Source organism: Pseudomonas sp. GCM10022186, assembly GCF_042656385.1.
Taxonomy (GTDB): Bacteria; Pseudomonadota; Gammaproteobacteria; order Pseudomonadales; family Pseudomonadaceae; genus Metapseudomonas.
The window spans coordinates 10239-65320 of sequence record NZ_JBHSOU010000021.1 but is presented as its reverse complement, the minus strand read 5'-3'; the positions used below and the strand labels follow the sequence as shown (position 1 = coordinate 65320).

Here is a 55082-nt window from a genome sequence, read left to right as displayed (position 1 = left end):
AGCGTGCAGGAGCTGATCGCCTGGGCCTACGTGCCGACGGGCGCGGCCTTCGAACTCGAGCACCCGCAAGCCTCCGGCTGGCCGCAACTGGTCAACCAGGTGGACGCTGCCGCCCTCTGGCAGCACCTGGGGCGCAACGGCCTGCCCCTGGAGCTGCGCCTGGAGGAAGGTCCGGCGGCCTACCGCGCCGATTGGCGGGTGGTCGCCATGGGGCCGGAAAAACATCTCGGTTATGCCGTGCAGTGGTTCGCCCTGGCGGCGGCCCTGCTCGGCCTCTTTATCTATTACGGACTGCGCAAAGGACGGGAGAACGACAATGAACCCAGCACTCGCCATGCCTGAGACCGCGCCACCGCGCCGCCGTGGGCGCATCCAGCTGCTGCTGATCCTGATGGTGGTGATCGGCCCGATGATGCTCGCCACCGCCATGTACAAGTTCAGCTTCTGGGTGCCGGAAGGCCGCAGCTACCACGGCATGCTGATCGGCAATGGCCAGAGTCTCGCCGACCTCGGCGTGCGGGACGTGGCGCCGGCGGAAACCTGGCAGTTGCTGGTCACCGCCCCCGCGGGTTGCCTGGAGGATTGCCAGCAGCTGGTCTATGCCGCACGGCAAATCCATATCGGCCTGGGCCGCGACGCCTCCCGCGCCAGCCACGCCCTGGCCACTACCGAGGTGCCGGCTGATTACGCCACGAAGCTCGAGCAGGAGTATCCGCAGCTCAAGCGCCATGGCCTGGATGCCGCCGCCTACGGCAAGGCCACCGACAACCTCGGCAGCGCCCAGCTGTGGATAGTCGACCCCCACGGCAACCTGGTGCTGCGCTACGACGGCACCGTCAAGGGCAAGCAGATCCTCAACGACCTGCGCCACCTGCTGAAGCTTTCCAATATCGGTTGAACGACCCCTTTCCCCGGAAAGGTGAGGAGCGGCTGCTGTGGATACCTACAAGAACCGGCCCGGATTCCGCCTCGCCCTGTTCGCCACCCTGCTGGCGCTGGTGGTGGTGCTGCTGGGCGCCTATACCCGCCTGACCCACGCCGGCCTCGGTTGCCCCGACTGGCCCGGCTGCTACGGCTTCATCGGCGTGCCGCAGTCCGAGGCCCAACTGGCCCACGCCGAGGCCAACTTCCCCCACGCACCGGTGGAGGCCGAGAAGGGCTGGAACGAGATGGTCCACCGCTACTTCGCCGGCACCCTCGGCCTGGTGATCCTCGGCCTGGCCATCCACGCCTTGCGCCTGCGCGGCCGCGACGGGCAACCGCTGAAGCTGCCGCTGCTGCTGCTGGGCGTGGTCATCGCCCAGGCGGCCTTCGGCATGTGGACCGTGACCCTGCAGCTCTGGCCCCAGGTGGTCACGGCGCACCTGCTGGGCGGTTTCACCACCCTGTCGCTGCTGCTGCTATTGAGCTTGCGCCTGTCCAACGCCTTCCCGCCCCTCGAATTGCCGGCACGGCTGCGGCGCTGGGCGGCGCTGGGGCTGGCGCTGGTGATCGGGCAGATCGCCCTGGGCGGCTGGGTCAGCTCCAACTACGCGGCGGTGGCCTGCGTCGACCTGCCCACCTGCCACGGCCAGTGGTGGCCGGCGATGGATTTCGCCAACGGTTTCCACCTCACCCAGCACATCGGCCCCAACTACCTGGGCGGCCAGCTGGACAGCGACGCCCGCACCGCCATCCACATGACCCACCGCCTCGGTGCCCTGGCGGTGACCCTGGTGCTGCTGGTGCTCGCCTGGCAGTTGCGCCGCGCCGGCCTGCCGCGCCTGGCCGGGCTGTTGCTGGCAGCCCTGGGCCTGCAGGTGGGCCTGGGCATCAGCAACGTGGTCTTCCACCTGCCGCTGCCGGTGGCGGTGGCCCACAACGGCGGCGGCGCCCTGCTGCTGCTGGTGCTGGTCTCGCTGAATTACCGGGTGCGCAGCCCGGCTTTTCTGGTAGGAGCGAGCTCTGCTCGCGAACGTGGGGTTACCGAGGATTCGCGAGCAGAGCTCGCTCCTGCGGTACTCACCCCGCACAGCAAATAAGGAGAACACGCCATGGCCACTCTGCTCAGCCAAGGACACAGCGAAGCCCGCGCCAGCTGGCGCGACTACCTGGAACTGACCAAGCCCAAGGTGGTGGTGCTGATGCTGATCACCTCCCTGGTCGGCATGTTCCTCGCCACCCGTGCCGGGGTGCCCTGGGAGGTGCTGCTGTTCGGCAACCTCGGCATCGGCCTTTGCGCCGGCGCGGCGGCGGCGGTCAACCATGTGGTGGACCGGCGCATCGATTCGATCATGGCGCGCACCCTCAAGCGCCCGGTGGTCAACGGCCGCGTCTCGCCGGCTGCGGCCCTGGCCTTCGCCTTCGTCCTGGCGGTGGCCGGCCAGGCCCTGCTGCTGGCCTTCACCAATGAACTGACCGCCTGGCTGACCCTGGCTTCCCTGGTGGGTTACGCGGTGCTCTACACCGGCTTCCTCAAGCGCGCCACGCCGCAGAACATCGTTATCGGCGGCCTGGCCGGCGCGGCGCCGCCGCTGCTGGGCTGGGTCGCGGTCACCGGCCATCTGTCGGCCGAGCCGCTGCTGCTGGTGCTGATCATCTTCGCCTGGACCCCGCCGCACTTCTGGGCCCTGGCCATCCACCGCAAGGCCGAGTACGCCAAGGCCGACATCCCCATGCTGCCGGTGACCCACGGCGAGCAGTACACCAAGGTGCATATCCTGCTCTACACCCTGGTGATGTTCGCCGTGAGCCTGTTGCCCTATGCCATCCACATGAGCGGCCTGCTCTACCTGGCCTGCGCCGTGGCCCTGGGCGCCCGCTTCCTGCAGTGGGCCTGGGTGCTGTACCGTGACAGCAAACCGCACGCGGCGATCAGGACCTTCAAGTACTCTATCGCCTACCTCTTCCTGCTGTTCATCGCCCTGCTGGTGGACCACTACCTGTTGCTGAACCTATGACCAGAATCCAGAAAACCGTTTTCGTCCTCGTTGCCCTGGTCGCGGTGGTGCTGGGACTCACCGTGCACCGGGTGCTCAACGGCGAGCGCCAGGCCGACCCCACCAAGCTGCTCGACGCCGGCATCGTCCTGCTGCCCCAGAGCCGCACCCTGCCGGCGCTGGAGATGGTCGACCAGAACGGCGCCAAGGTCGCGGTGGACCAGTTCAAGGACAAGTGGAGCCTGGTGTTCTTCGGCTACACCTTCTGCCCGGACATCTGTCCCACCACCCTGGCGCAGATGCGTGAACTCAAGGGCCTCCTGCCGCAGCAGGCGCAGGACAACCTGCGCTTCGTCTTCGTCAGCGTCGACCCCAACCGCGACACCCCGCAGCAGATCAAGCAGTACCTGGGCTACTTCGACCCGACTTTCGTCGGCATCACCGCCGATGAGCCGACCCTGCAGAAGCTGGCCAACGCCGTGAGCATCCCCTTCATCCCGGCCGACACCAGCAAGGAGAACTACACCGTGGACCACAGCGGCAACCTGGTGGTCCTGGGCCCGGACGGCACCCAGCGCGGCTTCATCCGCTCGCCGCTGAACAACCAGAAGCTCAAGGAGCAGCTGCCGGAGCTGGTGGCGCCGAAGGGCTGAGCGGCTATGGCGAACATCTTGTAGGGGCGAATTCATTCGCCAAGCACGCCGCAGGCGTGCCCTCGAGATTTCGTGGGGTTGCTTCGCAACCGTTGGCGAATGAATTCGCCCCTACAGGCGCCCACAAAAAAGCCCGCTCGATGAGCGGGCTTTTTCATTCGGCGCTAGGCGATCAGAACGCCGGCACCACGGCGCCCTTGTACTTCTCCTCGATGAACTTCTTCACCTCGGGGCTGTGCAGGGCGGCGGCCAGTTTCTGCATGTCGGCGCTGGCCTTGTTGTCGTCGCGGGCCACCAGGATGTTCACGTAGGGCGAGTCGGAACCTTCGATCACCAGGGCGTCCTTGGTGGGGTTCAGCTTGGCTTCCAGCGCGTAGTTGGTGTTGATCAGCGCCAGGTCCACCTGGTTCAGCACGCGCGGCAGGGTGGCGGCTTCCAGTTCGCGGATCTTGATGCGCTTCGGGTTCTCCACGATGTCCTTCGGCGTGGCGGTGATGCTGGTGTTGTCCTTCAGCTTGATCACCCCGGCCTTGTCCAGCAGCAGCAGGGCACGGCCGCCGTTGGTGGCGTCGTTGGGGATGACCACCTGGGCGCCTTCGGGCAGCTCGGACAGGGATTTCACCTTGCTGGAGTAGGCGCCGAAGGGCTCGATGTGCACGCCGGTCACGGTCTCCAGCTTCACCTTGGTCTGGCGGGCCTTGTTGAACTCGTCGAGGTAGGGTTGGTGCTGGAAGAAGTTGGCGTCCAGGCGGCCTTCGGCGACCTGCACGTTGGGCTGCACGTAATCGGTGAAGACCTTCACCTGCAGGTCCACGCCTTCCTTGGCCAGCTGCGGCTTGATGAACTCGAGGATCTCGGCATGGGGCACCGGGGTGGCGGCCACTTTCAGGGTGTCGGCCTGGGCGGTGAGGGCGGTCAGGGCGGCGAAGGCCACCAGCAGTTTCTTCATGAGCGGGCTCCTTGTGGGCAGTCTTGGGGGCCGGCGCAACTGGCGCCAGCGCCAGGTCATTTACGGGAGAAGTGCACCACCAGCTTGTCGCCGACGGTTTGCAGGATCTGGACCAGCACCAGCAGCAGGATCACGGTGACCACCATCACGTCGGTCTGGAAGCGCTGGTAGCCGAAGCGGATGGCCAGGTCGCCGAGGCCGCCCGCGCCCACCACGCCGGCCATGGCGGTGTAGGACACCAGGGTGATGGCGGTGACGGTGATGGCGGCGAAGATGCCCGGCCGCGCTTCCGGCAACAGGGCGTTCCAGATGATCTGGCCGGTGGTGGCGCCCATGGCCTGGGTGGCTTCGAGGATGCCGCGGTCCACCTCGCGCAGGGCGGTTTCCACCAGGCGCGCGAAGAAGGGTGTGGCACCCACCACCAGCGGCGGAATGGCGCCGGCGACACCCAGGGAGGTGCCGGTGATGAACACGGTGAAGGGGATCATCACGATCAGCAGGATGATGAAGGGCAGCGAGCGCAGCACGTTCACCAGCAGCGACAGCAGGCCGTAGACCGCCTTCTGCTCGAACAGCTGGCGTGGCCCGGTGAGGAACAGCAGCACGCCGAGCGGCAGGCCCAGCAGCACGGTGAACAGCAGCGAGCCACCGAGCATCAGGAAGGTGTCGAGGGTGGCGAGCCAGATTTCGTACCAGTCGATATTGGCGAGCAGGGCGTCCATCAGCGCAGGATCTCCAGGTGCACGTCCGCCTCGCGGAAGCAGCCAAGCGCGGCATCTATGTCGCCGCCGGTCAGGGCCAGGGTCAGCTGGCCGTAGGGGGTGTCCTTGATGCGGTCGATGCGTCCGGCCAGGATGCTGTAGTCCACCCCGGTCTGTCGCGCCACGGTGCCCAGCAGCGGGGCATAGGTGGCTTCGCCGCGGAAGGTCAGGCGCAGGATGCGGCCGCTGACGTGGGCGAAGTCGTCGCGCTGCTCGCCCTCATCCACCTGCTCGTCTTCCAGCACGAAGCGCTGGGTGGTGGGGTGCTGCGGATGGAGGAACACGTCCGCTACCGCGCCTTGCTCGACGATGACGCCGCCGTCCATCACCGCCACGCGGTCGCAGACCCGGCGGATCACGTCCATCTCGTGGGTGATGAGGACGATGGTGAGTTTCAGTTCGCGGTTGATCTCCGCCAGCAGTTGCAGCACCGAGGCGGTGGTCTGCGGGTCGAGGGCACTGGTGGCCTCGTCGCAGAGCAGGATCTTCGGCTGGGTAGCCAGGGCGCGGGCGATGCCGACGCGCTGCTTCTGGCCGCCGGAGAGCTGCGCCGGGTACTTGCGGGCGTGGTCGCTGAGACCGACGCGGGCGAGCAGCTCGGCGACGCGGCGATCGATCTCGGCGCGGGACAGTTCGCCGGCCAGCTTCAGCGGCAGGCCGACGTTCTCGGCAACGGTCTTGGACGCCAGCAGATTGAAGTGCTGGAAGATCATGCCGACGCGCTGGCGGAAGCGACGCAGGCCTTCGCTGTCCAGGGCCGTGACCTCTTCACCGTCGATGACGATGCGACCGCCGGTGGGTTCTTCGAGGCGGTTGATCAGGCGCAGCAGGGTACTCTTGCCGGCGCCCGAGTGGCCGATCAGGCCGAACACTTCACCGCGCTGGATGGCGAGGTCGGTCGGCTGCAGGGCCGGGATTTCGCGGCCTTCGACGCGGTACGCCTTGTGGACGTCATGGAATTCGATCACTGCGGAAACCTTGTGGGCTCGTCGTTAGCCGGATCGGCTAAAAACCGGCAAGTTTACCTGCTGCCGCATAGGCACAGAAAATCTTTCTGGACCTATGGCTATAGCATCGGGGAATAAGTGACAGACGGACTCCTGGCAGTCTAGACGCCGGCGGCTGGCGCGTTCAGTGCACCAGTCGCGGTGCCTGGCCGTCGTCGCGGGCCGTGTCGAGGGCGTCGTTCAACCCGGTGGTCAGGGCCGGGGCCCGGGGCATCAGACTGCGGGCGTGGCTCAGGGCCTTGGTGGCGTTGTCCAGGTCGCCTTGCTGCAGGGCGGCCTGGCCGCGCTTCAGCCAGGCGTCGGCCAGCCGACGCTGGTATTGCGCCAGTCGGCTATCGCCGATGGCATTGTCCTCCAGGCGCTTGAGATGGACTTCGGCCTCGTTGAGCTTGCCTTCGGAGAGTTCCCGGTCGAGTTGACTGAAGCTGCCGAGCAACTCGTCCGTTGGCTCTTTGGCCGCTTGCTGGGCGGTCTGACAGGCGGCCAGCAGCAGGGAAAAGGCGACAACAGGCAGGCAACGAGTGGCGAACAGCTTCATTCCGTTGGGTCTCTGATTGCTCAAAAAACGCGCGATTCTACACGGGCCTGGCCGACAGGACAAAAAGGCAGGGCGAATCGGACGCCGGGATGGCGTTTCCGGAGGCATCCCGGGGTGCCCGGCCGCGTCCCGTCAGGTGCGCCGTGGCAAGGCGAAGCTGACGAGGAACAGGCTGGCGGCGGAGACCACTATGGACGGGCCCGCCGGGGTGTCCTTGTACCAGGACAGCGCCAGGCCGGCGCAGACCGCCATCAGCCCCAGCAGGCTGGCGCCCAGGGCCATCTGCTCCGGGCTGCGGGCATGGCGCTGGGCGGCGGCCGCGGGGATGATCAGCAGCGAGGTGATCAGCAGCACCCCGACAATCTTCATCGCCACGGCTATCACCACCGCGATCAGCAGCATCAGGGCGAGGCGGATGGCGGCCACCGGCAGGCCCTCCACCCGCGCCAGTTCCTCGTGCACGGTGATGGCCAGCAACGGCCGCCACATGGGGATCAGCACCAGCAGCACCAGGGCGCTGCCGCCGAGAATCCAGGCGAGATCCGTCGGGCTCACCGCCAGCAGGTCGCCGAAGAGGTAGGCCATGAGGTCGATGCGCACCTCGCTCATGAAGCTCAGCACCACCAGGCCGAGGGACAGGGTGCTGTGGGCGAGGATGCCCAGCAGGGTATCGGAGGCCAGCGGCTGGCGCTGTTGCAGGGTCACCAGCAGCACGGCGAGCAGCACGCAGCCGACGGTCACCGCCAGTGTCGGGCTGACGTCCAGCATCAGGCCGAGGGCCACGCCGAGCAGCGCGGCGTGGGACAGGGTGTCGCCGAAATAGGCCATGCGCCGCCAGACCACGAAGGAGCCGAGGGGGCCGGCTACCAGGGCCAGGGCGAGGCCGGCGAGCAGAGCGTTGAGCAGGAAATCAGCCATGGTTGCAGTCGGGGCCGTGCTGGTGGACGGGAGTGAAACGGGTGCCGCTGGGGAAGGGGGTCTTCACCACTTCGCCATGCAGGTCGTGGGCATGGTCGTGGTGGTGGTGGTAGACGGCCAGGCTCTTGGCGTCCTGGCCGAACAGCTCGACGAAGGCCGGATCGCCGCTGACCTGCTCCGGGTGGCCGGAGCAGCAGACATGGCGGTTCAGGCAGACCACCTGGTCGGTGGCGCTCATCACCAGGTGCAGGTCGTGGGAGACCATCAGCACGCCGCAGCCGTGGCGGTCGCGCAGGCGGCTGATCAGGCGGTAGAGCTCGGCCTGGCCGGCGACGTCGACGCCCTGCACCGGCTCGTCCAGCACCAGCAACTCGGGCTCGCGCAGCAGGGCGCGGGCCAGCAGCACGCGCTGCAACTCGCCGCCGGAGATGTTCTGCAGGGGGCTGTCGATCACCTGGGCGGCCCCCACTTCATCCAGCGCGGCGAGGGCGGCCTTGCGGTCGACGCCCGGCACCAGGCGCAGGAAGCGCAGCACGGTGAGCGGCAGGGTGGCGTCCACCTGGAGCTTCTGCGGCATGTAGCCGATATGCAGGCGCGGCTTGCGCCAGACTTCGCCGCTGTCCGGCTTGAGCAGGCCGAGCACGGCGCGCACCAGGGTGGTCTTGCCGGCGCCGTTGGGGCCGATCAGGGTGACGATCTCCCCGGCCTTCACTTCCAGGCGCACGTCCTGCAGGACCGGCTGGCCGGCGAAGTCGACGCCGACCTTGTCGAGGCGGATCAGCACCTCGCTCATGCCGCCACCTGGCAGCTGGCGCAGAGGCCGACGATCTCCACGGTCTGGCCTTCGACGGCGAAGCCCACGGATTTCGCGCTCTCGACTATGGCCTGGCTGATGCTCGGCTGTTCCAGCTCGATGGCGGTCTGGCAATTGCGGCAAATCAGGAACTGGCCCTGGTGCGCTTCGCCCGGGTGGTTGCAGCCGACGAAGGCGTTGAGCGAGGCGATGCGGTGCACCAGGCCGTTCTCCAGGAGAAAGTCCAGGGCGCGGTAGACCGTGGGCGGCGCCGCACGGCGGCCGTCTTCCTCGGCCAGCACGCCAAGGATGTCGTAGGCCCCCAGCGGCTTGTGGCTCTGCCAGACCAGCTCCAGCACGCGCTTGCGCAGGGCGGTCAGGCGCAGGCCCTGGCGGCTGCAGATGGCGTCGGCCTCGGCCAGGGCGTTGGACACGCAATGGGAATGGTCGTGGGGGCGACAGGCCAGGGGGGCTTTTGCGCTGATCGGCTTGAGCATGGCGGCGGCGACGTCTGGAGAAAGAGACGTTATTCTATAACTCTTTTCCCGCCGAGTCTGTGCCGTGCTCCGTCTATTCGTCTGCGTTCTCCTGAGTACCTGTGCGATCCACGCCCAGGCCGATGTGCGCCTGCTCACCAGCATCAAGCCGCTGCAACTGATCGCCGCCGCCGTGCAGGACGGCGCCGGCCAGCCCGACGTGCTGCTGCCTCCCGGTGCTTCGCCGCACCAGTACGCCCTGCGCCCATCGGATGTGCGCCGGGTGCGCGAGGCGGACCTGTTCTACTGGGTCGGCCCCGACCTGGAAGGCTTCCTGCCTCGCGTGCTGCAGGGGCGCGACAAGCCCAGCGTGGCGCTGCATGGCGAACCCGGCATGACTCTGCGCCACTTCGAAGCGCTGCACGACGAGCACGAAGGCGAGCACGACGAACATGAGCACGACCACGATCACCGCCCCGGTTCCGTGGACGCCCACCTCTGGCTGTTGCCGGCCAACGCACGGGTGATGGCGGCGCGCATGGCCGCCGACCTGGCCGCCGTCGACCCGGCCAATGCCGCCCGCTACCAGGCCAACCTGAAGGCCTTCGAAGGCCGCCTCGACCGGCTCGATGCCAAGCTCAAGGCGCGCATGGCCAAGGTGGCCGGCAAACCCTTCTTCGTCTTCCACGAAGCCTTCGACTATTTCGAGGCGGCCTACGGCCTGCGCCATGCCGGTGTGTTCAGCGTCGCCGGCGAAGTGCAGCCCGGTGCCCGCCATGTCGCCGCCATGCGCCAGCGGCTGCAGAAGGCCGGCCCCAGTTGCGTGTTCAGCGAACCGCCGGCGCGCCCGCGCCTGGCCGAGACCCTGACCGAGGGCCTGCCGGTGCGCCTGGCCGAACTGGATGCCCTGGGCACGAACGCGCCGGTGGCCGCCAATGGCTACGAGACCCTGCTGCAGAACCTGGGCGATGGCCTGGCGGGGTGCCTGGAAGCGCTCTGATTTCGATCGGGATGGCAACGCCGTAACTCCGTAGGGTGGATGGCGCTTTTCCATCCACCAGCGGTGCCATGCCAGGCCTTGGATGGTGGACCGGTGAAGCGTGGTCCACCCTACAGGTCGTGTTGCGCGGGTGTGCGTCCCGGCGGTGCCCGAAGCACCGCCTGCTAAGGTGAGAGAGGGGCTGCGGGCCGCATTGATGTGGATCAGCGGCCGGCATTCGTGGTCGGACTAGTCTGGACTCTTCATCGACGGAGGGCAGCGGATGGCCAGGACGGGGACACCCAAGCAGGTCCAGGGTAATCACGGCATCGCCTTGCAGGCGGCGTCGGAGGACATCTGGGACAGCAAGTACCGGCTCAAGCACAAGGACGGCACCCCCATCGACCTTACCCCGGACGCCACCTGGCAGCGCGTGGCCCGTGCCCTGTCCGAGGTGGAGGCCGACGCCGCGGCTCGCGAGCACTGGTACGAACGCTTCCTCTGGGCCCTGCGCAATGGCGCGGTGCCCGCCGGGCGGATCATCTCCAATGCCGGCGCCCAGGACTTCAAGCCCGCCACTTCGACCATCAATTGCACCGTCTCGGGCACCATCCGCGACTCCATGGACGACATCCTCGGCAAGGTTCATGAAGCCGGGCTCACCCTCAAGGCCGGTTGCGGCATCGGCTATGAATTCAGCACCCTGCGTCCGCGTGGCGCCTACGTCTCCGGGGCCGGCGCGCAAACCAGCGGGCCGCTGTCCTTCATGGATATCTACGACAAGATGTGCTTCACCGTGAGCTCCGCCGGCGGGCGCCGCGGCGCCCAGATGGGCACCTTCGACGTCTGCCACCCGGATGTGCGCGAGTTCATCCGCGCCAAGCGCGAGGACGGCCGGCTGCGCCAGTTCAACCTCAGCCTGCTGGTCAGCGACGCCTTCATGCACGCGGTGGAGAACGACACCGAATGGCCGCTGCTCTACCCGGTGCACCCCAAGGAACGGGACGAACTGGACTTCCACGACCCGACCCAGGTGATCTGGCGCGACTGGCCGCTGCACGAGGGCTACATCACCCGCGAGGACGGCCTGGTGGCCTGCAAGGTCTACGGGCGCGTCCAGGCCCGGCACCTGTGGGACATGATCATGGTCTCCACCTACGATTTCGCCGAGCCCGGCTTCATCCTCATCGACCGGGTCAACGAGCTGAACAACAACTGGTGGTGCGAGGCGATCCGCGCCACCAACCCCTGTGGCGAGCAACCCCTGCCGCCCTATGGCTCCTGCCTGCTCGGCTCGATCAACCTCACCGCCTTCGTCGAGGAACCCTTCGGCGAGGATGCGCATTTCGACTGGGAGCGCTTCCGCTCCGTGGTGCGGGTATTCACCCGGATGCTCGACAACGTGGTGGAGATCAACGGCCTGCCACTGGCACAGCAGCGCGAGGAAATTCTCGGCAAGCGCCGCCACGGCATGGGCTTTCTCGGCCTGGGTTCGGCCCTGGCGCTGCTGCGGCTGCGCTATGGCAGCACCGAGGCCTGCGTGTTCACCGAGGAGGTGGCGCGGGAAATGGCCCTGGCCGGCTGGCAGGTGGCCCTGGAGCTGGCCAGGGAGAAAGGCCCCGCGCCCATCCTGCTGCAGGATTACGAGGTGACCGCCGCCATGCTGCGCAAGCGCCCGGAGATGGCGGACGACGGCTACAAGGCCGGCGACCGGGTGCCCGGGCGCATTCTCCACGCCCGCTATTCCCGCTACATGCAGCGGATCGCCGAGTACGCGCCGGAACTGGTGGCCGAGCTGGCCGAGGTGGGCGCGCGTTTCACCCACCACAGTTCCATCGCGCCCACCGGCACCATCAGCCTGAGCCTGGGGAACAACGCTTCCAACGGTATCGAGCCGAGCTACGCCCACCAGTATTCACGCAACCTGATCCGCCCCGGGCGCAAGACCAAGGAGAAGATCGACGTGTGCAGTTACGAACTGCTGGCCTATCGCGCCCTGGTCAACAGCCGGGCACGGCCGGATGCCGAACACCCGGCCCAGCGATTGCCGGACTACTTCGTCAGTGCCGATGACATCACCCCTGCCGAGCATGTGGACATGCAGGCGGCGGCGCAGAAGTGGGTCGACTCGTCCATCTCCAAGACCGCCAACGTACCCACCGATTTCCCCTTCGAGGCCTTCAAGGACATTTATCTGCGCGCCTGGCACCAGGGGCTCAAGGGCTGCACCACATTCCGCTTCAATCCCGCAGCCTTCCAGGGCGTGCTGGTGAAGGACGCGGACCTGGCCAGGACCGTCTACCGCTTCGAGCTGGAGGACGGCACCCTGGTGGAGCTGCGCGGCAACGAAGAGGTGGAATACGACGGCGAAGTGCACACCGCCGCCAACCTGTTCGAGGCCCTGAAGGAAGGCTATTACGGCAAGTACTGAACGAGCGGAGGCCGTCATGACCCTGAAGATCGAGAAGAAGATCAAGGGCTTCAGCCTGGTGGACCTGGACCAGGAGCAGGCCCGCAAGGCCGCCGAGGAGGCGGCATCCGTGGTGCAGATGGACGAGACCCTGCAGCGTCCGGAGACCCTGGTTGGCGCCACCTACAAGATCAAGTCGCCGCTGTTCGAGCATGCGCTCTACGTGACCATCAACGACATCGTGCTGAATCCCGGAACCGCCTTCGAGCAGCGCCGGCCCTTCGAGATCTTCATCAACTCCAAGGGCATGGAGCACTTCCAGTGGATAGTCGCCCTCACCCGCATCATGTCGGCGGTGTTCCGCAAGGGTGGCGACTGCACCTTCCTGGTGGAGGAGCTGAAGGCGGTGTTCGACCCGCGCGGCGGCTACCTCAAGCGTGGCGGGGTGTACATGCCGTCGCTGGTGGCCGAGATAGGCGCGGTGCTGGAGCGTCATCTGGTGGCCATCGGCCTGATGGAAGGCCAGAAGCTGGACGAGGAGCACAAGCTCTACCTGGCCGAGAAGCGCGCCGCCTACGAAGCCAGCCTGGGCACCACCACCGCCGAGCCCGGCGAAGGCTTCCCTGCCGGCGCCCAGCTCTGCGGCAAGTGCAATACCCAGGCGGTGGTGCAGATGGATGGCTGCGCCACCTGCCTCAACTGCGGCCACTCGAAATGTGGGTGAGCCGGATCAGGCAACGCATGCGTTGCCCCGGCGAACGACCGGCCATGGATGGCCGGGCCGGGGTTGAACTTGGGCAGGGGAGTGACGACAGGGATGTCTGCTGCGGATTCAATCTTTACGCCAATCGAGCATGCGTTGCCCCGGCGAACGACCGGCCATGGACGGCCGGGCCGGGGGTCAGCTTGGGCACGGGGTCGCGACAGGGATGTCTGCTCGGAGCTGTTGCATAGCGCGATCATTGTAGGGGCGAATTCATTCGCCAAGGGCAGCGCAGCTGCCCCATGAGTCTCCAGGGGCAGACCTTCGGCCTGCTTGGCGAATGAATTCGCCCCTACAGAAAAGCGCGGCCGCCCTGGAGTCAGAGCGCAAACGGCAACGCCACCTCGACCTTCTGCCGCTGCGCCAGGCGCTTCTGGAACACATTCGGATCGTGGATCAGCACATCCTGCCCGGCGAAGGCATTGGCGGCGATCAGGCGTGACAGCCAGAAACGCACGCAGGCGATGCGCAGGGCGGTGGGCCAGAGTTCGGCCTCGGCGGCGGTGAATGGGCGCAGCGCGGCATAGGCGCCGAGCAGTGCACGGGCGAGGTGGGCGTCGAGGCGACCCTCTTCATCCGAGCACCAATCGTTCAGGCAGATGGCCAGGTCATAGAGCATGGGACCTGCGCAGGCGTTGTAGAAGTCGATCACCCCGGAAAGGTGGGTGCCGTCGAACAGCACGTTGTCCTTGAACAGGTCGGCGTGCAGGTTGGCCCGTGGCAGGGCGAGGAAACGCGCCTTGAGTTCGCCGATTTCCTTCAGCGCATCGCGCAGCAGCGGCAGCGCGGTCTCGTCCAGCTGCAGGGCCAGGGACGGACCTTCGCCGAGCATCCAGTCCAGTCCGCGGTCGCTCTTGCGCTCCAGTACCCGGTCGCGGGTGGCCAGGTGCAGGCGCGCCAGCAAGGCGCCGACTTCGGCGCAGTGGTGGGCGTTGGGCTGGTGCACGTGCTTGCCCGGCAGGCGCGGTTGCAGCAGCGCGGGTTTCTCCGCCAGCTCGCGCAGGGCCTCGCCGCCCTCGGTGCGCAGGGCGTAGGGCACCGGCAGGCCGGCGTCGTGGAGCACGTCGAGCAGTTCGATGAAGAACGGCAGGTCGTGGCTGGGGCCGCGCTCCACCAGGGTCAGCACGTATTCACCCTGTTCCAGGCTGACGAAGAAGTTGCTGTTCTCGGAGCCTTCGGCGATACCCTGGAAATCCTTCAGCCGTCCCAGCCCGTAGGGCGCGAGGAAGACTTCCAGTTCCGGACGTTCGAGCGGGGTGAATACAGACATGGGACTACCTTGTTACGGGGGTTCTTGGTGCTACCAGCTGAAGATTTCCCAGGCCGGGATCAGCATGTCGGGATAGTCGGAGCGAACGAAGTTGCTTTCGCCATCGGCGCGAACCAGGAAGTATGGCTTGCCGTTCTTCGGGGTGACCTTGATGGCATAGAGGAAACCGTTGACGCGGTATTCCTGGATGGTCTTGTCGCCTTCCTGGCGGATGGTGATGTCCGGCTCGCCGGATGGCTCGTCGGCGGCGAACGTGGCGACCGGGGCGACTGCCAGCAGGCTGGCCAGCAAAAGGCGGTTCAGTGCGCGCATGGTAACCTTGTCCCTTCTCGTCAATGATCGGTCCATTCTACTTCGGGTCCGGTGAATAAAGGTTGATTTCACGCATGAGCCAAGCCCCCCTCGTCCTGGTGGACGGATCCTCCTATCTGTATCGAGCCTTCCATGCCCTGCCGCCGCTGACCACCTCCGCCGGCCTGCCCACGGGCGCCGTCAAGGGCGTGCTGAACATGCTGAAAAGCCTGCGCCGGCAATACCCGGACAGCCCCTTCGCGGTGGTCTTCGACGCCAAGGGCGGCACCTTCCGCGACGAGATGTTCGCCGAGTACAAGGCCAATCGCCCCTCGATGCCGGACGAATTGCGGGTACAGGTCGAACCGCTGCACGCCAGCGTGCGCGCCCTCGGCCTGCCGCTCTTGTGCGTGGAAGGGGTGGAGGCCGACGACGTGATCGGCACCCTGGCCCGGCAGAGCGCGGCGGGCGGCCGTCCGGTGGTGATCTCCACCGGCGACAAGGACATGGCGCAGTTGGTCGACGGGCACATTACGCTGGTCAACACCATGACCGGTAGCACGCTGGACGTGGATGGCGTGAAGGAGAAATTCGGTGTCGGTCCTGAACTGATCATCGACTACCTGGCCCTGATGGGGGACAAGGTGGACAACATCCCCGGTGTGCCCGGCGTCGGCGAAAAGACCGCCCTCGGCCTGCTCACCGGCGTGAATGGTGGCCTGGATGTGCTCTACGCCAGCCTGGACAAGGTGCCGGCGCTGCCGATCCGTGGCGCCAAGGGCTTGCCGGCCAAGCTCGAGGAACACAAGGACATGGCCTACCTGTCCTACAAGCTGGCCACCATCAAGTGTGATGTCGAGCTGAACGTCGAGATCGATTCCCTGCATCCCGGCGAGCCGGACCGCGAGGCCCTGGCCGAGCTGTATCGCACCCTGGAGTTCAAGAGCTGGCTGGACGAACTGCAGCGCCAGGCCAAGTCCGACGGCGAGCAGCTGGAACTGGCCGAGGCCGCGCCTGCCGAGGCCGAGGCACGCTATGACATCGTCCTGGAACAGGCGCAGTTCGATGCCTGGCTGAAGAAGCTGGAAGCCGCCGCGCTGTTCGCCTTCGACACCGAGACCACCAGCATCGACGCCCAGCAGGCGCAGGTGGTGGGCGTGTCCTTCGCGGTGGAGGCCGGCGAGGCGGCCTATGTGCCCCTGGCCCACAGCTACATGGGGGTGCCCCGGCAACTGGACCGCGATGCCGTGCTCAAGGCCCTGAAGCCCCTGCTGGAGGACCCGAAGAAGGCCAAGGTCGGCCAGCACGCCAAATACGATATGAACGTCCTGGCCAATGCCTCGACGCCCATCGCCGTGCAGGGCATCGCCTTCGACACCATGCTCGAATCCTATGTGCTCGATGCCACCGCCACTCGCCACGACATGGATAGCCTGGCCCTCAAGTACCTGGGGCACAGCACCATACGTTTCGAGGACATCGCCGGGAAAGGCGCCAAGCAGCTGACCTTCGACCAGATCGCCATCGAGCAGGCCGGCCCCTACGCAGCGGAGGATGCCGACGTCACCCTGCGCCTGCACCAGACCCTGTGGCAGAAGCTGGAAGCCATCCCCTCCCTGGCCAAGGTGCTGAAGGAAATCGAGATGCCCCTGGTGCCGGTGCTGGCGCGCATCGAGCGCAACGGCGCCTTCGTCGACGGCAAGCTGCTGGGCCAGCAGAGCCTGGAGCTGGGCGAGAAAATGGTGGCGCTGGAGCGCCAGGCCTATGACCTGGCCGGGCAGGAGTTCAACCTCGGCTCGCCCAAGCAACTGGGCGCCATCCTCTACGAAAAGCTCGGTCTGCCGGTGCTGGCCAAGACCGCGACCGGCCAGCCCTCCACGGCCGAGAACGTGCTCGCCGACCTGGCCGAGCAGGACTACGAGCTGCCCAAGGTGATCATGCAGTACCGCACCCTGAGCAAGCTCAAGAGCACCTACACCGACAAGCTGCCGGAGCAGATCAACCCGCGCACCGGACGCATCCACACCTCCTACCACCAGGCGGTGGCGGCCACCGGGCGCCTGTCGTCCACCGACCCGAACCTGCAGAACATCCCGATCCGCACCGCCGAGGGCCGGCGTATCCGCCAGGCTTTCGTCGCGCCCAAGGGCTACAAGCTGCTGGCGGCGGACTACTCGCAGATCGAACTGCGCATCATGGCCCACCTGGCCAAGGATGAAGGCCTGCTGGATGCCTTCCGCCACGACCGCGACGTGCACCGCGCCACCGCCGCCGAGGTCTTCGGCGTACCCCTGGACGAAGTCAGCGCCAACCAGCGCCGCAGCGCCAAGGCGATCAACTTCGGCCTGATCTACGGCATGAGCGCCTTCGGCCTGGCCAAGCAGATCGGCGTCGAGCGCAAGGAGGCCCAGGCCTACATCGACCGCTATTTCGCCCGTTACCCCGGCGTGCTGGCCTATATGGAACGCACCCGCGAGCAGGCCGCGCAGCAGGGCTTCGTCGAAACCCTGTTCGGCCGCCGCCTGTACCTGCCGGAAATCCACTCGAAGAACCAGGCCATGCGCAAGGGCGCCGAGCGCACCGCGATCAACGCGCCGATGCAGGGCACCGCGGCGGACATCATGAAGCGCGCCATGGTGGCCGTGGACGACTGGCTGCAGGCGAGCGGCCTGGACGTCCGCGTCATCCTCCAGGTGCACGACGAACTGGTGCTGGAGGTGCGCGAGGACCTGGTGGAGCAGGTGTCCGAGCAGATTCGCCCGCTCATGAGCGGCGCCGCCGATCTGGATGTGCCGCTGGTGGTGGAAGTGGGCGTGGGTGACAACTGGGACGAGGCGCACTGAGTGCGCCTTCGGGCTGGGCATCTGCATCGGATGTGATACAGATGCTTAGTTCTTTATCGAATAATATTTATATTTATGAGAACAAACTGTTTTGAATGTCGGTCTGAACTTTCTGCGGGGCAGGGGAGTCACACAACTGAATGGCTGGTAAGCCTTTCGATGCTCCTTTTGCTGTGTTTAGTGTTGGCAGATATCTGAACCCCGCCCTAGCGGTTCAGACTTAGACCCCGAACTTCCCCCTCCCCATACGAAGTCCGGGGTTTTTTTTGCCCGGAACTCAGGCTTCGGCCTCGCCTTCTTCATGGTCCAGTTGCAGCCAGTGGGCCAGCACGGCATGGGCTTCCTCTATGCCCTGGCGCTTGGGCGCCGAGAACAGCTGGATGCTCACGCCGTCGCCCCAACCCTTGCGGATTTCCTGGCGCACCTTGAGCAGGGCATTCTTCGCCGCGCCGAAGGCCAGCTTGTCGGCCTTGGTCAGCAGGATGTGCAGGGGCATGTTGCCGGCGCTGGACCAGTCCAGCATCAGGCGGTCGAAATCGGTCAGCGGATGGCGGATGTCCATCAGCAGCACCAGGCCCGCGAGGCTCTCGCGGCTGCTGAGGTAGGCCTCCAGGTGGTGCTGCCAGTGCTGCTTGAGGGGGATCGGCACCTTGGCGTAGCCGTAGCCCGGCAGGTCCACCAGGCGGCGTTCTTCATCCAGGGAGAAGAAGTTCAGCAACTGGGTGCGTCCCGGGGTCTTGGAGGTGCGAGCCAGGTTGGCATGGGTCAGGGTGTTCAGCGCGCTCGACTTGCCGGCGTTGGAACGCCCGGCGAAGGCCACTTCCAGGCCGGTATCCGGCGGGCACTGGTCGACCTTGGCGGCACTGATGAGGAAGCGGGCCTGTTGGCACAGGCCGAGGATCGGGTTCTTGAATGACATGCGGCGTCCAGGGGTGCGACTCGGTGTCGCAGCGGGCGGTTTCGTTTCCGTTTAAGCAGCGCCAGTATATAATGCCGCGGATTTAGTGTGCGCTTTATCCCCCAGGGTCTAGTGTCCACGGCAGAGACCGACGCACTCCAGAACGCGCGGCGATGCCCTCCCGATGAGGTGATCATGAAAAAAATACTGCTCGTCGCGAGCCTTGCTGCGATGCCCTTCTTCGCGCAGGCTGCCCAGGATCCGGAAGCGATTTTCAACCGGGCCTGCGGTGCTTGTCACAATGGCCAGCTGCCGATGGCGCCGAAGAAAGGCGACAAGGCTGCCTGGGAACCGCGCCTGGCCAAGGGCATGGACACTCTGGTGCAGAGCGTCACCAATGGTTTGAACGCCATGCCGCCGAAAGGAATGTGCATGGATTGCAGTGCCGAGGACTACAAGGCCGTCATCCAGTGGATGAGCCAATAAAGTAGCCCGGTGCATAACACCTTTACCCTTTAGCCGTAGTTGGATTAGCTGATGAACAAAGTAATCGTGAGTCTGCTGTTGACCCTGGGCATCACCGGCATGGCCCACGCCGCCGGCGACGCCAAGGCTGGCCAGGCCAAAGCCGCAGTTTGCGGCGCCTGCCATGGTCCGGATGGCAACAGTGCCGCCCCGAACTTCCCGAAACTGGCTGGCCAGGGCGAGCGCTACCTGCTCAAGCAGATGAAGGACATCAAGGCCGGTAACCGTACCGTGCTGGAGATGACCGGCCTGCTGAACAACGTCAGCGACCAGGACATGGCCGACATCGCCGCCTACTTCGCCAGCCAGAAGGGCAGCGTCGGCGCCGCCGACCCGAAACTGGTCGAGCGTGGCGAAGCGCTGTTCCGCGGCGGCAAGCTGGACCAGGGCATGCCTGCCTGCACCGGCTGCCACTCCCCTGACGGCTCCGGCAATGCGGCTGCCGGCTTCCCGCACCTGGGCGGCCAGCATGCCCAGTACGTGGCCAAGCAGCTCACCGATTTCCGCGAAGGCAATCGCACCAACGATGGCGACGCCCAGATGATGCGCGGCATTGCCGCCAAGCTGAGCAACAAGGACATCGAAGCGGTTTCCAGCTACATCCAGGGCCTGCACTGAGGTCCGTTGTCCGGAAGCTGAACAAGGGTGGCCCAGGCCACCCTTTTTCGTTCCCAGGCCCGCTACAATGGCCGGAACCCGCCGCTTCGCCACAGGTCGAATCATGGCCGTCGCGGCGCCATTACCCGTCAAGGAGTGAAGCATGCGTAACCTGATCCTTTCCGCCGTTCTTGCCGGCGCCAGCCTGTTGGGCATGGGCGCGGTCCAGGCTGACGACATCGAGGCCGGCAAGCAGTACGTCGAGCTGAACAGCCCGGTTCCGGTGTCCGTACCCGGCAAGATCGAGGTGGTGGAGCTGTTCTGGTACGGTTGCCCGCACTGCTACCAGTTCGAGCCTACGCTCAACCCCTGGGCCGAGAAGCTGCCTGAAGACGTGAACTTCGTACGTATTCCCGCCATGTTCGGCGGCCTGTGGAATGTCCACGGCCAGCTGTTCATCGCCCTGGAGAGCATGAAGGTCGAGCAGCAGGTGCACAAAGCCGTGTTCGACGCCATCCACAAGGAAGGCAAGAAGCTGGCTACCCCGGAAGAAATGGCCGAGTTCCTCGCCACCCAGGGCGTGGACAGGGACGCCTTCCTCAAGGCCTACAACTCCTTCGGCGTGAAGAGCCAGATGGAGAAGGCCAAGAAACTGGCCATGGCCTACCAGATCACCGGCGTACCGACCCTGGTGGTCAATGGCAAGTACCGCTTCGACATCAGTTCCTCGGGTGGCCCGGAGCAGACCCTCAAGGTGGCCGAGCACCTGATAGAGAAGGAGCGCGCCGCGAAATAAGCGGCGCATTCGCCCGATGCTGAGACGCTGGGTGAGTGAACGGGCGGCCAGCTCGTGCGCTGCACGGGTGAACCCCAATGGCGACAAGGGCGGGCTGCCCGCCGATGGTCGCCTGCGCCTGCTCAGCTTCAACATCCAGGTCGGCATCAGCACCGAGCGTTACCACCACTATCTGACCCGTGGCTGGCAGCACCTGCTGCCGCACACGGGCCGCGCCGGGAACCTCCAGCGCATCGGCGACCTGCTCGGCGACTACGACCTGGTCGCCCTGCAGGAGGCTGACGGTGGCAGCATCCGCTCCGGCTTCGTCAACCAGGTCGAGCACCTCGCCCAACTCGGCGACTTTCCCTACTGGTACCAGCAGCTCAACCGCAATCTCGGGCGTCTCGCCCAGCACAGCAACGGCCTGCTCAGTCGCCTGCAGCCCAGCCTCCTGGAAGACCACCCGCTGCCCGGCCCGCCCGGCCGTGGTGCGATCCTGATGCGCTTCGGCAAGGGGCGCGATGCGCTGGCCGTGGTGATGATGCACCTCTCCCTCGGCGCCCGTACCCGTACCCGCCAGCTGGCCTACATCCGCGAGCTGGTCGGCAGCTACAGCCATGTGGTGCTGATGGGAGACATGAACACCCATGCCAACGACCTGCTGGAGCGCTCGCCCCTGCGCGACCTCGGCCTGCTGGCGCCCCAGGTCGAGGCCACCTTCCCCAGCTGGCGGCCGCAGCGCTGCCTCGACCACATCCTGCTGAGCCCCAGCCTGACCCTGGAGCGGGTGGCCGTGCTCAGCCAGCCCATCTCCGACCACCTGCCGGTGGCGGTGGATATCCGCCTGCCCGCTGCCCTGCGCGCCAACCTGCCCCCGGCCATCAGTGAACCCCAGCGCGGAATCACTGCATGAGCGAAGACGCCCAGCGCTGGAAGGCCAAGTACCTGGAAAGCCTCGAGCAGCAGGAGAAGCTCGAAAAGCGCTGGGACGCCCGCCTCGACCTGCTGCGCCGGGGCCTGGTGCGCAGCTCCCTGGCGGCCGAGGGTTCCGACAAGGCCGTCGACCAGTGCATGCAGGAGCTGCGCGAGATCATTCGCGGCGAGCAGATCGACGCCGGACTCGCGGCGTTGATCCCGCGCCTGGAGAAGGCCGTGCTGGATTCGGAGCATCGCCGCCAGCAGCGCGTGGAGCAAATCGTCAGCGCCCTCGCCGGCCTTGCCGGTCGCCTGCTCGATATCGATTTGCCGCGGGACGTGCGCAAGGGCCTCAAGCAGTTCGCCAAACGCATCGACGAGCGAGCGCGCCAATCCAGGGAGCTGCCGGCGCTGCTGGCCGAACTGGGTGTGCTTCAGGGCCAGGCCCTGCAGTCCCTGTCCAATGACGAGGCGGCGGTGGCCAAGCCGGGATTGCTGCAGCGCCTGTTCGGTGCCGGCCATGATGGGGCCCCTGCCGAAGCGCCACCCATGCCGCCGGTCGCGCCCGCTCCGATCGTCGCCGCCGAGCCCGCTCCCCTGCTCGAGTCGCCCCTTTCCGAGCCCGCCAGGTCCCGTCCTGCGCGGACTCACACCCTGTCCGCCAGCGTCCTCGACAGCCTGCCCCTGGCGGCTTCCCTGATCACCGGCGAAGGCGACCCCGCCTACGCCCTGCCCGCCGCGCCCGAGCCCGGCTACAGCGCCATCGCACCCCATGTGGCCGACAGCCTGCGTTCGCTGCTGGACGAGCTGGATCTGCCCGAATACCACCGGCCCCAGGCCGACTCGCTGCGCCAGCGCCTGGCGGGCGGACTCAACTGGTACGAACTGGTGCCGGTGCTGGATGACCTGGGCGTGCTGGTGCTGGCGGTGAGCGATAACGGCCAGCGCCAGTTCGCCGTTTACCTGAAGGCGCTCAACCAGCGGCTGGCGCTCTTCATCGAGCACCTCGGCGCGGCCCAGGCCGGCCATGCCGAGTCACGGGACAGCGCCCGGGCCCTGGACGACCAGTTGCGTGAGCAGGTCAGTGATCTGCAAGCCAGCGTGCAGGACGCCACCGACCTCGACGACTTGCGGCTGGGTCTGGAGCAGCGCCTCGACGGCCTGCTCGCCACCCTGGAGCGTTACCAGCAACGACGTTCCGTCCGCGAACGGCAAGTCGGCGAGCGCCTGCAGACGCTGATGACGCGAGTGGCGGCCATGGAAGAAGAGGCCAAGGGCTTCCAGGATAGCCTTGAGGCCCAGCGCCAGAAGGCCCTGCAGGATCCGCTCACCGGATTGCCCAATCGCGCCGCGTGGAACGAGAGGCTGGAAATCGAGCGGGCCCGGCAGCAACGCCATGGCGGCGAGCTGCTCCTGGCGGTGATCGACATCGATCACTTCAAGCGGGTCAACGACAGCTTCGGCCACCTGGCCGGGGACAAGGTGCTGAAGATCATCGCCGGCGAGCTCGGCAGGCGCCTGCGCAAGACCGATTTCATCGCCCGTTTCGGCGGTGAGGAGTTCGTCCTGCTGCTACCTTCCACCCCCATCGAAGGTGGTGAGCAACTGTTGGAGAACCTGCGTGCGGGGATCGAAGCCTGTCCCTTTCACTTCAAGGGTGAGCGGGTCGCTATCACCCTTTCCGCCGGACTCACCCCCATGCTCGCCGAGGAGCCCGGCGACGCCGCTTTCCAGCGTGCCGACCAGGCCCTGTACCGGGCCAAGCACCAGGGGCGCAACCGCGTCGAACTGGCCGCGCCGCAAGCTGCGGCCGGGCGCGGCGAGCCCGACCCGCAGGGCGTGGCTCAGCCCGGCTAGAGCGGTTCAGGCTGCGCTCGGGATATAGGGCTTCCAGTTGTCCGGGATGTTTTCCAGGCGCGGGTAATCCAGCCCGGCGAACTGCAGCTCGCTGAGCATGAAGGGCGTGTGCCGCTGTTCCACCGGCAGGCCGCGCAGCTCCGGTAGCCAGAGGCTGACGTAGGTGGCGTCCGGATCATATTGGCGGGCCTGGCGCAGGACGTTGAAGGCTCGCGCACGGCGTGGGTTGCACGCGACGCCGGCCAGGTATGCCCAGTTGCCCCAGTTGCTCCCCGGGTCGTAGTCCAGCAGGTGTTCCTCGAACCAGGCCGCGCCGTAGCGCCAATCCTGTTGCAGGTCGTTCACCAGATAGGTGGCCACCACCTGGCGGCCGCGGCTGGACATCCAGCCGGTCATCACCAGTTCGCGCATGTTGGCGTCCACCAGCGGCATGCCGGTGCGCCCATTGCACCAGTGCAGATAGCGCTCGTCGAGATTGCGCGGGGCCCGTGCGGTGGCCTTGAGGCCGTCCGCGCGGAACAGGGCACTGCCATAGCGCAGCAGGGTCCAGCGGAAGAATTCGCGCCAGAGCAGCTCCAACCACAGCTGCTGAGTGGAATCGCTGCGGCCATGCTGGCCTTCCAGGCGGTGCAGTTCGGCCGCTACCCGGCGTGGCGAAAGGCTGCCGTTGGCCAGCCAGGGCGAGAGCTTGGAGGAGTACTCGCTGCCGATCATGCCATTGCGGGTTTCCTGGTACTGGCGCACGCCCTGGGTTTCCCACAGGTAGTCGCGCAGTCGGGCCAGCGCCGCGGGTTCACCCCCGGCGAAGGGGAAGGCCGTGGTCGGTACGCCCAGGGGTTCGCCCAGGCCCAGCCGGGACAGTGTCGGCAAGGCCTCCATCAGCGCTGCCGCGCCGCTCGGCAATGGCGGAAGGACGTGAGGCACCGGGCGTGGCTGGAATACATGCAGGCGCTCGTCCACCAGTTCGCGGAACTGGTTGAAGACCGATGGCAGGTCGTTCAGCGGCCGTGGCAGTTCGTCCTCGCGCAGCAGATTGTTGCCCTGGAGTTCGGCCAGTGGCACGCCCAGGGCCTGGCGGACGCGACGTATCTCGAGGCGCTCGTAGGGCGCCATCTCTTCCAGCGTGAAAACCTCGTCCAGATCCAGGTGCTCCACCAGCGCGGGGATCACCTGCTCGGCATCGCCCTTTACTACGAGCAGCCGCGAACCGTGCTGGCGCAGGCCCGCGTCAAGAGCGGCCAGGCTTTCCAGGAGAAAGCGCGCGCGGTGCACGCCCAGCCGGCGGGGGCCCAGGGGCGATGGACGGAGCAGGGCCGGATCGAAGACATACAAGGGCAACAGGCGATCAGCCTGAACCGCCGCCTGGAGCGCCGGGTGATCGTCGAGCCTGAGATCCTGCTTCAACCAGAGCAGCGCGCGGCGCATGGTGGTCTTCCTCGGCGGGGGGCTGTCCCGTCCCTACAACATTATCTGCAGCCGAATTGGTTCACCTCGCCGTTCATCCCGGCCCGGAGGCCCCATGTCCGATTGCCGTGCTGGCCCCGCGCAATCAGCTGCGTATAATCCGCGCCCCTTTCCGGTCCGGTGCCGTAGGAAGAATCTGTAACGGGTTCGCCGCCCTCCTCCGCGCCTGCGCGCAGACGCCAAGGCCGCCGGCCATTACACTTCTGCCCATTGGTTGAGGGGAGCACCTCATGGAAATCCTAGGCATTGCCGTCCTGATCTTTCTGGTCACCGACCCTTTCGGCAACATCGCCATCTTCATCGCCGCGCTCAAGGGAGTGACTCCGGAGCGGCGCCTGCGGGTGGCCCTGCGCGAGCTGCTGTTCGCCCTCGCCCTGCTCCTGCTGTTCCTCACCTTTGGCGACAAGATCCTCAGCGGCCTGGGCCTGTCCCGCGAGTCCATCGCCATCGCCGGCGGCATCATCCTGTTCATCATCGCCCTGCGGCTGATCTTCCCGCGCCCGGAGGGCGTACTCGGCGACCTGCCCGGCGGCGAACCCATGCTGGTGCCGCTGGCCACCCCGGCGGTGGCCGGCCCCTCGGCGCTGGCGGTCCTGATGACCTTGCGCAATACCCACCAGGGGGCACTCTGGGAACTCTATGTCGCGGTCCTTCTGGCCTGGGCCTGCACCGCGCTGATCCTGCTGCAGGCCGCCTTCCTGCAACGCTTCCTCGGTGACCGCGGCCTGATGGCCGTGGAACGCCTGACCGGCATGCTGCTGATCATGCTCAGCGTCGACATGCTGCTCGACAACCTGCAAAGCGTCCTCCACCTGAACCCATGAAGAACCTGTTCCTCGGACTCGCCCTCCTCTTCCTCGGCGGCTGCGCCGGTGGCCTGCGCATCGACGACAGCCACCGCTCGGCGAGCCAGAGCAGCCGCGTGCAGTACGTGGTGCTGCACTACACCTCCACCGATGCGGAGAGCTCGCTGCGCCTGCTGACCCGCGACGGCGTCAGCAGCCATTACCTGATCGGTGACGACCCGGCGAAGATCTACCGCCTGGTGGATGAGACCCGCCGTGCCTGGCACGCCGGGGAGAGCGAATGGCAGGGACGCACCTGGCTGAACGCCAGCACCATCGGCATCGAACTGGTCAACGACGGCTATCGGGACGGTCCTGGCGGGCGGGTCTACCAGCCGTTCACCCAGGAACAGATCGACGCCCTGATCCTGCTGCTGAAGGACATCGTCCAGCGCCACAACCTGCCGCTGGGCAGCATCATCGGCCACAGCGACATCGCCCCCCAGCGCAAGGTCGATCCGGGTCCCCTCTTCCCCTGGAAACGGCTCGCCGACGCCGGCCTGGTGCCTTGGCCCGATGCCGGTGCCGTGGCTCGCGCACAGGCGCGTTTCGCCCAGGCTCCACCCACGGTCGGCTGGTTCCAGCAACAGCTGGCGCGCCAGGGCTACACCACGCCGCAGAGCGGCGTGCTGGACAAGGCCACGCGCAATGTCATCGCCGCCTTCCAGATGAAGTACCGCCAGCGCCTCTACGACGGCCAGCCGGACGCCGAGACCGCCGCCCTGCTGCTGGTGCTGAACGGGATGCGGCACTGAAGATCGAGCCCCGGATCTGCCCGCTGCACGGACTTCTTTTCTGTGGGGGCGAATTCATTCGCCAAGGGCAGCGCAGCTGCCCCTGATGCCTTGCAGGGCAGACCTTAGGCCTGCTTGGCGAATGAATTCGCCCCCACAAGGAAGGTCCTGGCCTATCCCGGCATCACACCGGCAAGGTCATATAGAACTGCGCCCCCTGCCCCGGCTGGGAATACAGGCCGATACGCCCGCCATGGAGCTGCACGATCTCCTTGCACAGGGCCAGGCCAAGTCCGGCGCCGCCCTTGCGATGGCCGATCTGGACGAAGGGTTCGAAGATCCGCACCTGTTGGCTGTAGGGCACGCCCTCGCCCTCGTCGGCGATGCTCAGCAACACTCGTTCGCCGTGGAGCCGGGCCTGCAGGCGGATATGGCCGCCGTCCGGGCTGTGGCGGATGGCGTTGCCCACCAGGTTGTCCAGCACCCGCTCGATCTGCAGGCGGTCCAGCTTCACCTGTGGCAGGGGCGGCTGCAGTTCCAGCTCGATCTCGATGCCCCGCTCGGTAGCATGGGCGGTGTAGCGCTGGCGTAGCTGCGCCAGCAGCTCCTCGATGTCGCAGGGCTCGCGCTCCAGCTCTTGCACGCCGCTCTGGTAGCGGGAGAAATCCAGCAGGTCGTTGATCAGCCGCACCAGCCGCTGCATTTCCTCGTCCACGGTCTTCAGCAGGTCGCCTTCGCGGCTCTCGGGATCGAAGCGCAGGCGTTCATTGAGCAGGCCGAAGGCCATCTGCATGCCGGTCACCGGCGTGCGCAATTCGTGGGATGCGCGCAGTACGAACTCGTTGCGTACCCGCTCGAAGTTGCGGGCCTCGGTGACGTCGCGCAAGACCATCACGCCGCCCAGCAGGCGGCCCTCGTCCAGTACCACCGGCGTCAGCCACCAGCTCAGCAGACGCTGCACGCCATTGGCCTCCACCACCAGGTCCGCGGGTTCGTCCTCCAGCGGCTCGCCGCGCAGGACCTGTTGCGCCAGCGTCTCCAGCTCCGGGTGGCCAAGGGCGCGCGACAGCGGCTGGCCGCTGGGCAGCTCCTCCCAGGACAGCTGTCGCTGGGCCACCGGATTGACGTGTTGCACGCGGCCCTGGCGATCGAGGATCAGCAGGCCGTCGTCGATGCTGTCGAGCACCGCCCGCAGCCGTTGCTGCTCGGCCAGCAGCTTCTCGATATCGGTTTCCTTGAGCTGGCGCAGGCTTTCGGCCATCAGGCCGAAGCTGCGGATCAGCGTGGCCATCTCATTGACCGGCGACAATGGCAGGGTCACCTTGAAATCCCCCTGGCCGATCTGGCTGGCTGCCTTGGCCAGCGCATCCATGGGGCCGCCGAAGCGCCGGGCGATGCCCTGGGCGGTGATGAAGCCGACCAGCAGTACCGCCACGCCAACCAGTCCGATCAGGCCGGCGATCAGCCGGGCGCGGGCGCGGGCCGTTCCTTCCGCATCCTCCACCACCGACAGGGAATGCCCCTGCAGCTCCCCCATGTGGATGCGCAGGTTCTCCAGGGCCTGGCTGAAGTCCTTGTCGTCCAGCAGGCTCCAGCGCAGGCTGGGGGGCTGGTGCACCAGGTCGAGGAAGGCCTGGTAGGCCGTGGCGATCTTCTCGAGATGCGCGCGGGTTTCGGCATCCCCCGCTGAGTTCAGGCCTTCTTCCAGTGCCGCGCGGAACCCGCGCTGGGAGACTTCCAGGGCTGGCATGTCCAGCTCCGGGCCCATCAGGTTGACCATCTGGTCGCCCAGGTGCTGGCGCAGGCGCAGGCTGATGTCGATGGTGGCGAAGGACTGGTTGAGCAGCCGCTCCCGGGAGCCGTCCATCTGCATCACGCTGACCAGTCCCAGCAGCACGCCCACCAGGGCCACCGTGATCAGCGCGGAGATACTGAGGAACAGCCGTGTGCGCAACCGCATGGCCGCCATCCCGTTCAGAGCCCGTAGAGCTTGCGTTTGCGGTACAGGGTGGAGGCGTCGATGCCGAGGGTCCTGGCCGCCTGGTCCAGGGTTTCGCTACTGGCCAGTACCCCGGCGATGTGCGCCCGCTCGAGTTCTTCCAGGCTCAGCGGTCCGCCTACCTGGGGCGCGTTGGTGGCGGGCGTTTCGCCCAGTCCCAGGTGGCTGACTTCGACCAGCTCCTGGCTGCAGATGATGCTGGCGCGTTCGATCACATTGCGCAGTTCCCGTACGTTGCCCGGCCAGCGGTAGCCCAGCAGCGCCGCGGTCGCATCTTCACTGAAGGCGCGCGCGGGCCGCCCGTAATCGCTGACGAAGCGGGCCAGGAAGTGCTCGGCGAGGTCGAGGATGTCGTCGTGGCGTTCCCGTAGCGGTGGCAGGTTCAGGGCGATCACGTTGATGCGGTAGAGCAGGTCTTCGCGAAAGCGCCCCTCGCGGACCATCTCGTCCAGGTCCTGGTTGGTCGCGGCGAGGATGCGCACATCGGCACGCCGGGTCACCGGGTCGCCCACCCGCTCGTATTCCTTGTCCTGGATGAAACGCAGCAGCTTGGGCTGCAGGCTCAGGGGGAAGTCGCCGATTTCGTCGAGGAACAGGGTGCCGCCGTCGGCCTGGCTGACCCGGCCCAGGGTGCTCTCGCTGGCGCCGGTGAAGGCCCCGCGGTTGTGCCCGAACAGTTCGCTCTCCATCAGTTCGGCGGAAAGCGAGGGACAGTTGATGGTGACGCAGGACTTCTTCGCCCGCTTGCTCCAGCCATGGATGGCGCGGGCCAGCTCGCCCTTGCCGGTGCCGGACTCGCCGAGGATGAGGATGTTGGCATCGGTGCCGGCAACCTGCCGGGCGGTTTCCAGCACCGCCATCATGGCCGGGCTGTGGGAATCCAGGCCTTCGCCGCCGCGGCGCACCTCACCCTCCAGGGCCTCCAGGCGGGCGGTGAGCTGGCGCACTTCCAGCTGTTTCGCCGCGGCCATGCGCAACTGGTCCGGACTGCAGGGCTTGACCAGGTAATCGGCCGCGCCGGCCTGCATGGCGTCCACTGCGGTATCCACCGCTGAATGCGCAGTGACGATCACCACCCGCATCCAGGGCGCCTGTACGCGCATCTGCGCGAGCACGTCGAGGCCGTTGTCCTCGCCCAGGCGCAGGTCGAGGAAGCACAGGTCGAACACCTGCCGCTGCAGTATCGCGTCGGCCTGGGCCGCGCTACCGGCGGTGGCGACACTGTAACCCTCATCCTCCAGGCAGTAGCGGAAGGTGCGCAGGATGGCGGCTTCGTCGTCCACCAGCAGGATTCGTCCCTGGTTCTCGGTTACCTGTTCCATGCTCTCACTCCATTTCCGAGTCATAGAAAGTTAGTCCAAGAAATATCGTGCAAGTTGCACGCGGTTTTCCTACAAGCCTTGCAGCATGCAAGTGTAGGAAGTTCCTGGAAACAGACTAACCGAATGATCTGTAAGGAAACTCCAATGCCGAGAAGCCTGGCACAGGCCTTGCGACATTCCTTGTACCTGAAGTCGCAATGGTCTTTTTCCTCTTGTGACCGCTGCGCACCCCAGGACCACTCCGCCCGGAACAGGGATGTTCCTGGCCTTTTGCAGGCGTGCAGATTGCCCGGGTGATTGTCCCCGGATCGTGCAAAGTGCTGTGCGGCCAGGGCGGATGGCTATTGCAACCAACTGAATTCAAGGGGTTTTTTCTTTCGGACCCGAGTGGCATGGGCAGTGCACTCGAAGATCCGGGACTGGCCGCTACGCGCCGGTGGAGGGCTCGAGATGAAAGGTTTCCAACCGCACTCATCCAGACTGTTCACGATCCTGCTGGTTGGCCTGGTCGTGCTGCTCGGACTGCTCGCCGAATACCAATTGCGTGAGCGAATCCAGCCGACGCCGCTCCAGGTTCCCGTCCATGAGCAGAGCAGCTCGGCCCCGCCGGTGCGGGCCGACGGCCCGCTGCACGAAGTGAGTGAGCGCGCCAGGGTCGCTAGCGCCAATCGGCCGCGCTGGGTGTTCTGAGAAAGGTGGAGGAGCAGTGCCATGTCGAGTTCTCTGACCAACCTGCTGCGCGGCCCCGCCCGGCTGCGTGGCGCTCTCGACAGGTTCGCAACACCCACCGGCACGGCGACGATCGCCGTGCCGGTGGTCCGGGCACAGCCGGTACGCCGCTGGGCTGAAAAACCAGAAACAGAAGGAGACATGCCATGTTGAGCTGGGCACTTACTTTCCTGGTCATCGCCATCGTCGCCGCCGTGCTGGGCTTTGGCGGCATAGCCGGGACCGCCGCGGGCATCGCGAAGATCCTCTTCATCATCTTCCTGGTGCTGTTCGTGGTGTCCTTCATCATGGGCCGCCGATCCGGTTAAGGAGGCGCGCGGATAGCCTGGACCGGGGCCGCGGCCGGGCCGCCCCATGTTGCCTTCGGCTGGAACAAGGACGACGTCCGGGCACTCTATGTGCGGGTGGCGGATGGATCGCCATCCGCCGGGTCGCCTGGTCGACACGCCAGTTGCCGCTGGCTCGGCGAGCCGGATGGAGAGGTCCGGCGCATGCTCGACGAGCCGTTCGAGGCGGACCCGAACTGGCACCGGGAAATCATGGAAGCGGGGCCCAGCGATGGGCCCACGGGCCAAGGGGCCGGGTTGTCCCGCGTCGTCAGGAGCGGCACGACCCAGGGGTAGAGGGGTTACCTCCGCGCATGCGGGCCGGGTCAGGCGAGCTGCTACCGGGAGCTGGACGCCATCCAGCTCCCGGTGGGCAGCGTGAAAGGTTTCTTCCCGTGGATGATCGCTTCCACGCCGGGAACGCTGCGCGCTCCCTCCGCCACTGATTCCGCCATGCGCTCGATATGACCGTACATCGAGTCATAGAGAAACCAGTACCTTCTTCATTGCCGCTCTCCTTCTATCCAGGGATCAGGTGCCCGACCGGGCCGGAACCAGACAGCCTGGATGGCGTCCATCCACTTTGCCGCCGCCCCTTCAGGGACACTGCCCATGCCGGAATCGCTATAGGGATGGCTCTGGAACCATGGTTCCATCCGGCTTTCATTATGCCGATCAGGCATGGGGTAGGCGGTTACGGCATTAGACGATCATTAGCTCCCTATGAATCATGTCGCCCCTTTTGCGGATCGCCCGGCCATCCCGGACGCAACCGCGCTCCCGACTTCCACAAGAAATCAGAGGGTGACGACTATGACCAAGGCCAGACTGAGCCTCGCATGGCAGATTCTCATCGGGCTCGTGCTGGGTATCGCCATTGGCGCCCTGCTCAACCACTTCAGCGCCGAAAAGGCCTGGTGGATCGCCAACGTCCTGCAACCGGCCGGTGACATCTTCATCCGCCTGATCAAGATGATCGTCATCCCGATCGTCATCGCCTCGCTGGTGGTCGGCATCGCCGGCGTGGGCGACGCCAAGAAGCTCGGCCGCATCGGCTTCAAGACCATCGTCTACTTCGAAATCATCACCACGGTGGCGATCGTGGTCGGCCTGGTGCTGGCCAACTTCTTCCAGCCGGGCACTGGCATCGACATGAGCACCCTGGGTACGGTGGACATCTCCAAGTACCAGCAGACCGCCCAGGAAGTGCAGCACGACCACGCGCTGATCTCCACGCTGCTCAACCTGATCCCCTCCAACATCTTCGCCGCCGTGGCCCGTGGCGAGATGCTGCCGATCATCTTCTTCTCGGTGATGTTCGGCCTCGGCCTGTCGAGCCTGCCGGCGGAAACCCGCGAGCCCGTGGTGAAGGTGTTCCAGGGCGTGTCCGAGACCATGTTCAAGGTCACCCACATGATCATGGCCTACGCCCCCATCGGCGTATTCGCGCTGATCGCGGTGACAGTGGCCAATTTCGGCTTCGCCTCCCTGCTGCCGCTGGCCAAGCTGGTGGTGCTGGTCTACTTCGCCATCGCCTTCTTCGCCTTCATGGTGCTGGGGCTGGTGGCACGCCTGTTCGGTTTCTCCATCACCAAGCTGATGCGCATCTTCAAGGACGAGCTGATCCTCGCCTACTCCACCGCCAGCTCCGAGACCGTGCTGCCGCGCATCATCGAAAAGATGGAAGCCTACGGCGCGCCGCGGGCCATCAGCAGCTTCGTGGTCCCCACCGGCTACTCCTTCAACCTCGATGGCTCGACCCTCTACCAGAGCATCGCCGCCATCTTCATCGCCCAGCTCTACGGCATCGACCTCTCCCTCAGCCAGCAGATCCTGCTGGTGCTGACCCTGATGGTCACCTCCAAGGGCATCGCCGGTGTGCCGGGCGTGTCCTTCGTGGTGCTGCTGGCCACCCTGGGCAGCGTCGGCATCCCCCTTGAAGGCCTGGCCTTCATCGCCGGTGTCGACCGCATCATGGATATGGCCCGCACCGCCCTCAACGTGATCGGCAACGCCCTGGCGGTGCTGGTGATCGTCAAGTGGGAAGGCATGTACGACGCCGAAAAGGGCCAGCGTTACCTGGCGTCCCTGCCCAGCTTGCGCGGCGCCGAGGCGCAGCCCAAGGGCCGGGCGGTGATCGACTGAGCCCTTGAGATGATTCAAGAGAAGCCCCGACCTGGTCGGGGCTTTTTTGTTGGGTGCTCTGGTTCAAGTCCCTGCAGGGGCCAACTGCCCTCACCCCCGGCCCCTCTCCCGGAGGGAGAGGGGAGCGGATCGTGCCGGCTGACACCAATCTGCCAAGCGCGAGTCACCCCTCTCCTCTTCAGGGAGAGGGGCTGGGGGAGAGGGAAGTAAGGGCTTGCACGGACTCGAAGGCAGATTGAATTCGCCCCTGTACCGGCCGCCCCGCTAGAATCCGCCTCACTGTTTTCTGGGGGACTGCAAATGCTCAATGGCCTGTGGCTGAGCTTCTTCCTGGTGGCGGCGGTGGCCGCGCTGGGGCGCTGGATCGGGGGGGACCCGGGTGTCTGGGCGGCGATGGTGGAAAGCCTGTTCGCCATGGCCAAGCTCTCGGTCGACGTGATGGTCCTGCTGTTCGGCACCCTCACCCTCTGGCTCGGTTTCCTGCGCATCGCCGAGAAGGCCGGCCTGGTGGATATCCTCGCGCGGCTGCTCGGCCCGCTGTTCGCCCGCCTGATGCCGGAGGTGCCGCGTGGCCATCCGGCGCTCGGCCTGGTCACCCTGAGCTTCACCGCCAACGGCCTGGGCCTGGACAACGCGGCCACGCCCATCGGCCTCAAGGCGATGAAGTCGCTGCAGGAGCTGAATCCCAGCAGCACCTCGGCGAGCAACGCCCAGGTGCTGTTCATGGTCATGAACGCCTCCTCCTTCGTGCTGCTGCCGGTGACCATTTTCATGTACCGCGCCCAGGCCGGTGCCAGCGACCCGGCCCTGGTGTTCCTGCCGATCCTCCTGGCCAACGCCATTTCCACCATGACGGCGCTGCTCTCGGTGGCCTTCATGCAGCGGATCAGGCTGACGGACCCGGTGCTGCTCGCCTGGTTCGGCGGCGGTGCACTGTTGCTCGGCGGTTTCATGGCGGTGCTGGCCGGTCTCTCGGCGACCGCGCTGACGGCGCTGTCCTCGCTGCTCGGCAATCTCACCCTGTTCGCCCTGATCCTCTGCTTCCTGGTGATGGGCGCGCTGAAGAAGGTGCCGATCTACGAGAGCTTCGTCGAGGGTGCCAAGGAGGGCTTCGAGGTGGCGAAGAACCTCCTGCCCTACCTGGTCGCCATGCTCTGCGCCGTGGGCGTGCTGCGGGCCTCGGGCGCCCTGGAGCAGGTGCTGGACGCTATCCGCTGGGCCGTCGAAGGCCTGGGCCTGGACAGCCGTTTCGTCGAAGCCCTGCCCACCGGCCTGGTCAAGCCGTTCTCCGGCAGTGCCGCCCGCGCCATGCTGCTCGAGACCATCCAGAGCCAGGGCGTCGACAGCTTCCCGGCGCTGGTGGCCGCCACCATGCAGGGCAGCACCGAGACCACCTTCTACGTGCTGGCGGTCTATTTCGGCTCGGTGGGTATCCAAAGGGCGCGCCACGCCGTGGGCTGCGCCCTGCTGGCGGACCTGTCCGGGGTACTGGCTTCCATCGGCGTCTGCTACTGGTTCTTCGGCTGATGCGCCGGGTCGGTGGAAATCCCTTGCGGGATTTCCACCCTACACAGGGTTCCCGCCGGTAGGGTGGGCAGCGCTTTTCTGTCCACCATCGGTCTCCTTCAACGCGGCTTGGGTGGAAGCTCCGACTGCGTCACCCGGAAGCGCAGGGTGCCGATCATCTGCCCCGCTTCGGTCAGTACCTGCACCTGCCAGCGGCCCACCGGGTCGCTGGGGAAGTTCTGCTTGTGGGTCCAGGCGCGGTAACCGGCTTCCCGGCCGCCGTGGATATCCAGGGCGATGCGGTCCACTTCGCGGCCCTTGAAGCGCCACACGTGGTAGATGCGCTCGTTCAGCCCGCGCGGCGCGTTGATCGCGGTGTAGGCGTAAAGACCCTTGGTACGCAGGTCGCCTGACGTCACCTCTTTCACACCATCGCCCGGCGTGCGCCGGTGATTGTCCAGTTCCGGGCTCACCGCCACTTCGGTGAGCCAGAGGGTCGCCGGCGGCACCCAGACCCGCGTCACCCAGCCGAGCCCGCCCAGCGCCAGGGTCAGTCCCAGCAGCCCCAGGACGCGCCACCAGCGTTGTCCCGGGATGACGCCGAACAGGCTGACGAAAGACAGCGCCACGGCGGCGCCCAGGGCCCAGCGGTAGCTCTGCGCCGTGGTCAACTGGAGGATCAGTGGCAGCGACGCCAGCAGCACGGCAAAGAGCGTCAGGGTGTGGTAGGCGAGGAACAGCCAGCGGCGCGGCGCCAGGTGGCGGTTGTACACCGGGTCGGTGATCGAGCAGAGCGCCGCGCCCCCCAGCAGGCCGGTGAACAGGGCCTGGCCGCTGTTCCAGCTGGTGGTGACGAAGAAGAACGGCAAGACGAAGAACAGGCTTTCCTGATGGATCAGCTGGGTCAGGAAGCGCATCAGGGGCGGTGGCAGCTCGATGCCGAAGAGCCGCTCCACACTGCGCCGGAACAGGTTCTCCAGCATCAGCCAGACCCAGCTCACCAGCAGCAGGATGGCGATCACCTTGGCTACCCGCGCGCCCCGCTCCACCAGGAAGAAGCTCGCCACACCCGAACCGAAGCCGTACAGGGCGACCAGGCGCGGATGGCGCTGCAGCAGCTCGATCAGCTTGAGCACATGGGGTTTGACGGCGGACAGCGGCATCGGCGGTGACGGACGGGTGGCAGAGCCGCGCAGGATACTGCCCCCCGCTTGCCCTGAGAAGGCGCGACGGCACCCGGTCGTTCAGTCGAGGAGCAGGCGCATCTTCTGCGGCTGGTCGGCGCGGCCGCTGGGCAGGGTACAGGGCGGCAGGTCCTCCACCCAGCGGAAGGCGAAGCGCTCGTAGAGGCGGATGGCCGCTCCATTGGATTTGAGCACCGCCAGCTCAACCCTGCCCATGCCCAGCCGGCGGCACTGGGCGAGCGCTGCTTCCATCAGCTGTCCACCCAGCCCCTGGCAGCGGTGGGCCTTCTGCACCTGCATGCCGAGCAGTCCGAAATCTTCCCCTGAATCATCCTCCATTCGGCAGAAACTGGCCGGGAAAACCTCGATGGAGCCCACCAGTTCGCCCTCCACCTCGGCGATGAACTGCGGCAGGTCCAGGGGCAGCGCCCGCAGCAGCAGCGCGCGCATCCGCTCGATGGGCGGCGCTTCGGCGCGCAGCAGGAATTCGCCCTCCGCGCTCACCTCGGCCAGCAGCCGATGCAGGGCTTCGATATCGCTGATGCGCAGCTTCCTGATGGGCATGGCAAGCGCTTCCTGATGGGATGCCGGCACTCTGGCCGAGGAGGGCCGGGCTGGCAACCGCATGGCGGATCCGGCCCAGCCGGCGGCGCTGCAAAGAGCTCGGCTCAGCGGTGGGAGCCGATTTCCGGCTCGAAATAGCGCTGGGTCTCCGGCTGCTCGATCTCCTCTCCCGCGGCCTCCGGTGCGTCGGGATTGTCCAGTACCGCATAGGCGATGGCGCAGAACAGCGAGTTGAGGCGTTTCATGTCGCTGATCAGGCCCAGGTGCAGGGCGCTGGTCTCTATGCTCTGCACCACCTGTTGGTGCAGTCGGGAGACGTGGGCATGGGCATAGCGTCGTTCGAGGATGCGGAAGCGTTGCTTGGCCCGGCGCAGGCGCTTGGCGGTCTCCTGGTCACCATTGAGGAAAACCGACAGGGACAGGCGCAGGTTGTCCACCAGTTCATCATGCAGGCTGATGATCTCCGCCAGCCCCGCATCGGAAAAGGCACGGCCCTGAGCGTTCTTCTTGCTCTGGACGTCGTCGAGCATGCGTTCGATTACGTCGCCGGCCTGCTCCAGGTTGATGGTCAGCTCGATGATCTCGGCCCAGCGCCGGCTGTCGCGCTCGCCCAGGTCGTCGCGGGGCATGCGTGCCAGGTAAAGCTTGATGGCGGTGTAGAGGGCGTCGATGTCGTCGTCCAGCCTGTGGATATCCTTGCCCAGCAGCGGGTCGCCGCCGCGCAGCAAGTGAAGCAGGTTATGCAGCATCTGCTCGACGATATCGCCCATGCGCAAGGTCTCGCGCACCGCATTGGCCAGTGCCAGGCTCGGCGTATCCAGAGCCGCCGGGTCCAGATGGCGCGGCTTGGCCACGTCGTCGGGCTGCGGGCGGTCCGGCAGCAGCCAGTCGCAGAAGCGCGCCATGGGTACCGTCAGCGGCAGGCAGAGGGTGCAACGCACGCTGTTGTAGAGCAGGTGGAAGGCGATCACCAGCTCGGCGTTGGAAATCGGCCAGCCGTCGATCCAGTGGGCCAGCGGCCCTACCAGCGGCAGCACCAGCGCGCAGCCGGCCAGCTTGAACAGCAGACTGCCGAGGGCCACGCGGCGCCCGGCGGCGTTCTGCAGGCTGCTGCTGACCAGGGCGAGGATCCCGCTGCCGAGGTTGGCGCCGATCACCAGGCACAGCGCCACCTTGAGGGAGATCACCTTGGATGCGGCCAGCGTGGCGGTGAGCAGCACGGCGGCCAGGCTGGAGTAGGAAATCATCGCGAACAGGGCGCCGGTCAGGGCGTCCAGCAGCACGTCGCCGGTCAAGGAGGAGAACAGCACCTTCACCCCCTTGGCGGAGGTGATGGGTTCGGCGGCGGCGATGATCAGTTGCAGGGCGAGGATGATCAACCCGAGACCGATGCTGACGCGGCCGAGCTGGCCGAGGCGCGTCTGCTTGCGGGAGAGGAAGAAGATCACACCGAAGAAGATCAACAGGGGTGACAGCCAGGACAGGTCCAGGGTCAGCACCCGTGCCATCAGTGCCGTCCCGACGTCCGCACCGAGCATGATGGCCAGCGCCGGGGCCAGCAGCATCAGGCCCTGGGCGACGAACGAACTGACCAGCAGCGCCGTGGCATTGCTGCTCTGCACCAGGGCGGTGACGCCGATGCCGGCGGCGAAGGCCAGGGGTGGACGGTGCATGCTGCGGCTGAGCAGGCGACGAAGGTTGGCGCCATACACGCGCAGGATGCCCGTGCGCACAATGTGCGTGCCCCAGATGAGCAAGGCGACGGCCGAGAGCAGATTGAGCAGCGTCAGCATGGTGGCCCTCCTGGCGATCTCGAAGGCCGCTGTGTCCATGCGCGGAATACAGCGGCGCAGTCAGGCGAGTGGAAACGCGATTGTCATGATTTGACCGTCATGGTTCCGGCTGATTTCCGGGAGTCGCCTGACCTTTATGGCACCTGCTGGTAAGTAAAGCCCGCGCGCGGCAGTTTTGCCCGTTGTCGATCAATGGCTTGGACAAAAAAGTTGAGGTGATTTCCGGAAGACTCCCGTAGCCGGATGCAATCCGGGAAAACTGCCGGGCAATCATCCCGATCCACGGATTGTGGGAGCGAATTCATTTGAACTTGGGAAACCACGTCCTGAGGACGTGGTCATGAGCCACCGGCTCTGCCTGTGACGATTCGAATTCCCGAGCTGGCAGGATGAAGCCGATCCAGTAGGGTGCGCCGTGCGCACCGGCGGTTTGATGTGGTACCGAAGCCGATCCCGGAATCGGTGCGCACAGCGCACCCTACGGTCCAGACTGATTTCATCCCGATCCAACATGAAAAACGGGGCCATCAGGCCCCGTTTCCCATTGCATCGGCTTACTGCCCGGGAATGTCCTTGCGCAGTTTCACCGGTTCCACTTCCTTGCGGCCGCGGGCGACGCGCGCGCGGATATTCAGCGCCTCCACGGCCAGGGAGAAGGCCATGGCGAAGTAGACGTAGCCCTTGGGCACGTGGACCTCGAAGGATTCGGCGATCAGCACCGTGCCCACCACCACCAGGAAGGACAGCGCCAGCATCTTCAGGCTCGGATGACGGTCGATGAAACTGCTGATGGTACCGGCGGCCAGCATCATCACCAGCACGGCAACGACGATCGCGGCGACCATCACCGGCACGTTGGAGACCATGCCGACGGCGGTGATCACCGAGTCCAGCGAGAACACGATGTCGATGATTGCGATCTGGATGATGGTGCCGATGAAGCCGCCGGCCATGCTCTTGGGCTCGCCTTCGGTGTCATCTTCGCCTTCCAGGCTGTGGTACATCTCGGTGCTGCTCTTCCACAGCAGGAACAGGCCGCCGAAGAAGAGGATCAGGTCGCGGCCGGAGATGCCCTGGCCGAACACGTGGAAGAGGTCGTTGGTGAGCCGCATGATCCAGGTGATCGACAGCAGCAGCGCGATGCGGGTGACCATCGCCAGCGCCAGGCCGAAGAAGCGGGTGCGCGCCTGCATGTGCGGCGGCATGCGTCCCACAAGGATGGCGATCATGATGATGTTGTCGATGCCGAGGACGATCTCCAGGGCGGTCAGGGTGAAGAAGGCGACCCAGATTTCCGGGCTGGTCAGCCATTCCATGATGCGTTGATCCTCACGAGTTTCTTGGTCTAGGGCGTTGGCACGATCAAGCCGGAAAGAGCTTACGCAGTTTCCGGCTTGATCGGAGTGTCATTCAGCGACTTCCGCGGCTGTCAGTGCGACCCGAAGAGCGGGAACACACCCAGCAGCAAGGCGGCGAGGAGGATACACAGACAAATCATTACCGCCCACTTCAATGTGAAGCGCTGGTGGTCGCCGAACTCCACCTTGGCCAGTCCCACCAGCAGGTAGGTGGAGGGTACCAGGGGGCTCAGCAGATGCACCGGCTGGCCTACGATAGACGCCCGCGCCATCTCCACCGGACTGATGCCGTAATGGCTCGCCGCCTCGGCCAGAACCGGCAACACGCCGTAATAAAAAGCATCGTTGGACATGAAGAAGGTGAACGGCATGCTCACCACCGCCGTGATCACCGCCATGTACGGCCCCATGGACGGCGGGATCACCGCCAGCAGGCTCTTGGACATGGCCTCCACCATGCCGGTGCCGGAGAGGATTCCGGTGAAGATGCCGGCGGCGAAGATCAGGCCCACCACAGCCAGCACGTTGCCGGCATGGGCCGCGACCCGCTCCTTCTGCTGCTGCAGGCAGGGGTAGTTGATGATCATGGCCAGGCTGAAGGCGATCATGAACAGCACCGGCAGCGGCAGCAGACCGGCGATCAGCGTCACCATCAGGGCGGCAGTCAGCGCGGCGTTCACCCACAGCAGCTTGGGACGGCGGGCTTCCGGGAACTGCGAAACGCTGATCTCGTCATGGTTGACCTGGTCGTCCGGCAGGTGCAGCACGCCGAGGCGCGCGCGTTCGCGCTTGCCATAGGCCCAGGCGAGGCCGAACAGGGCGATGGCGCCGGCGGCCATGGCCGGGATCATCGGCACGAAGATATCCGACGGGTCCACGTGCAGCGCGCTGGCGGCGCGGGCGGTCGGGCCACCCCAGGGCGTCATGTTCATGATGCCGCCGGCGAGGATGATCAGGCCGGCCATGATCAGCGGGCTCATGCCCAGGCGGCTGTAGAGCGGCAGCAGGGCGGCGACGCAGATCATGTAGGTGGTGGCGCCGTCGCCATCCATGGAAACGATCAGGGCCAGGGCGGCAGTGCCCACCGAGACCTTCAGCGGATCGCCCTTGACCAGCTTGAGGATCTTGCGCACGGCCGGGTCGAACAGGCCGGAGTCGATCATCAGGGCGAAGTAGAGGATGGCGAACATCAGCATCACGCCGGTGGGGGCGAGCTTGCCGATGCCTTCCAGCATCATCGGGCCGATGCCCGCGGCGAAGCCGCCGATCAGGGCGAAGGCGATGGGGACGATGATCAGGGCGATCAGGGCGGACAGGCGCTTGGTCATGATCAGGTACATGAAGCAGATGACCATGGCGAAGCCGAGCAGAGTCAGCATGGCGGTTCTCCGGACGTGATTCGGGCGGGGCGGGGACTGATCAGCGCGCGGCCGAAGGCGTGCGGAGAGCGGGCGGAGGAGTGCCGGGACGGCAGCAGGAACGGAACATGGCGATCACCAATCTTGTTGTTGTCGGGATGCCGGTCTCTTGCCGGCAATGGAGCGGATGCTAAGCGCGCAACCTTTCAGCCAGCTTTCGGCGGTGATCGGTACCGATTGCGTGGGGATAAGGCGACGAACGGCGGTTCGTCGTCCTGGCGCTTCAGGCGGCCACGGTGCGCATGACCAGTAGCAGGGTGCCGGCGGCGAGCAGGGTCTGCAGGGTGATGATGCCGGCCATCAGGTGGCTGTCGCCGCCCAGCTGGCGGGTCAGCACATAGGCCGTGGGCGCGGTGGGCAGGGCGAAGAACAGCACCAGGATGCTGCTTTCCATGGCCGGCAGGCCCAGCACTCGGGCCACGGCGAAGGCCAGGGCGGGCATGGCCAGGAGGCGCAGGGCGCAGTTCCAGGCCAGGGCCGGCACTTCGCCGGCCAGCTCCTGCGGGCGCAGCGCCGCGCCTACGCAGAGCAGGCCCAGCGGCAGGCTGGCCACCGCCAGCAGGTTGAGCAGGCGGTCGCTGCCGCCGGGCAGGCCCACACCGGCCAGGTTGACCAGGGCGCCAGCCAGGCAGGCGAGGATCAGCGGGTTCTTCGCCACCGGCAGCAGCAGGCCGCGCAGGCTCACTCCACGTTCGGCGGTCAGCGCCCAGACCGACATCAGGTTCACCAATGGCACCATCAGCGCCAGCATCAGCGCAGCCATGGCCAGCCCCTCCTTGCCATACAGGCTGCCGATGGCGGCCAGGCCCAGGTAGGTGTTGAAGCGCAGGATGCCCTGGGTGATGGCACCGAAGCGCGCCGCGGTCCAGCCCCGCAGGCGTCGTGCCAGCAGCAGGGCGATCCAGCCGCTGCCGAGGCCGAGGAATACCGCCAGGGCCAGCCGCGGCAGGGCGGGATTGTCGAGTGGGGCGGTGGCCAGGCTGCTGAACAGCAGGGCGGGGAAGAGAATGAAGTAGTTCAGGCGTTCGGCGGACGGCCAGAAGGCTTCGCCGGGGAAACCCCGGCGGCGTAGCAGGTAGCCACCGACGATCAGGGCGAAGAGCGGCCAGAGGGCCTGGAAGAGGGTGAGCACGGCGACATCCGGGTCAGGCAGAAGTGGGGCATCTTCGACATCCCGGCGGCGATGCGCAACCGCCTGCTAGGGTGAAAGACAGTCCTACCGGGAGACGACCATGGCCGAACTGCACACCGGCGGCTGCCATTGCGGCCAGCTGCGCTACAGCGTCGATGCGGCGCTGGACAACGTCGCCCATTGCCATTGCTCCATCTGCCGGCGCACCACCGGCGGCATCGTCACCACCTGGGCCACGGTGCCGCTGGGAAGCTTCCGCTGGACCAGCGGAGCGCCCGCCGAGTACGCCTCGTCCAGCAGCTGCATCCGCTACTTCTGCCCGAACTGCGGCAGCCAGCTGGCGCTGTTCACCAGCCTCAGCCCGGACACGCTGGACCTGACCGTGGCCACCCTGGACCGGCCCGAAGCCGTGCCGGCGGACCGGCATATCTGGGTGAAGAGCCGCCTGCCGTGGCTGACGTTGGATCCGCAGTTGCCGGAGGAGGATGAGGAGGTGTTGTAATGATGGCACCGGCGGGTTGATCGCAGGCGTAGTGCCATTATTTTGATGTCAAAATTGTTCCATTCGTCTGTGGGCTGTGTCACATTCCCCGGGTTTTCGAGATGAGCCAGGGACGTTTCGTTTGTCTGCAAGGATGCAATCCGGCCAGCCCACGGCCTTGAAGAACAGGGTGTGGCAGCGCCTGATCAGCCGCCCCGGCACCCTTTTCGGCCTGCTGCTGATGGTGCTGGTGCTGCTCCTCAACCCTTTCGGGCTGCGGGACTCCTCCGCCCAGAGCACCGAAACCTGGCTGCTGCGCATGCTGGCGCCCTTCTATCCGGAGAAGGGCCAGGGCGAAGTGGTGGTGGTGCTCATCGATGACCAGGCGCTGGCCAGGATGGGCGCCAGCTGGCCGTTGCCCTATCGGGACCAGGCGCGCCTGCTGCGCCAGTTGCTCAGCTACCGGCCCAAGACCCTTTTCGTTGACCTCCTGTATACCCAGCGCCGTTTCGACGGGGGATCTACCGACGGCCTGCGGAAAACCCTGGCGAGCGCCCGTGAGCAAGGCATACCCCTGATCCTGGCCGACTATCGCGACAGCCAGGGTCGTTCGCGGATTCTGCCGGAGCTGGCCGGCCAGGCACGCACCGCGCAGGTGAACTGGAGCGGATACGGCGAACGCTACCCGCTGGTGCTCGAAGGGGCATCCAAGGAGCCGCGTACGCCTGCACTGCAGCTCTACCAGGCGGGCTGCGAGGGCGAGGCCTGTTCGCTCGAACCCTTCCAGGCGCCGCTGGTGGTGCGTTGGGGGTACTGGAGCGACCCGCGGATGGCGCGCTTCGCCGACCTTGCCGGCTGCGGCGTGCGGGGCGATCGCGGAAATGTCGCCCAGCTTCTGAGGCTGCTCGGCGCAGACAGCATCAGGGCACAGCTGGATGCTGTGGACAGCGAACGCCCGCAACCCTGCCCCTATACCCGCACCCTCTATGCCAACCAACTGCGCGACCCGCGTGTGGCCGAGGTGCTACGTGGCAAGCATGTGCTGCTGGGGGTGAGCATCCATGGCATTCCCGACCTGGTGGCGAGTCCGGTCCAGGGCCAGTTGCCCGGCGTGTACTGGCACGCCATGGCGCTGGACAACCTGCTGAGCCAGGACGCCGGCTACTGGCGCGACGCTCCAGCCGTGTCCGGGGATTTCAGCTGGACGGATCTCCTGGAGCTGGCCCTGGTATGCGCGGCCACCCTGGTGGCGCTGCTGCTGCCCGACGCGGGCGGCATGCCTGACAGGAGGAAGCGGTTCTGGTGTTGGCTGCTGAGCCACTATCTGTTCTGGTTCGTGGTGTTGAGTGGCATCGCGGCCGGGGCGAGCTGCCTGCTCATGAACTGGTGGCACATCGCTCCCCTGGACTGGCTCGGGCTCACCCTGGCCATCGGTCTTTTCTACGCCTACCTGGGCGAGCCCAAGGTCGCCGACTGGTGGGCGCGCCGACTGGACGCAACCCACGCCAAACAAGGAGAAACAGGATGTTCAGAGCCGCAATGACGGGGCTTTTGCTGTGCAGCATGCCGGTTCTTGCCGAGGAACCGCTGAAGATAATCGACTACCCGGTGGAAAAGGTGGCGCTGTACGACGAGCAGGGCGAGTTCCAGGGCGATATCCGCCGCGAGGAGCTGCCGCGCCCCGTCGTGCCGGTGCTGAGCTATGACCAGGACAAGGACCTGATCCTCATCGCCCTGCCCGATCGCCAGGTCTGGCTCGATCCGCTGGACGTGAAGCTGAACCGGGGCAAGACGGTGGCCTTCGACTGCCGCAAGGTCGCCGAGACCAGCCTGGCGACCGACAGCAAGATCAACGCGGTGATGGGCTATTCGCAAGCCTGTGGCAAATAAGGAGGTTCCGATGCGCAAGGCGCTTTTCCTCGCGGCCGCCTGCTGGACCCTGGCCGGCTGTCAGCACCAGTGGCCGCTGCAGGAGACTCCGCGGCAGGGCAAGTTCATCGACGGACCCCGCGCCAGGCCGCTGACCATGCAGCCCAAGGCCGCCAATCCGTGGCTGAACAATGCGGTGGTCGATTCCCTGGCCGGAACCGCGGAAGACGACCAGGTGCGGGGCTTCGGCAAGATCGACCTGAGCAGCCAGATGGCCCAGGTGGACAGCTTCCAGGCCGAGCAGCTGAGGGCCTATTGCGAAGGGGTGCTGGCGCGCCTGCTGGCGCAGTGGCCCTATCCCAGGCCGGACATCCGGGTGCGCTTCAGCGCGTCGGAAAGCTTCGGAGCCCGGGCGACCCTGGACAACGACATCTATCTCAACCTGGGCACCCTGCAAGCCATCGAGAGTGAGGATGAACTGGCTGCGATCCTGGGCCACGAGGCGGCTCACCTGCTGCTGGGGCACCTGGATCGCGACCACTTCTTCAACCAGCAGAAGAAGTTGGTGGATGCCTCTGTCACGGCGGTCAATCTGGCAGTGACTCTGGGCAACCTGGAAAGCCAGAAGACCGGCGATACCCGCAAGTTAGTGCTTGGCAACCCCGAGGTCGTGGGCAAGACCCTCCTCCAGAGCACGGTGTCCGGAACCCTGATGAAGGAAGTTTCCGACAACTTCTGGAACAGCAGTTGGACCCGCGCCCAGGAAGACGAGGCCGACCTGCTTTCGGTAGACCTGCTCAGCCGCGCCGGGTACTCGCCCCGCGGAGCGGTGTACGGTGTGCAGCGCCTGGGCAGCTTCGAGGGCGTGCGGGAAAGCCAGCTCAAGCGCTACCACGCGCAGCAGGAGCAACTGTTCGACGAAGCGTTCAAGACGAAAGGGCTCGGCGGCGTGCTTGAACAGGGTATCGAGAGCAGTCTGACCTCGACCCAACTGGCCTTGACCGATCTGTGGGACGAGTTCGGCAAGACCCACCAGCTACCCGCCCAGCGCGAGCGCGAGCTGACTCGCTACATCGCCACGGAGTACCGCAGCGAACGGCGCCGCAGGCCCCAGGTGGGCAGCTACCAGCAGCATCTGCTCGGTGGCGAGAGCGGCCGGATCCTGGCTGGCCACGTGCTGATCAACCGGGCCGGCAAGGCCCTGGACGAAGGTGATCTGGGCAAGGCCCGGCAACTGGCCGGGGAAGTGGCCCAGGGGCCGATCCGTAACAGCCTGCGCGCACAGACGCTGCAGTTCGTCCTCGCCGTCCAGCAGGGACGCCACAAGGAAGCGCTGTCGGGCCTCGAGCAGGTACCCGAGAGCGAATGGCAGCTCGCCTCGCTGACCAGCTATGACCAGATCATCAGCCTGTCCATGAGCCTGGACCGCGCCGACCAGGCCGAGCGCTACCTGCAGAAGGGCAAGGCGGCCTGGGGGCCGGAGCTGATGGCACCGCTGGAGATCATGGTGCGTCTGCGGGACGACCGCGTGGAGCAGGCGCAGCAGGCCTATCAGGTCTGCCAGGGGAGCAAGAGCAAGGGGCTGCTGGCGCAGTGCGAGTCCGCCATCGGCGCGCACAAACCGCAGCAGCCCAAGTTCGACCCGCTCAAGCAGCTCGGCATTCCCGGCCTCGGCCAGTTGACGGGCAGCTGATCAGGGCAGCACCAGCCCGCCGGATTCCTTGTGCAGCTGGCGCAGGTGTTCGCCGATCGCCTTGAGGTTGGCCTCGGTGGCATTGAGTTCGGCCATGCGCTGGGGTTCCAGCAGGCTGCGCACCTCGCGATCGAGGTCGTCGCTGAGCTTGCGCATGGTCTGCTGGCGGCTGCTGCTTTCCGCCTCCAGGCGCTGCCATTCGGCGCTCTGCGGCAGGCCGTAGCCGCCCTGCAGCAGCTCCGCCGGGCGGCTGAGGAAACCGCTGTTGGCGAGCATCTGTTCCAGGGTGCCGCCGGCCTTGGCGAAGCGGGTCTGCCCGGCCTGCTCGCGGGAGCTCAGGTAGTTGCGCTTGAGTTCGTCCTGGGCCAGCAGAAGCTGCCGGCGCTGGGCGGCCTGCTCCAGCAGGAGCAGGGCGGCGCTGGCGCGCAGGTCGGCCCGGGCGAACCAGGGGCGGCGCTGCTCGGCGGTGAGTTCCAGCCAGTCCTCCACTTCTTCCTGGGGCACCTTCAGGCGTTCGCGGACGATCTTGAACATGGCCTGGTAGCGGTCGCGGAAGGAGTCGAAGCGGTAGCCCAGGCGCAGGGCTTCCTTGGGGTCTTCCAATGGCCTGCGGTCAGCCACGCCGCGGCCTTCCAGCAGCTTGAGCAGGCCGTTGGGCATGATGCTGTCGAGATCGCGCAGGGCTGGATGGTCGGTGCCGCTGCGCAGCAGCTTGAGGGTTTCCACCGCGCAGTTGTTGGAGAGGAACCAGTAGTCGCCGTCGTAGCTCCAGTGCATTTGCGCAGCGTGCTCCACCAGGGCTTCCAGTTCGTCGCGGCTGAGCCTGAGGGGCACCGAGGCCAGGCTGCGCAGCTCCACCTTGGTGTATTCCTCGATTACCTGGTGCAGCGGCAGGACGAACAGTCGCGACGGATAGGCGCCGGTGAGCCCGTCCCAGCTGGAGAGCTGCACGTCGCCGACGAAGGCGCGGTAGGAGAGCACCAGGTGCTGGTCGAGGTCGAGGCGGCAGTCCGGCCCGCGTGGACGGCCGGGGGCGCAGATCACCAGGCGCAGCATGCTGTGGCCCCAGCGGCTGACCCAGTTCTGGTTGGCCTCGGCGAACAGGTAGTCCACCTCATAGACGCGCTCGGGGTCGAGTTTGCCCAGGGGCTGCTTGCCGAAGTCGCGGCCGGCGTTGAGGTAGGCGAAGCCGCCGGCGCAGTCGGCCTGTGGTTCCGGGGCCCAGTCGAAGTGCTCGCGGTAGTAGCGGTAGAGCGCCGGGCGACGGCAGGCGTAGGCCGGATCGAGAAGGAAGTACTCCATGTTCACCGCGACGAACTCGCGGGGATTCTTCAGCTCGTAGACATCCGGGCTGCGCGCCACCTGGTGGTTGTCCTGCTCACGAGCGCCGCGCCTGCCGACGTACTGCGGCCAGCCGGCCAGATCCAGCAGGCGCGGGTCATCGCTCAGGGTGAAGCGGCGCGCGGTCTGCCCGCGGCAGTCGCCGGGCAGGCCGACCTGGCCAATGCTGTCGGCCCGATTGCGGCAGCGGAACTGCTGCGTCCTGTCGGCGGCGGACCAGAGCCGCGCACGGTCGTAGATGTGGGTCAGCTCGTGGAGCACGGTGGCGAGCATCTCGCGACGGACCGTGCCATGGACGCGGCCGGTCTTCTGCGTCGCCGCACTGCCATCGGTGAGGTCGGCGAGCAGCTTGCGGTTCAGTACCAGGGCGTCGAAACGGGTGGCGCGGCCGTAGCCGTTTTCCGGCAGCTCATCGCTCCAGCCGACTTCCACTTCGCGGTCCAGGCGCTGGACGAAGGCCGGAGGCAGGGCGGCCAGGGCCTCGTCCAGCAGTTGCTGGCTGGCCTGGCGCTGCTCCGGGGTCAGGCCTTCGGCGTCCAGGCTCAGGCGCAACTCCGCCCGGGCCGTGGCCGCGAGCAGCAGGCCAGCCAGGCAGAGCAGACGCAGCCAGGCGTTCAGGGTCGCGCTCCCGGTCAGGTCAGAGGGCCAGGATGGTTTCCGCCAGGGCCTGGTCGCTGGCATCGCGCGCTTGCGGGAACTGTTCGCGCAGGGCGCCGAAGGCGGCCTCCAGCTGGGCGCCGCGGATCTCGCCGGAACTGGCGACGAAGCTGGCGGCGTCGTCACGGGCGGCCATCACCACTTTCATGTCGCGGATGGAGGTGGTGGTGTCGGAGGTGAAATCGATGGTGCGGTCCAGCGCGCGAACGATGATGTTGCTGGTCGCCACCAGGGTCTGGGCCTGGGCGGCTCCGGCTATGAGGGACAGGGCGATGGCTGCGACAGACAGCGAGCGGCGCATGGAGGCTCTCCGTTGGAAATTTCTAAGGCATTGGACGGAAATACCCGACGGCGGTTCTACGGCCTCGGGCACAGGGCGCGAAGGTTAACGGAATGGGCAGGCGAGAGCCAGGCAGCGCGGGGCGTGCAGCCCGATGGGCCGCGCCTGGTGCGCGGCCCGGAAGGTGCCGTCAGAGGGCGACGATGGCCTGGGCCAGTTGCAGGTCGCTGGCCGCCAGTTGCGGCTGGGTGCTGCGGATGTGCTTGAACGCGGCTTCCAGTTGGGCGCCACGGATTTCGCCGGCACTGGCGACGAAGCTGGCGGCGTCGTCACGGGCAGCGAGCACGATCTTGTCGTCCTTGAAGGACGAAGTGACGTCGGAGGTGGCATCCGAGGTGGCTGCGACGGCGTTGACCACCGCATCGGTGGTGACCACGAAGCTGGTGGCGGAGGCACTGGTGGCGATCGCCAAGAGGGCGGCGGCGCTGAGCAGGCGGAAAGAGGTCATGGGTGGCTCCTTTTACTGACCGGAGCGGCAGCGCGAAAAATGCTGCCGGCTAGGGTGGAAAGCCTAGTCAAAATGGGGCTTTCAGGCCAGTACTGGCCAAGAGCTTGTCCGGTTGCGGCGGCGTGCCGGGGAGGTGCGCCTCCCCGACGCGCAGGGTCGCGAGCGAGGGCTTAGCGCCAGAACGGCCTTGCCAGCTCTTCATGACGCTCGCTCTGGCTGATGCCGACATCCGCCAGGGCGCGCGCGTCCAACTGGGCCAGCTGGCGCCGGGTGCGGATGTTGCGCTGCCATTGGGCGGGGGTGGCGAACAGTCGCAGGTACCAGGGCGCGGCGGGACGGCTGGCATGCAGTTGGGTGGAGGCAGCAGAGGCAGTGAGGGTGCGGTCCATGGCGCTGTTCCTTCCCGTTGTGGCGCGGGGATTGGTTATGGAGGGCCATGATCCCGTTCCCTGGCAAGGCTGTGCAGTCACAGTGGGCGAGAATTGTGCTGCATCAGATTGTTTTGTGTGGAAACTGTACTGGTTCTATCCGGACCAGCTGTGCCGGAATCACCAGGCGCCGAGTGGGAGGGGGCGGGGCAATGATTTGTAGGGTGCGCTGCGCGCACCGGAAGTCCCGCACGGCGTTCCTCATGCGCACGGCGCACCCTGCGCAACAGCCGGGAAATTCCAGGCCCCGGAAACGACGAAACCCGTCGCGGGCGGCGACGGGTTCTGTCTGGGTGTTGCCTTCGGGCCTGGGCCCGGCGAACTGCTTAGCGCCAGAAGGGCTTGTTCAGTTCGGCTTCGCGCTGGGCTTCGCTGATGCCGGCGTCGGCCAGCAGGCGGGTGTCCAGCAGGGCCAGTTGATGACGGCTGGCGATGCGGCGCTGCCACAGCAGCAGGGTGGAAACGGCGCGCAGGGCCCAGGAAGAATTCGAGGATTGTTCGGCGCTTTCGAAGATCAGGTCGGAACTGAGGGTACGTTCCATGGCGGCAGGTCCTTCCCGCTTGTGACGGGGGTTAGTTATCAACTGGTGCCTATGATCCGCCTGGAACAGCCGCGACTGTAGTCACAGTTGCTCTAAATTGTGTTGGTCTTTGTTAGGTTGCTTATTAACTGTTCTGCTGAAATAGAGTGCAACTGTATAGGTGCCCCGTTGAATCACTCGAGATTGAACGGGGCACCCATAGTTTTTCCTGCTTGAAGGTAAAAATGCAGGTCTTTCGAACAGTACAGTTCCGGTTTTTTAGAAACTGTTTTCCTGGCTGTTTGTCAGAATCAATGGTTACAAGCCCATAACTGTTTCGGTCAGTTCGACTCAGCTGGCCAGCATCCGACCGGTTTCTTCCAGATTGATATGCCAGGACATGGCCTCGCGCAGCAGGTGCGGGGTATGGCCGCCCTTGGCGCAAGCCGCGCTGAAGTAGTCCTGCAGCGCCTGGCGGTATTCCGGGTGCACACAGTTGTCGATGATTGCCCGGGCGCGTTCGCGGGGCGCCAGGCCGCGCAGGTCGGCCAGGCCCTGTTCGGTCACCAGGATATCGACGTCGTGTTCGGTGTGGTCCACGTGGCTGACCATGGGCACCACGCTGGAGATGGCGCCGCCCTTGGCGATGGACTTGGTGACGAAGATGGCCAGGTGGGCATTGCGGGCGAAGTCGCCGGAGCCGCCGATGCCGTTCATCATTTTCGTGCCGCCGACGTGGGTGGAGTTGACGTTGCCGTAGAGGTCGAACTCCAGTGCGGTGTTGATGCCGATGATCCCCAGGCGCCGCACAACCTCGGGGTGGTTGGAGATCTCCTGGGGACGCAGCACCAGCTTGTCCTTGTAGCGCTCGAGATTGTCGAAGACATCGGCGTTGCGGCGTGCGGAGAGGGTAATGGAGCTGCCGGAGGCGAAGCGCAGCTTGCCGGCGTCGATCAGGTCGAAGGTGGAATCCTGCAGGACCTCGGAGTACATGGTCAGGTCCTGGAAAGGCGACTCGATCAGGCCGCACATCACCGCGTTGGCGATGCTGCCGATACCCGCCTGCAGCGGCGCCAGGTTGTTGCTCATGCGTCCGGCGTCCACTTCGCGCTTGAAGAAGTCGATCAGGTGGTCGGCGATGGCCTGGGTCTCATGGTCCGGCGGCAGCACGGTGGACAGGGAGTCCGGCTGTTCGGTGATGACGATGGCGGCGATCTTGGCCGGGTCGATCGGGATGGCGTTGCTGCCGATGCGGTCGTCCACGCGGGTCAGCGGGATCGGCGTGCGGGTCGGCCGGTAGGTGGGGATATAGATGTCGTGCAGGCCTTCCAGGTTGGGGTTGTGCGCCAGGTTGATCTCGACGATCACGCGCTTGGCGAAGATCGCGAAGCTGGCGGAGTTGCCCACGGAGGTGGTCGGTACGATGTGGCCCTGCTCGGTGATGGCCACAGCTTCGATCACCGCGATGTCCGGCAGCTTGAGTTGATGGTTGCGCAACTGCTCGACGGTTTCCGACAGGTGCTGGTCGATGAACATCACCTCGCCGGCATTGATCGCCTTGCGCAGGGTGCTGTCCACCTGGAAGGGCATGCGCCGGGCCAGCACGCCGGCCTCGGTGAGCTGCTTGTCGAGGTCGTTGCCGAGGCTCGCACCGGTCATCAGGCTGATCTGCAGCGGCTGCTCCTTGGCTCGCGCGGCCAGCGCCTGGGGGACGGCCTTGGCTTCGCCGGCGCGGGTGAAACCGCTCATGCCGACGGTCATGCCGTCTTCGATCAGGGCTGCGGCGTCGGCCGCACTCATCACCTTGCCCAGCAGGGAGGGCAGGCGCACGCGATCAGAGTACATGGGGAAGAACCTCGGACAACGGGTAGGAGCCGCGCAGTCTAGGGGCTGGCGGGGTGCCCGGCTTCTATACCAAGGTCGAAGAAATGGCTCTATCCAGGGCCTTTTGTCGGGGAGGGACGGCGGGTGCGTCATCTGTAGGGGCGAATTCATTCGCCAAGCAGGCCGAAGGTCTGCCCTCGGCCATCTCGAAGCGGGGCCGCTGCGCGACCCTTGGCGAATGAATTCGCCCCTACAAGGAAAGGCACGCCCTGCAGGCCGCCACGAAAACAAAAACCCCGGCACCAGGCCGGGGTCTTCGCTGCAGCAGGGCGGGGAATCAGTCCACCGCTTTCACCATGTCCTCGATCACCTTCTTGGCGTCGCCGAACACCATCATGGTCTTGTCCATGTAGAACAGTTCGTTGTCCAGGCCGGCGTAGCCGCTGGCCATGGAGCGCTTGTTGACGATGATGGTCTTGGCCTTGAAGGCTTCCAGGATCGGCATGCCGGCGATCGGCGACTTGGGATCGTTCTTCGCCGCCGGGTTGACCACGTCGTTGGCGCCCAGCACCAGGACCACGTCGGCCTGGCCGAACTCGGAGTTGATGTCCTCCATCTCGAACACCTGCTCGTAGGGCACTTCGGCCTCGGCCAGCAGTACGTTCATGTGACCGGGCATGCGGCCCGCCACCGGGTGGATCGCATACTTCACGTTGATGCCGCGATGGGAGAGCTTTTCCGACAGCTCCATCAGCGCGTGCTGGGCACGGGCCACCGCCAGGCCGTAGCCGGGGACGATGATCACGCTGTCGGCGTTGGTCAGCAGGAAGGCAGCGTCATCGCTTGATCCGGATTTCACCGGGCGCTGCTCCTGGCTGCCAGCCGCCGCACCGGCGTCGGCTTCGGCGCCGAAGCCGCCGAGGATCACGTTGAAGAAGGAGCGGTTCATCGCCTTGCACATGATGTACGACAGGATCGCACCCGAGGAGCCCACCAGGGAGCCCGCCACGATCAGCATCGAGTTGTTCAGCGAGAAGCCGATACCGGCCGCCGCCCAGCCCGAGTAGCTGTTCAGCATGGACACCACCACCGGCATGTCGGCACCGCCGATCGGGATGATGATCAGCACGCCGATGACGAAGGCCAGGGCCACCAGCAGGGCGAAGGCGGTGAAGTTGCCGGTGAAGGTGAAGTACAGACCGAGGGCGATGATCGCCAGGCCCACCAGCAGGTTCAGCTTGTGCTGGCCGGCGAACTGCACCGGGGCACCCTGGAACAGGCGGAACTTGTACTTGCCCGACAGCTTGCCGAAGGCGATCACCGAACCGGAGAAGGTGATGGCACCGATGGCCGCGCCGAGGAACAGCTCCAGGCGGTTACCGGCCGGAATGGCGTCGCCCAGGGCGGCAACGATGCCCAGGGACTGCGGCTCGGCCACGGCGGCGATGGCGATGAACACCGCGGCCAGACCGATCATGCTGTGCATGAAGGCCACCAGCTCCGGCATCTTGGTCATTTCCACGCGCTTGGCCATGATCGAGCCGGCGGTACCGCCGACCAGCAGGCCGACGATCACGTAGCCGATGCCCTGGGTGGCGAGGTCCGCGCCCAGCTTGTAGATGAGGCTGACGGTGGTGACCACGGCGATGGCCATGCCGACCATGCCGAACAGGTTGCCGCGACGGGACGAGGTCGGGTGCGACAGGCCCTTGAGCGCCTGGATGAAGCACACCGAGGCGACGAGGTAGAGAAGAGTGATCAGGTTCATGCTCATGGTCAGTGCTTCTCCAACGCCTTCGGCGCTTTCTTCTTGAACATTTCCAGCATGCGGCGGGTGACCAGGAAGCCACCGAAGACGTTCACCGCGGCCAGCGCCACAGCCAGGGTGCCCATGGCCTTGCCCAGCGGGGTGACGGTGAGGGCTGCGGCCAGCATGGCGCCGACGATCACGATCGCCGAAATGGCGTTGGTCACGGCCATCAGCGGGGTGTGCAGGGCCGGGGTGACGTTCCACACCACGTGGTAGCCGACGTAGATGGCCAGCACGAAGATGATCAGGTTGTAGATGCCGTCGGAAATCAGGTCCATGGTCTCTATCCTTATGCGTTCACTTTTTGCGGAGCAGCGGTCGCGGCGGGAGCGCCGTTGCTACGCACGACATTGCCGTCGCGGCACATCAGGCATGCGGCGACGATGTCGTCTTCGAGGTTGATGGTGAGCTGGCCGTCCTTGTCGATGATCAGCTTGAGGAAGTCCAGCAGGTTGCGCGCATAGAGGGCCGAGGCGTCCGCCGGCACCAGGGCCGCCAGGTTGCTGTGGCCGACGATGGTCACGCCGTGCTTGATCACCACCTGCTCGGCTTCGGTCAGCGGGCAGTTGCCGCCCTGGGCCGCGGCCAGGTCGATGACCACCGAGCCCGGCTTCATCTCGGCGACGGTGGCCTCGTGCAGCAGGGTCGGCGCCTTGCGGCCCGGGATCAGCGCGGTGGTGATGACGATGTCGGCCTGCTTGGCGCGTTCGTGCACGGCTTTCGCCTGGCGCTCCATCCAGGACTGCGGCATCGGCCGGGCGTAGCCGCCGACGCCCTGGGCGCATTCGCGCTCTTCATCGGTCTCGAAGGGCACGTCGACGAACTTGGCGCCGAGGGATTCGATCTGCTCCTTCACCGCCGGGCGCACGTCGGAGGCTTCGATCACCGCGCCCAGGCGCTTGGCCGTGGCGATGGCCTGCAGGCCGGCGACGCCGGCGCCGAGGATCAGCACGCGGGCGGCCTTCACGGTGCCGGCCGCGGTCATCAGCATGGGCATGAAGCGCGGGTAGTGGTTGGCCGCCAGCATCACCGCCTTGTAGCCGGCGATGTTGGCCTGGGAGGACAGCACGTCGAGGCTCTGGGCGCGGGAGGTGCGCGGCGCCGCTTCGAGGGCGAAGGCAGTGATGCCGCGGGCGTTCATGCGCGCGATGACTTCGTTGCTGAAGGGGTTGAGCATGCCGACCAGTACGGCACCGGCGCGCATGTGCGCCAGCTCGCCCTCGGTCGGGGCAACCACTTTCAGCACCAGGTCGGCGCCGAAGGCAGCGGCGTCGTTGCCAATGGTGGCTCCAACGGCCTCATAGGCACTGTCCGGGATGCAGGCGCTGACGCCAGCCCCGCTTTGGACCGTCACCCGGTGGCCTTGGCTCACCAGCTTCTTGATGGTTTCGGGCGTCGCGGCAACCCGCGTCTCGCCAGCATGGCTTTCGAGAGGAACACCGATGTGCACTTCAAATCTCCTGCGTGATCGATCTGATCTGGTGAACCAGTGCACTGCGGATGGTGCTCTGGCGAGGCGGATCCGCCTTTCAACAGCCTGGTATCGCAACAGCCGAAACCTGGTGGCCCGGCATTCTGCAATCGGAACCTCAACTGCTTCAAGCAGTTCTGGAGTAAAACGATACAATAACTACAAGTCACGATTAGACTTGCTGTCCCTGGCTTCCGTTCCAGGCCCCGTCATCACTGGTGGAGGCGAGCCTTCACCGAGGAATCCGGTGCCGGTCTCCATCCCCAGGCTGAATGACTATCCATCAAAGCAGCGCCAGTACAGGCTTTCGGTACGTGACATCCTGCCGTTAATGGCTGGCGCACTGTTAGTAAGACTTTTTAATAGTTGCCATAAGGCTGCGGAAAATGGGCGTTCTGTAGTTTTTTTGAGTGCCTGACTACAAGGTCAAGATCGCGATTTCGGCTGATAGGTGAGGGGAAGCGTAGTTCGCATGCAAGCCAGTCGCCTCGCGGGCTGCGCCATTTTGTCGCGGCTGCCGTAACGGGAACGGACGATGTCG

General features: G+C 66.1%; 53 protein-coding genes and 2 pseudogenes (1 of these 55 only partly in view). 26 read left to right on the top strand and 29 right to left on the bottom strand.

The window, feature by feature from the left end; all coding sequences use genetic code 11:
- The 5 genes in view from ACFPU0_RS11075 to ACFPU0_RS11055 are tightly spaced (at most 37 nt apart) and all read left to right on the top strand, a layout consistent with a single transcriptional unit that may run on beyond the window.
- Window positions 1–342: the end of an SURF1 family protein gene (locus tag ACFPU0_RS11075; protein WP_377693023.1), read on the top strand. 384 nt of this gene lie to the left of the window's left edge; the window shows 342 of its 726 coding nt (coding positions 385–726); its start codon lies beyond the left edge, outside the window; the stop codon is at window positions 340–342.
- Window positions 317–898: a hypothetical protein gene (locus ACFPU0_RS11070; RefSeq protein ID WP_377693022.1), complete on the top strand. Its 582-nt coding sequence runs from the start codon at window positions 317–319 to the stop codon at window positions 896–898. The genes ACFPU0_RS11075 and ACFPU0_RS11070 overlap by 26 nt, the downstream gene beginning before the upstream one ends.
- Window positions 899–935: 37 nt before the next feature.
- Window positions 936–2021, top strand: a complete 1086-nt coding sequence (locus tag ACFPU0_RS11065) for a COX15/CtaA family protein (protein WP_377693021.1) — start codon at window positions 936–938, stop codon at window positions 2019–2021.
- A gap of 12 nt (window positions 2022–2033) precedes the next feature.
- The gene (cyoE, locus tag ACFPU0_RS11060; protein ID WP_377693020.1) at window positions 2034–2939 is read left to right on the top strand and encodes a heme o synthase; all 906 of its coding nucleotides are present in this window, start codon (window positions 2034–2036) and stop codon (window positions 2937–2939) included.
- Complete coding sequence (locus tag ACFPU0_RS11055; RefSeq protein ID WP_377693019.1) at window positions 2936–3571, top strand: SCO family protein; 636 nt, start codon at window positions 2936–2938, stop codon at window positions 3569–3571. Before cyoE ends, ACFPU0_RS11055 begins: the two co-directional genes overlap by 4 nt.
- 172 nt (window positions 3572–3743) lie before the next feature.
- On the opposite strand, the gene ACFPU0_RS11050 is transcribed toward ACFPU0_RS11055, so the two are convergent.
- From ACFPU0_RS11050 to zur, 7 genes are all read right to left on the bottom strand, one after another.
- Window positions 3744–4520 (bottom strand): MetQ/NlpA family ABC transporter substrate-binding protein, encoded by a 777-nt coding sequence (locus ACFPU0_RS11050; RefSeq protein WP_377693018.1) that lies wholly within the window; start codon window positions 4518–4520, stop codon window positions 3744–3746.
- A 56-nt stretch (window positions 4521–4576) separates the two neighbouring features.
- The gene (locus ACFPU0_RS11045; protein ID WP_377693017.1) at window positions 4577–5242 is read right to left on the bottom strand and encodes a methionine ABC transporter permease; all 666 of its coding nucleotides are present in this window, start codon (window positions 5240–5242) and stop codon (window positions 4577–4579) included.
- Complete coding sequence (locus ACFPU0_RS11040) at window positions 5242–6249, bottom strand: methionine ABC transporter ATP-binding protein (protein WP_377693016.1); 1008 nt, start codon at window positions 6247–6249, stop codon at window positions 5242–5244. The genes ACFPU0_RS11045 and ACFPU0_RS11040 overlap by 1 nt, the downstream gene beginning before the upstream one ends.
- A 163-nt stretch (window positions 6250–6412) precedes the next feature.
- Window positions 6413–6826 (bottom strand): hypothetical protein, encoded by a 414-nt coding sequence (locus tag ACFPU0_RS11035; protein WP_377693015.1) that lies wholly within the window; start codon window positions 6824–6826, stop codon window positions 6413–6415.
- 132 nt (window positions 6827–6958) lie between these two features.
- Window positions 6959–7744, bottom strand: a complete 786-nt coding sequence (gene znuB / locus ACFPU0_RS11030) for a zinc ABC transporter permease subunit ZnuB (protein ID WP_377693014.1) — start codon at window positions 7742–7744, stop codon at window positions 6959–6961.
- Window positions 7737–8537: a zinc ABC transporter ATP-binding protein ZnuC gene (znuC, locus tag ACFPU0_RS11025; RefSeq protein WP_377693013.1), complete on the bottom strand. Its 801-nt coding sequence runs from the start codon at window positions 8535–8537 to the stop codon at window positions 7737–7739. The genes znuB and znuC overlap by 8 nt, the downstream gene beginning before the upstream one ends.
- Window positions 8534–9034, bottom strand: coding sequence for a zinc uptake transcriptional repressor Zur (zur, locus tag ACFPU0_RS11020; protein ID WP_377693012.1), 501 nt, complete (start codon window positions 9032–9034; stop codon window positions 8534–8536). Before zur ends, znuC begins: the two co-directional genes overlap by 4 nt.
- Window positions 9035–9098: 64 nt before the next feature.
- Here zur and ACFPU0_RS11015 point away from each other — a divergent pair, with 64 nt between their 5' ends.
- From ACFPU0_RS11015 to ACFPU0_RS11005, 3 genes are all read left to right on the top strand, one after another.
- Window positions 9099–10013, top strand: coding sequence for a zinc ABC transporter substrate-binding protein (locus ACFPU0_RS11015; RefSeq protein ID WP_377693011.1), 915 nt, complete (start codon window positions 9099–9101; stop codon window positions 10011–10013).
- Between the two features lie 262 nt (window positions 10014–10275).
- On the top strand, window positions 10276–12423 hold the full coding sequence (locus tag ACFPU0_RS11010; RefSeq protein ID WP_377693010.1) for an adenosylcobalamin-dependent ribonucleoside-diphosphate reductase: 2148 nt from the start codon (window positions 10276–10278) through the stop codon (window positions 12421–12423).
- Window positions 12424–12439: 16 nt separating this feature from the next.
- On the top strand, window positions 12440–13126 hold the full coding sequence (locus ACFPU0_RS11005) for an NrdJb (RefSeq protein ID WP_377693009.1): 687 nt from the start codon (window positions 12440–12442) through the stop codon (window positions 13124–13126).
- A 358-nt stretch (window positions 13127–13484) separates the two neighbouring features.
- Here the strand turns inward: ACFPU0_RS11005 and ACFPU0_RS11000 are convergent, their stop codons facing one another.
- Complete coding sequence (locus ACFPU0_RS11000) at window positions 13485–14435, bottom strand: homoserine kinase (RefSeq protein WP_377693008.1); 951 nt, start codon at window positions 14433–14435, stop codon at window positions 13485–13487.
- 30 nt (window positions 14436–14465) lie between these two features.
- Window positions 14466–14747, bottom strand: coding sequence for a DUF2782 domain-containing protein (locus tag ACFPU0_RS10995; RefSeq protein ID WP_377693007.1), 282 nt, complete (start codon window positions 14745–14747; stop codon window positions 14466–14468).
- A gap of 74 nt (window positions 14748–14821) precedes the next feature.
- On the opposite strand from ACFPU0_RS10995, the gene polA reads away from it, so the two are divergent.
- Window positions 14822–17569, top strand: coding sequence for a DNA polymerase I (polA, locus tag ACFPU0_RS10990; RefSeq protein WP_377693006.1), 2748 nt, complete (start codon window positions 14822–14824; stop codon window positions 17567–17569).
- 277 nt (window positions 17570–17846) lie between these two features.
- Here polA and yihA read toward each other — a convergent pair whose 3' ends face one another.
- On the bottom strand, window positions 17847–18488 hold the full coding sequence (gene yihA, locus ACFPU0_RS10985) for a ribosome biogenesis GTP-binding protein YihA/YsxC (RefSeq protein WP_377693005.1): 642 nt from the start codon (window positions 18486–18488) through the stop codon (window positions 17847–17849).
- A 174-nt stretch (window positions 18489–18662) separates the two neighbouring features.
- Between yihA and ACFPU0_RS10980 the strand changes: the two genes are divergently transcribed.
- The 5 genes from ACFPU0_RS10980 to ACFPU0_RS10960 all read left to right on the top strand — a co-directional run bounded on the left by ACFPU0_RS10980 (window position 18663) and on the right by ACFPU0_RS10960 (window position 23139).
- The gene (locus ACFPU0_RS10980; protein ID WP_377693004.1) at window positions 18663–18953 is read left to right on the top strand and encodes a c-type cytochrome; all 291 of its coding nucleotides are present in this window, start codon (window positions 18663–18665) and stop codon (window positions 18951–18953) included.
- A gap of 51 nt (window positions 18954–19004) precedes the next feature.
- Window positions 19005–19610, top strand: coding sequence for a c-type cytochrome (locus ACFPU0_RS10975; protein ID WP_377693003.1), 606 nt, complete (start codon window positions 19005–19007; stop codon window positions 19608–19610).
- A gap of 142 nt (window positions 19611–19752) precedes the next feature.
- Window positions 19753–20385, top strand: a complete 633-nt coding sequence (locus ACFPU0_RS10970; protein WP_377693002.1) for a thiol:disulfide interchange protein DsbA/DsbL — start codon at window positions 19753–19755, stop codon at window positions 20383–20385.
- 16 nt (window positions 20386–20401) lie between these two features.
- Window positions 20402–21280 (top strand): endonuclease/exonuclease/phosphatase family protein, encoded by an 879-nt coding sequence (locus tag ACFPU0_RS10965; RefSeq protein WP_377693001.1) that lies wholly within the window; start codon window positions 20402–20404, stop codon window positions 21278–21280.
- Window positions 21277–23139 (top strand): GGDEF domain-containing protein, encoded by a 1863-nt coding sequence (locus ACFPU0_RS10960; protein ID WP_377693000.1) that lies wholly within the window; start codon window positions 21277–21279, stop codon window positions 23137–23139. The genes ACFPU0_RS10965 and ACFPU0_RS10960 overlap by 4 nt, the downstream gene beginning before the upstream one ends.
- Window positions 23140–23145: 6 nt before the next feature.
- Here the strand turns inward: ACFPU0_RS10960 and ACFPU0_RS10955 are convergent, their stop codons facing one another.
- Window positions 23146–24564, bottom strand: a complete 1419-nt coding sequence (locus ACFPU0_RS10955; RefSeq protein ID WP_377692999.1) for a DASH family cryptochrome — start codon at window positions 24562–24564, stop codon at window positions 23146–23148.
- Window positions 24565–24833: 269 nt separating this feature from the next.
- Here ACFPU0_RS10955 and ACFPU0_RS10950 point away from each other — a divergent pair, with 269 nt between their 5' ends.
- Together ACFPU0_RS10950 and ACFPU0_RS10945 are read left to right on the top strand one after the other, a co-directional pair.
- Window positions 24834–25427, top strand: a complete 594-nt coding sequence (locus ACFPU0_RS10950; RefSeq protein WP_377692998.1) for a MarC family protein — start codon at window positions 24834–24836, stop codon at window positions 25425–25427.
- Window positions 25424–26203 carry an N-acetylmuramoyl-L-alanine amidase gene (locus ACFPU0_RS10945; RefSeq protein WP_377692997.1) on the top strand — a complete coding sequence of 260 codons (780 nt, stop codon included), beginning with the start codon at window positions 25424–25426 and terminating at the stop codon, window positions 26201–26203. The genes ACFPU0_RS10950 and ACFPU0_RS10945 overlap by 4 nt, the downstream gene beginning before the upstream one ends.
- Window positions 26204–26366: 163 nt before the next feature.
- Here the strand turns inward: ACFPU0_RS10945 and ACFPU0_RS10940 are convergent, their stop codons facing one another.
- Window positions 26367–28142: a KinB sensor domain-containing domain gene (locus ACFPU0_RS10940; protein WP_377692996.1), complete on the bottom strand. Its 1776-nt coding sequence runs from the start codon at window positions 28140–28142 to the stop codon at window positions 26367–26369.
- A gap of 14 nt (window positions 28143–28156) precedes the next feature.
- Window positions 28157–29503, bottom strand: coding sequence for a sigma-54-dependent response regulator transcription factor AlgB (gene algB / locus ACFPU0_RS10935; protein ID WP_377692995.1), 1347 nt, complete (start codon window positions 29501–29503; stop codon window positions 28157–28159).
- A gap of 450 nt (window positions 29504–29953) precedes the next feature.
- Here algB and ACFPU0_RS10930 point away from each other — a divergent pair, with 450 nt between their 5' ends.
- The 4 genes from ACFPU0_RS10930 to ACFPU0_RS10915 are packed head-to-tail and all read left to right on the top strand — an operon-like array spanning window position 29954 to window position 30855.
- Window positions 29954–30193: a hypothetical protein gene (locus ACFPU0_RS10930; RefSeq protein ID WP_377692994.1), complete on the top strand. Its 240-nt coding sequence runs from the start codon at window positions 29954–29956 to the stop codon at window positions 30191–30193.
- Window positions 30194–30214: 21 nt separating this feature from the next.
- On the top strand, window positions 30215–30385 hold the full coding sequence (locus tag ACFPU0_RS10925; protein ID WP_377692993.1) for a hypothetical protein: 171 nt from the start codon (window positions 30215–30217) through the stop codon (window positions 30383–30385).
- Window positions 30379–30540, top strand: a complete 162-nt coding sequence (locus tag ACFPU0_RS10920; RefSeq protein WP_377692992.1) for a DUF1328 domain-containing protein — start codon at window positions 30379–30381, stop codon at window positions 30538–30540. The genes ACFPU0_RS10925 and ACFPU0_RS10920 overlap by 7 nt, the downstream gene beginning before the upstream one ends.
- A gap of 12 nt (window positions 30541–30552) precedes the next feature.
- Window positions 30553–30855: an Ivy family c-type lysozyme inhibitor gene (locus ACFPU0_RS10915; RefSeq protein ID WP_377693072.1), complete on the top strand. Its 303-nt coding sequence runs from the start codon at window positions 30553–30555 to the stop codon at window positions 30853–30855.
- Window positions 30856–30929: 74 nt separating this feature from the next.
- On the opposite strand, the pseudogene ACFPU0_RS10910 reads toward ACFPU0_RS10915, so the two are convergent.
- Window positions 30930–31065: pseudogene (locus ACFPU0_RS10910) on the bottom strand (NAD(P)H:quinone oxidoreductase); the annotation flags it as partial.
- A 306-nt stretch (window positions 31066–31371) separates the two neighbouring features.
- Between ACFPU0_RS10910 and gltP the strand changes: the two are divergent.
- Both gltP and ACFPU0_RS10900 read left to right on the top strand, forming a co-directional pair.
- Window positions 31372–32703, top strand: a complete 1332-nt coding sequence (gltP, locus tag ACFPU0_RS10905) for a glutamate/aspartate:proton symporter GltP (protein WP_377692990.1) — start codon at window positions 31372–31374, stop codon at window positions 32701–32703.
- A gap of 300 nt (window positions 32704–33003) precedes the next feature.
- Window positions 33004–34230 carry a nucleoside recognition domain-containing protein gene (locus ACFPU0_RS10900; RefSeq protein WP_377692988.1) on the top strand — a complete coding sequence of 409 codons (1227 nt, stop codon included), beginning with the start codon at window positions 33004–33006 and terminating at the stop codon, window positions 34228–34230.
- Window positions 34231–34328: 98 nt separating this feature from the next.
- Here the strand turns inward: ACFPU0_RS10900 and ACFPU0_RS10895 are convergent, their stop codons facing one another.
- The 6 genes and pseudogenes from ACFPU0_RS10895 to ACFPU0_RS10870 form a co-directional block, all read right to left on the bottom strand.
- A complete protein-coding gene (locus tag ACFPU0_RS10895; protein WP_377692986.1) occupies window positions 34329–35372 on the bottom strand; it encodes a DUF5924 family protein in 1044 nt (347 codons plus the stop codon).
- A gap of 81 nt (window positions 35373–35453) precedes the next feature.
- On the bottom strand, window positions 35454–35957 hold the full coding sequence (locus ACFPU0_RS10890; RefSeq protein WP_377692985.1) for a GNAT family N-acetyltransferase: 504 nt from the start codon (window positions 35955–35957) through the stop codon (window positions 35454–35456).
- A 61-nt stretch (window positions 35958–36018) separates the two neighbouring features.
- A pseudogene (locus ACFPU0_RS10885) lies at window positions 36019–37750 on the bottom strand (Na/Pi cotransporter family protein); the annotation flags it as partial.
- A gap of 554 nt (window positions 37751–38304) precedes the next feature.
- Window positions 38305–39066 (bottom strand): TerC family protein, encoded by a 762-nt coding sequence (locus ACFPU0_RS10880; RefSeq protein WP_377692983.1) that lies wholly within the window; start codon window positions 39064–39066, stop codon window positions 38305–38307.
- A gap of 113 nt (window positions 39067–39179) precedes the next feature.
- On the bottom strand, window positions 39180–40487 hold the full coding sequence (locus ACFPU0_RS10875) for a CitMHS family transporter (protein WP_377692982.1): 1308 nt from the start codon (window positions 40485–40487) through the stop codon (window positions 39180–39182).
- Window positions 40488–40749: 262 nt separating this feature from the next.
- On the bottom strand, window positions 40750–41679 hold the full coding sequence (locus ACFPU0_RS10870) for an AEC family transporter (RefSeq protein ID WP_377693071.1): 930 nt from the start codon (window positions 41677–41679) through the stop codon (window positions 40750–40752).
- A gap of 79 nt (window positions 41680–41758) precedes the next feature.
- Here ACFPU0_RS10870 and ACFPU0_RS10865 point away from each other — a divergent pair, with 79 nt between their 5' ends.
- From ACFPU0_RS10865 to ACFPU0_RS10850, 4 genes are all read left to right on the top strand, one after another.
- Window positions 41759–42160, top strand: coding sequence for a GFA family protein (locus ACFPU0_RS10865; RefSeq protein WP_377692981.1), 402 nt, complete (start codon window positions 41759–41761; stop codon window positions 42158–42160).
- Window positions 42161–42281: 121 nt separating this feature from the next.
- Window positions 42282–43682: a CHASE2 domain-containing protein gene (locus ACFPU0_RS10860; protein ID WP_377692980.1), complete on the top strand. Its 1401-nt coding sequence runs from the start codon at window positions 42282–42284 to the stop codon at window positions 43680–43682.
- Window positions 43664–44029, top strand: a complete 366-nt coding sequence (locus ACFPU0_RS10855; RefSeq protein ID WP_377692979.1) for a hypothetical protein — start codon at window positions 43664–43666, stop codon at window positions 44027–44029. The genes ACFPU0_RS10860 and ACFPU0_RS10855 overlap by 19 nt, the downstream gene beginning before the upstream one ends.
- 10 nt (window positions 44030–44039) lie before the next feature.
- Entirely contained in the window at window positions 44040–45701 is a 1662-nt protein-coding gene (locus ACFPU0_RS10850; RefSeq protein WP_377692977.1) for a M48 family metalloprotease, read from the top strand.
- Here ACFPU0_RS10850 and ACFPU0_RS10845 read toward each other — a convergent pair whose 3' ends face one another.
- The 9 genes from ACFPU0_RS10845 to ACFPU0_RS10805 all read right to left on the bottom strand — a co-directional run bounded on the left by ACFPU0_RS10845 (window position 45702) and on the right by ACFPU0_RS10805 (window position 54520).
- The gene (locus ACFPU0_RS10845) at window positions 45702–47723 is read right to left on the bottom strand and encodes a DUF4105 domain-containing protein (protein ID WP_377692975.1); all 2022 of its coding nucleotides are present in this window, start codon (window positions 47721–47723) and stop codon (window positions 45702–45704) included.
- A complete protein-coding gene (locus ACFPU0_RS10840; RefSeq protein ID WP_377692974.1) occupies window positions 47680–48000 on the bottom strand; it encodes a DUF2388 domain-containing protein in 321 nt (106 codons plus the stop codon). The genes ACFPU0_RS10845 and ACFPU0_RS10840 overlap by 44 nt, the downstream gene beginning before the upstream one ends.
- 169 nt (window positions 48001–48169) lie before the next feature.
- Window positions 48170–48487, bottom strand: a complete 318-nt coding sequence (locus ACFPU0_RS10835) for a DUF2388 domain-containing protein (protein WP_377692973.1) — start codon at window positions 48485–48487, stop codon at window positions 48170–48172.
- 170 nt (window positions 48488–48657) lie between these two features.
- On the bottom strand, window positions 48658–48876 hold the full coding sequence (locus ACFPU0_RS10830) for a DUF1127 domain-containing protein (protein WP_377692972.1): 219 nt from the start codon (window positions 48874–48876) through the stop codon (window positions 48658–48660).
- 365 nt (window positions 48877–49241) lie between these two features.
- Window positions 49242–49457, bottom strand: a complete 216-nt coding sequence (locus ACFPU0_RS10825; protein ID WP_377692971.1) for a DUF1127 domain-containing protein — start codon at window positions 49455–49457, stop codon at window positions 49242–49244.
- A gap of 330 nt (window positions 49458–49787) precedes the next feature.
- The gene (locus ACFPU0_RS10820) at window positions 49788–51281 is read right to left on the bottom strand and encodes an acetyl-CoA hydrolase/transferase family protein (RefSeq protein WP_377692970.1); all 1494 of its coding nucleotides are present in this window, start codon (window positions 51279–51281) and stop codon (window positions 49788–49790) included.
- Between the two features lie 316 nt (window positions 51282–51597).
- On the bottom strand, window positions 51598–53034 hold the full coding sequence (locus tag ACFPU0_RS10815; protein ID WP_377692969.1) for an NAD(P)(+) transhydrogenase (Re/Si-specific) subunit beta: 1437 nt from the start codon (window positions 53032–53034) through the stop codon (window positions 51598–51600).
- Window positions 53035–53036: 2 nt separating this feature from the next.
- Window positions 53037–53348 carry an NAD(P) transhydrogenase subunit alpha gene (locus tag ACFPU0_RS10810; protein ID WP_377692968.1) on the bottom strand — a complete coding sequence of 104 codons (312 nt, stop codon included), beginning with the start codon at window positions 53346–53348 and terminating at the stop codon, window positions 53037–53039.
- Between the two features lie 11 nt (window positions 53349–53359).
- Window positions 53360–54520: a Re/Si-specific NAD(P)(+) transhydrogenase subunit alpha gene (locus ACFPU0_RS10805; protein WP_377692967.1), complete on the bottom strand. Its 1161-nt coding sequence runs from the start codon at window positions 54518–54520 to the stop codon at window positions 53360–53362.
- Between the last annotated feature and the right edge of the window lie 562 nt (window positions 54521–55082).

Excerpts from the sequence above, each read along its gene's own strand:
- ACFPU0_RS11070 (WP_377693022.1), top strand. The coding sequence starts at position 317 with ATGAACCCAGCACTCGCCATGCCTGAGACCGCGCCACCGCGCCGCCGT.
- ACFPU0_RS11055 (WP_377693019.1), top strand. The coding sequence starts at position 2,936 with ATGACCAGAATCCAGAAAACCGTTTTCGTCCTCGTTGCCCTGGTCGCG.
- ACFPU0_RS10940 (WP_377692996.1), bottom strand. The coding sequence starts at position 28,142 with ATGCGGTTGCGCACACGGCTGTTCCTCAGTATCTCCGCGCTGATCACG.
- yihA (WP_377693005.1), bottom strand. The coding sequence starts at position 18,488 with ATGTCATTCAAGAACCCGATCCTCGGCCTGTGCCAACAGGCCCGCTTC.
- polA (WP_377693006.1), top strand. The coding sequence starts at position 14,822 with ATGAGCCAAGCCCCCCTCGTCCTGGTGGACGGATCCTCCTATCTGTAT.
- algB (WP_377692995.1), bottom strand. The coding sequence starts at position 29,503 with ATGGAACAGGTAACCGAGAACCAGGGACGAATCCTGCTGGTGGACGAC.
- ACFPU0_RS10825 (WP_377692971.1), bottom strand. The coding sequence starts at position 49,457 with ATGGAACGTACCCTCAGTTCCGACCTGATCTTCGAAAGCGCCGAACAA.
- ACFPU0_RS10850 (WP_377692977.1), top strand. The coding sequence starts at position 44,040 with ATGCGCAAGGCGCTTTTCCTCGCGGCCGCCTGCTGGACCCTGGCCGGC.
- ACFPU0_RS10980 (WP_377693004.1), top strand. The coding sequence starts at position 18,663 with ATGAAAAAAATACTGCTCGTCGCGAGCCTTGCTGCGATGCCCTTCTTC.
- ACFPU0_RS10995 (WP_377693007.1), bottom strand. The coding sequence starts at position 14,747 with ATGCGCGCACTGAACCGCCTTTTGCTGGCCAGCCTGCTGGCAGTCGCC.
- ACFPU0_RS10815 (WP_377692969.1), bottom strand. The coding sequence starts at position 53,034 with ATGAGCATGAACCTGATCACTCTTCTCTACCTCGTCGCCTCGGTGTGC.
- ACFPU0_RS10970 (WP_377693002.1), top strand. The coding sequence starts at position 19,753 with ATGCGTAACCTGATCCTTTCCGCCGTTCTTGCCGGCGCCAGCCTGTTG.
- zur (WP_377693012.1), bottom strand. The coding sequence starts at position 9,034 with ATGCTCAAGCCGATCAGCGCAAAAGCCCCCCTGGCCTGTCGCCCCCAC.
- ACFPU0_RS10925 (WP_377692993.1), top strand. The coding sequence starts at position 30,215 with ATGTCGAGTTCTCTGACCAACCTGCTGCGCGGCCCCGCCCGGCTGCGT.
- ACFPU0_RS10835 (WP_377692973.1), bottom strand. The coding sequence starts at position 48,487 with ATGACCTCTTTCCGCCTGCTCAGCGCCGCCGCCCTCTTGGCGATCGCC.
- ACFPU0_RS10975 (WP_377693003.1), top strand. The coding sequence starts at position 19,005 with ATGAACAAAGTAATCGTGAGTCTGCTGTTGACCCTGGGCATCACCGGC.
- ACFPU0_RS10865 (WP_377692981.1), top strand. The coding sequence starts at position 41,759 with ATGGCCGAACTGCACACCGGCGGCTGCCATTGCGGCCAGCTGCGCTAC.
- ACFPU0_RS10930 (WP_377692994.1), top strand. The coding sequence starts at position 29,954 with ATGAAAGGTTTCCAACCGCACTCATCCAGACTGTTCACGATCCTGCTG.
- ACFPU0_RS10960 (WP_377693000.1), top strand. The coding sequence starts at position 21,277 with ATGAGCGAAGACGCCCAGCGCTGGAAGGCCAAGTACCTGGAAAGCCTC.
- ACFPU0_RS10830 (WP_377692972.1), bottom strand. The coding sequence starts at position 48,876 with ATGGACCGCACCCTCACTGCCTCTGCTGCCTCCACCCAACTGCATGCC.
- ACFPU0_RS11000 (WP_377693008.1), bottom strand. The coding sequence starts at position 14,435 with ATGTCTGTATTCACCCCGCTCGAACGTCCGGAACTGGAAGTCTTCCTC.
- ACFPU0_RS10875 (WP_377692982.1), bottom strand. The coding sequence starts at position 40,487 with ATGCTGACTCTGCTCGGCTTCGCCATGGTCATCTGCTTCATGTACCTG.
- gltP (WP_377692990.1), top strand. The coding sequence starts at position 31,372 with ATGACCAAGGCCAGACTGAGCCTCGCATGGCAGATTCTCATCGGGCTC.
- ACFPU0_RS10840 (WP_377692974.1), bottom strand. The coding sequence starts at position 48,000 with ATGCGCCGCTCGCTGTCTGTCGCAGCCATCGCCCTGTCCCTCATAGCC.
- ACFPU0_RS10820 (WP_377692970.1), bottom strand. The coding sequence starts at position 51,281 with ATGTACTCTGATCGCGTGCGCCTGCCCTCCCTGCTGGGCAAGGTGATG.
- ACFPU0_RS11045 (WP_377693017.1), bottom strand. The coding sequence starts at position 5,242 with ATGGACGCCCTGCTCGCCAATATCGACTGGTACGAAATCTGGCTCGCC.
- ACFPU0_RS11035 (WP_377693015.1), bottom strand. The coding sequence starts at position 6,826 with ATGAAGCTGTTCGCCACTCGTTGCCTGCCTGTTGTCGCCTTTTCCCTG.
- ACFPU0_RS11010 (WP_377693010.1), top strand. The coding sequence starts at position 10,276 with ATGGCCAGGACGGGGACACCCAAGCAGGTCCAGGGTAATCACGGCATC.
- ACFPU0_RS10955 (WP_377692999.1), bottom strand. The coding sequence starts at position 24,564 with ATGCGCCGCGCGCTGCTCTGGTTGAAGCAGGATCTCAGGCTCGACGAT.
- ACFPU0_RS10900 (WP_377692988.1), top strand. The coding sequence starts at position 33,004 with ATGCTCAATGGCCTGTGGCTGAGCTTCTTCCTGGTGGCGGCGGTGGCC.
- ACFPU0_RS10845 (WP_377692975.1), bottom strand. The coding sequence starts at position 47,723 with ATGCCAGCGACCAGGCCCTGGCGGAAACCATCCTGGCCCTCTGACCTG.
- znuC (WP_377693013.1), bottom strand. The coding sequence starts at position 8,537 with ATGAGCGAGGTGCTGATCCGCCTCGACAAGGTCGGCGTCGACTTCGCC.
- znuB (WP_377693014.1), bottom strand. The coding sequence starts at position 7,744 with ATGGCTGATTTCCTGCTCAACGCTCTGCTCGCCGGCCTCGCCCTGGCC.
- ACFPU0_RS10880 (WP_377692983.1), bottom strand. The coding sequence starts at position 39,066 with ATGGAATGGCTGACCAGCCCGGAAATCTGGGTCGCCTTCTTCACCCTG.
- ACFPU0_RS10945 (WP_377692997.1), top strand. The coding sequence starts at position 25,424 with ATGAAGAACCTGTTCCTCGGACTCGCCCTCCTCTTCCTCGGCGGCTGC.
- cyoE (WP_377693020.1), top strand. The coding sequence starts at position 2,034 with ATGGCCACTCTGCTCAGCCAAGGACACAGCGAAGCCCGCGCCAGCTGG.
- ACFPU0_RS10855 (WP_377692979.1), top strand. The coding sequence starts at position 43,664 with ATGTTCAGAGCCGCAATGACGGGGCTTTTGCTGTGCAGCATGCCGGTT.
- ACFPU0_RS10895 (WP_377692986.1), bottom strand. The coding sequence starts at position 35,372 with ATGCCGCTGTCCGCCGTCAAACCCCATGTGCTCAAGCTGATCGAGCTG.
- ACFPU0_RS10920 (WP_377692992.1), top strand. The coding sequence starts at position 30,379 with ATGTTGAGCTGGGCACTTACTTTCCTGGTCATCGCCATCGTCGCCGCC.
- ACFPU0_RS10890 (WP_377692985.1), bottom strand. The coding sequence starts at position 35,957 with ATGCCCATCAGGAAGCTGCGCATCAGCGATATCGAAGCCCTGCATCGG.
- ACFPU0_RS11005 (WP_377693009.1), top strand. The coding sequence starts at position 12,440 with ATGACCCTGAAGATCGAGAAGAAGATCAAGGGCTTCAGCCTGGTGGAC.
- ACFPU0_RS11050 (WP_377693018.1), bottom strand. The coding sequence starts at position 4,520 with ATGAAGAAACTGCTGGTGGCCTTCGCCGCCCTGACCGCCCTCACCGCC.
- ACFPU0_RS10965 (WP_377693001.1), top strand. The coding sequence starts at position 20,402 with ATGCTGAGACGCTGGGTGAGTGAACGGGCGGCCAGCTCGTGCGCTGCA.
- ACFPU0_RS10810 (WP_377692968.1), bottom strand. The coding sequence starts at position 53,348 with ATGGACCTGATTTCCGACGGCATCTACAACCTGATCATCTTCGTGCTG.
- ACFPU0_RS10950 (WP_377692998.1), top strand. The coding sequence starts at position 24,834 with ATGGAAATCCTAGGCATTGCCGTCCTGATCTTTCTGGTCACCGACCCT.